Here is a 54,812-nt window from a genome sequence, read left to right on the forward strand (position 1 = left end):
ATGTGGCCAATGCGCTCAAGATCAAGGCGGCGGACACGCTGGCCAGTTTCACGGGTGCGGCGCCCGCCGCACCCGCGGCCCAGTTCGCCGGCCTCGAGATTCCGCCGCGCACCTACGGCAACACGCCAGCGGCCGAACCCGACGAGGAGGCCGAGGAAGAAGATGAAGCACCGGAACCGGCACCGCGCAGGAAGGTCCGCAAAACGGCTGCCGCCGCACCACCGGTCACCGGTGGCGTGGTGGACCCGATGCAGTGGAGGGGCGCGATCTCGCAGCAGTTCCAGCAGATCGCCGGCAACGCCATGAAAGACGTGGCCAAACAAACCGCGCTGGACACCACGCGCCAGGTGGCCTCGGGCCTGACCGACCAGGCCGTGAAGGCCGCCACCGGCATGGCCGGCAAGGCCGCGCGCAGCATCGGCGGCACGGTCGCCCGCAACGTGGGCACGGCCGCCGGCATGGGCCGCGCGGCCGCGCGGGCCGTCACCGCGCCCGCGAAAAAAGCAGCGCCCCGACCCGCAGCGAAGAAAGCTCCCACCCGCAAGCCTGCGGCCAAAGCCCCGGCGCGCGCGCCATCGGCACAGCCCATGGCTGCGGGCGACTGGACCATGCCGTCCGCATTTTTCCCCGGCTTTGCCGCCCTGCAGCCCGCGGCACCGGCGGCAAAACCCCAGCCCAAAGCCGCCGCCAGAAAAGGCGGGGCCCGCAAGGCGTCCCCCTCAAAATCCGCCGCCCCGAAACCCGCTGCGCGCAAGACCGCAGCGGCCAAATCCCCCCGCCGGCGCTGAACCTCTGCGCCGTTGGCGGGTCGACTCCCCATGAAACTCTTTCCTTACGCCCACGCCACCCACCCGCAATGGCGCATGGCCGCCGCCCTGGTGCTGGCGCAGTTGCGCGGCCAGATGGCCCTGCCCGAGTACGCCAAGGCGCCTGCGCTGGCGCTGCTCTACATCACCGACCACTACGCCGCCGAGGCCCAGGCGATCCTGGAGCACCTGAGCGCCGAGCTGCCCGAGGTGACCGACTGGGCGGGCACGGTCGGGGTGGGCGTGTCGGCGAACAACGTGGAGTATTTCGACGAGCCCGCGCTGTGCGTGATGCTGTGCGACCTGAGTCCTGACCGGTACCGCGTGTTCAGCGGGGTGGCGCCGCTGCTGGCCAGTGGCCGCGCGGTGGGTGCCGGCGGCTTTGTGGCCCACACCGCGCTGGTGCACGCCGATGGCGGCACGCCCGAGCTCAACGAGTTGATCGCCGAAGTGGCCGACCGCACCACCAGCGGTTATGTGTTCGGCGGCTTGGCCGGCAGCCGGGGGCCGACTGTGCAGTTCTCGCTGGGCAGTTCGGGCAATCTGAGCGGCCAGGGAGCCGCCAGCGGCGTGTTTCACGGGGGCTTGAGCGGCGTGGCTTTCGGGGCCGATGTGGGCGTTGTCTCACGCGTGACGCAGGGCGCGCAACCGGTGGACAAGGAGCGCACCGTCACCGAGTCCGACGGCAATCTGGTGCTCAAGCTCGACGGTGAACCCGCGCTGGACGTGCTGCTGCGCGAACTCGGCATTTCGCTGGAACAGCCCGAGCTGGCCATGCCCCGCCTGCGCGCCACGCTGGTGGGCCTCACGCAGCCGCACCCCGATGTGGACGTTGAACTGCCGGCCAGTGGCCCGCAGCTGCGCGGGCAGTTCGGCGCCGAGGTCATGGTGCGCCACCTGATCGGGCTGGACCCGGGCCGCCACGGCGTGGCCATTGGTGACGTGGCGCCCGAGGGCACACGGCTGGCTTTTTGCGAGCGCAACGTGCAAGCCGCGCGGGCCGACCTGATCCGCGTGTGCTCCGAGGTGCGTGAGGAGCTGGAGCCCGAAGAGCTCAGCCTGTCCATGGCGAGTGCCCTGACCGCCGCCGAGGCGGAGGCTGCACCGCACCCGGCGCGGCGCATCGCAGGCGCCATCTACGTGAGCTGTGCTGGCCGGGGTGGCCCGCATTTCGGCAGCCCGAGCGCCGAGCTGCAGGTGGTGCGCCGCGCCCTGGGCGACGTGCCGCTGGTGGGCTTTTTTGCCGGCGGCGAGATCGCGCACCACCGGCTGTACGGCTACACCGGGGTGCTGACCGTCTTCACCATGCCGGCGGCCTGAGCCCCTCGTTGACGATCAAGCGGGTTTGGCAGCGCGGGCGCGCGCCCGCTCCAGCGTGCGGTTCGCGTCCGCCCCGCCCATGCCGTACATGTCGGCGAACTCGTCCACCGTTTTGCCGCTGGCTTCAAACGCGCGCAGCAGCGCCGCGTCTTTGGCTGCGCGGGCGACCACCGCTTCCAGCGCTTCCTGGGTCAGCGCATTCACGGCTTCGTCGCGCGTTTGCACCAGCGCGGCATAGGCTTCTGCCCCCAGGCCGGAGGCTTCAAACGCCTGCTCGATGCGCTGGCGCAACTTGGGCCGCAGGTCTTGCGGCGCCCGGCCCTGGCGGCGGCGGAACACCTCCACCAGCGCGTGGTGCACATGCTCGGGCGCGAGGTCTTCCACGGGCTGGCCGCTCAGGTCGCAACGCGGCTGGCCGCTGGCCACCGCGGTGAGGTAACGGGAGGAGCGCGTGTGCAGCGCCAGCGCGGCTTTCAGGCCGTCCTTGTCCAGCGTGTCGGGGTGCGCTTCCAGCAAGTCCTGGAAGATGCCGCGTTTCATGGGCAGAAACTCGGCACCGAACAGCGCCGGGTACAGCGCGGCCAGTTGGTCGAGCATGGGGTGGGGGGCGCCGGCGGGCGGGTTGCCACCGCCTCGCTGCGCGCGCTGGGGCGCCGGGCCGCGGCGGTTGCGCCCGCCGCGTGCCGGGGGGCGGTTCCCGGTATCGGATGCGGCAGGAGCCGGCGCTGCGGCGTCGGTGGGTTCGGAGGCGTTCGGATTCATGGTGTCCTGCATTCAGGCGGTCGAGCAAAGCCCGACATCATGCCAGCCGGGCAACATGGCCGGTTTGAGTCAGCGCCGCAGTTGTCCAAAGGCTTCGAATTCCCAGCTGCGCATGGCCAGCACCAGGGTGTAGCCTTCGCGGTCTTTCTCGGCCAGCTTCTGGTCGGTCTGGTGCTGCTGCGCAAAGTCCTGTGCCACGCGCTGCAGGCGCTCCATGAACATGGGTGCCAGCGTGCGGCTCACCGAACCGTGCACCAGCATCAGGCCCTCGCCCGTGCCGTCGAAGCCGCCGCGAAAGTAGTCGAGCAGGGCGTGGTCGCGAAAGTAGTTCATCACCGGACCGTGCGGGCGCCAGCGGAAGGTCTTGGCCAGCTTGAGGCGGTAGCGGTTGAGCGGGCGCAGTTCGATGATGCCGATGCGATCGAGCTGCGCCATGCACTTCACGCAGTCGGCTTCGTTCAGGCGGTAGCTTGCGGTGATCTGCTCCAGCGTCCACTGGCTCAGCACGCAAATGGCCACCAGCAGCAGCTTCTTGTCGGCCACCACCGCGCGCTCCTGCTCCTGCGTCATCTCGCGCAGGAGCGGCTGGGCGTCGGCCACGCGGCGCGCGAGGTCGGCGAAGTCCAGCCGCATGGCGCGGCAGATCGCGTCTACCTTGGACAGCGACATGTCGCCCTTGGCCAGCATGCGTTTCACACTCGACTCGGCCATGCCCATGGCCTGTGCCAGATCGGCGTAGGTCATGTGCGCGGCCTTGAGTTCTTGCTTGAGGGCGGTGACGAGGTCGGTGGTGGTGCTCATGCTGCTCGTCTCGTCGGGTATTGCTGATCGATACCTGATGTGAATGTTTCGGACACTGTATCGGAATTCGAGACTTTTTGACCGATGCCGCCAGACACTCCCGCCAGCCTGTTTGCGGCTGTTCATCTGGAGTTCGACACATGATCCCGACTTCGCCCATTTTTCCGATCCGCCATCCCGCTTCCCCGGCGGCGTTCACCGTGGTCGCCTGGAGCCTGCTCACGCTGTGGGTATTCGCGTGGCTGCTGGGGCCCAACGTGGTCTCGCTGCTCGATCTCTCGCTCAACCCACAGGGCCATGCGCCACTGCACGCACACGGACACCCGTTCGTGGATGCCCGCAGCTGGTGGGGTGTGCCCAACACGCGGGACGTGCTGAGCAATCTGCCGCTGGTGTTGGCTGGCGCTGCCGGTTTCTGGTGCCTGCGAGGGAGCGCATTGGCGCAGCCCACAAGTCACGCATTGCGCACCTTCTTTGCCGGACTGGTGCTCTCGGGCATGGGCTCGGCCATCTACCACTGGGGGCCCGACGCCGGCACGCTGGTGATCGATCGCCTGGGCATGGCGGTGGCGTTTGCCGGCGTGCTGGCGCTGTCGGTGGCCGAGCGTGTCGGGCAGCGAGAGGCTCGCTTGTTTCTGCCCGTGGTGCTGGTGCTGGCGGTGGTGTCGGCGGTCTTGCCGCACTTGCAGGGCAATGTGTTGCCCTGGGCGGTGGTGCAGTTCGGCGGCATGGGGCTGGTGGTGTGGGCTGCGACGCGTTCGTCTGTCCCAGGCGCGCTCGGTGTGTCACTGGCCGGCCTGATCGCGTTGTATGCCTTGGCCAAACTGCTGGAGCTTGGTGACGAAGCGGTGTTCCGCGCCACGGGCGACTGGGTGTCTGGCCACAGCCTCAAGCATGTGGCGGCGGCCTGCGCCGCGCTGCCGATACTGGAGGGGTTGAGGCGGCGTGGGCTCGGTGACAATGCGCCCGTCCATCCCTCGGCGATGGGCTGAGACCCGCCCCACTCAACCTGGAGAAGCCCGCCATGTCCGTGTCCCCATCGCACCCTGCCGAGGGTGGTCAGTTCGCCCTGTTGCGCCAGCGCCGCTTTGCGCCGTTCTTCTGGACGCAGTTTCTTGGCGCGGCCAACGACAACCTGTTCAAGTTCGCCTTCACCGTGCTGGTCACCTACCAACTGCAGGTGAGCTGGTTGCCGCCGGCGCTGGCCGGGCTGGTGATCGGTGCCTTGTTCATCCTGCCGTTCCTGTTGTTCTCGGCCACCAGCGGCCAGCTGGCCGACAAGCTGGACAAGAAGACGCTGATCGTCTTCGTCAAACGGCTGGAGATCGGCATCATGGCGCTGGCCGCATGGGCGTTTTTCACCACCCACATTCCGCTCTTGTTGCTGTGCACCTTTCTGATGGGGCTGCACTCCACGCTGTTCGGCCCGGTGAAGTTTGCCTACCTGCCCAACCACCTGAGCGAGCGTGAGCTCACGGGTGGCAACGGCATGGTGGAGATGGGCACCTTTGTGGCCATTCTGCTGGGCAATCTGGCGGGTGGTCTGATCATTGCGGTGCCCGAGATCGGCGCGCACCATGTGGGTTTCAGTTGTGTGGCGCTGGCCGTCATTGGCCGCATCACCGCGCAGGCGGTGCCCGCCACGCCGGCCACCGACCCCGGCCTCACCATCAACTGGGACCCGTTCACCGAAACCTGGCGCAACCTCAAGCTGGCGCACGGCAACACGGTGGTGTTCCGCTCGGTGCTGGGCATCAGCTGGATGTGGTTCTTCGGCGCGGTGTTCCTGAGCCAGTTCCCGAGCTTCGCCAAGGAGGTGTTGCACGGCAATGAGCAGGTGGCCTCGCTTCTGCTGATCGTGTTCTCCATCGGCATCGGCACTGGCTCGCTGTTGTGCGAGGTGCTGTCGCGCCGGCATGTGGAGATCGGCCTGGTGCCGGTGGGCGCGATCGGCATGAGCGTGTTCTCGATCGACCTGTACTTCGCTTCCCGGGGCCTGCCGCCGGCCAGTTCGCTGGGTCTGGGTGAATTCATCGCTGAGCCAGCCCACTGGCGCGTGCTGGCCGATCTCACCTTGCTCAGCCTGTTTGCGGGTCTGTACAGCGTGCCCATGTACGCGCTGATCCAGATGCGCAGCCAGCCCACGCACCGGGCCCGCATCATCGCGGCCAACAACATCCTCAACGCGCTGTTCATGATCGCCAGCGCCGTGATCGCCGGGGCCTTGCTCTCGGCGGGATTCACGATCCCGCAGATGTTCCTGCTGGTGGGTCTGGCCAACGCGGTGGTGGCGTTCTACATCTTCATGCTGGTGCCCGAGTACCTGATCCGTTTTGTGGCCTGGGTGGCGTCGCGCCTGGTGTACCGATTCAAGGTGCGCGGCGACGAGCACATTCCCACGCAAGGCGCGGCGGTGCTGGTGTGCAACCACGTGAGCTTTGTCGACGCGGTGCTGCTCATGGCCGCCAGCCCGCGGCCGATCCGCTTTTTGATGGACCACCGCATCTTCAAGGTGCCGCTGCTGGGCTGGCTGTTCCAGCTGTCCAAGGCGATTCCGATTGCGCCGCAGAAGGAGGATGCCCAGGCTTACGAGTCGGCGTTCGAGTCGGCTTTGGCCGTGCTGCGCGACGGCGAGTTGCTGGCGATCTTTCCCGAAGGTGGCATCACGCGCGACGGGCAGTTGCAGCCGTTCAAGGGCGGCGTGGTGAAGATTCTGGAAATGGCCGCCAGCGAAGGTTTGCACCTGGCTGTGATCCCGATGGGCTTGAGCAACCTCTGGGGTTCGTACTTCAGCCGGGTGGAGGTGCGCAACGGTGAAGCGGTGGCGATGGTGCGGCCGTTTCGCCGTGGTTTCTTCAGCCGGGTAGGGCTTTGCGTGGGCGAGCCGATGGCGCTGTCGGACGTGACGCTGGAGCGTCTTCGGGAACGCGTGCGTGCCTTGATCGGCTGAGCGACAGTCGGGTTCTACTCCCCGAGGATGGAACGCAGTGCGAGGGCGTCGATGGGTTTGTGCAGGAGGGGGAAGCCGAGTTGAGAGGCCTCGAGGATGCGTTGAGGGGAGGTGTCGCCGGTGAGGATGTAGGTGGGGACGGTGCGAGGCAGGCATGCGTGCACGGCGCGGATGGCGTCCACGGCGGTGACGTTGCCGCCCAGGCGGTGATCGGAGATGAGCAGGTCGATGTCGTGTGCGTGGGTGATGGCCATGACCACCGCCTCGTCGGGGGAGATGGCGCAGAAGACGCGGTGGCCCCAGACGCCGAGCACGCTGCGCATGGCCGCGAGCACCTGCTCGTCGTCGTCGATGACGAGCACGCCCAGGCGAGCGCTGGACTGCGGGAATGAGGCCTGAGGCGCTGGCGCCGGGGCGTGCGCGGGAGGCTCGCAGCGCGGCACGCGGATGCTGAACATGGAGCCGCGCCCGGGCGTGGAGCGCAGGCCCAGCGGGGCGTGCAGCAAGAGGGCCGAGCGCTTGACGATGGACAGGCCCAGACCCAGGCCGTGGGACTCGTGGCGCGCGGCCGGGGTCTGGCCGATCTGGAAGAACTCCTCGAAGATGGCCTCGCGCTGCTCGCTCGGGATGCCGATGCCGCTGTCCCAGACCTGGAGCTCGACCTCGGGGCCGCGCAGGCGGCAGCCGATGAACACGCGCCCGCGCGAGGTGTAGCGCACGGCGTTGGAGAGCAGGTTGACGAGGATGCGGCGCAGCACGGTGGGGTCGGTGTGGACCCACAGGCGCGAGCTGCAGACGTGCAGGCGCAGGCCTTTTTCGGCGGCGAGCTGGTGGAAGTCCTGATCGAGGTCTTCGAGCAGGCGCTGGGCGCTGGTGGGTGAGCGCTCGACCTGCACGGCGTTGGCGTCCAGGCGGGAGACGTCCAGCAGCATGTTGAGCAACTGGCCCAGGCCGTCGAGCGATGCCTGCATGCGCCGGCAGATCTCGGCGAGGTCGGCGGTGCGCACGCTCCTGGACTGGGACATGGAGCGCAGGGCGGTGAGGAAGAGGCCCAGGGCGTGGATGGGCTGGCGCAGGTCGTGGCTGGCGGCGGCCAGGAAGACGGACTTGGCGCGGTCGGCGGCCTCGGCCTTGTCTTTCTCGGAGCGCAGGCCTTCGATGAGTTCGTGGATGCGTGCCTGGGCTTCGCGGCGGTCGCGGATGTCGCGCACGACGGCCATGCGCAGGCGCTCGCCGTTGCGCATCATGGAGCGCCCGATGATCTCCACCGGGATGCGTTCGCCGTGGGCGTTGAAGATCTCGCTCTCGTACGCCGCATCCGCGCCGGAGGCAATGACAGCGGTCGCCCGCGCCCGGAACTCCGGCGGCACCAGCTCCAGCACCGACCGGCCCAGCAGCATGTGCAATGGCGTTTCAAACAGCCGGCTGGCAGCCGGGTTCGCATCGGTGACCAGGCCATCGTTGTGGAAGACCACACCCTCTTCGCTGGCGTTCATGAAACGGGAGAGTCGATCTTCCGATTCGCGCAACGCTTGTTCGGCCTTGTAGCGCTGGGTGATATCGGTCAGCAGAAAGAACAGCCCTTTTTCGGCGCTCGCCCCCCAGGAGCGGGTGGCCAGGTTGAGGCTCACTTCAACCCACTTTGGTGCCCCCTTGCCTGCGTCGACCTCGAGGGTGAAGGTCACAGGTGTTCGTTCCTGGAGCAGCCGCCTTGTGTGGCGGTTGACTTCTTCCAAAAGATGCTCACCCACCACCTCCAGCGCGGTCATTCCGACAATGGACTTCTCGTCCAGCCCGAACACCTCGGCAAATTGCTGGTTGGCAAACAGGCAGACACTTCGCGGTTGATCACCAAAGTAGGCCACCATCATGGGCAGGTGCTCGAACACCAGCTGGATGCTTTCGTCGATGGAACGCGCCTGCAGACGCGAAAGCTCGACAGCCGTGGTGTCTGCGAAGTAACACACGTGGTGCCCGAGCTCCGCCTGCCAATGGCCATTGCAGGCGAGCCACATGGCCGGCAGCGGCTCACCCGTTGCGGTCGCCTCGTTCAACTGCAGTAAAGCCTGGAAATCTTCCTGGCGAGCAAGGGCAGCGATCAGGGTCTGGCGCGACGGTGCTGCCAACAACGCCGTCCAGTCTGCGGGTCGTCCCCTGGCGTCGTGCAAGGCCCTGAACGCGACCGACGCATCCAGCAGCACAGCCTCTTGTCCCAGGGCCGCCCCGAGACCAGGGAGAAGATTCCACGGAATCACAAAGGGATTTCGCATCGGCTTCAGGCGTGTCCTCGAATGGCTGGGCGGGGGTGAGAGATGCTAGCCGTGGGATCGGAATAAATCCACCCGGGGGTTGCGGGATGAGGCCTGCTGGGCGTGTCCGTGATGTCTGGTGCGAGGGGCGCCGGAAAATACTGCACGCGCGTTATTGAGGCCTGAATGACCTGCTTGGAGACTCGAAGCCCACGCCATCCAACCTGGGAGAGACGAGCATGACAGAGCGCTTTGCAGACACCTTGCAGCGAGATGCCGAGGCCGGGCAACTCCACCACCTGCTTCCCCCGAGCGTGCCTGTTGCCCAGCCACGCACCGCCCCTGCGGGTGCCGGCGCCGGCCAGGTCCACCAGCTCCTGACGCTGGCAGCGGTGTTGCACCACGTCCTGCTGATGGACAGTTCCTGCGGACCTGCCGACGAACCCGCTCTGCGCCGCGTGAACCGCGTTCTCGACACGGCACTTGAAACCTGCCTGCAACTGGATGCAGCGCGCCAGCAACTCCAGGGCGCGATCACCACCCAGCGCGCGCTGGAGATCGTGCTTGAAATGCTGGCGGCGCGTGTGGAGCTGGGGCAGGCCAGTCAGGTGGACCACCGCAAGGTCGCCGCCCGGCTGTGTTCTGCCCGCGATACGGTGACGCGCACCGTGGGCGAGTGGAACCGCATCGGGCGCCGTTTCACGCAACTGACCCGGTTGCTTCCTGCGCAGCTGAAGACCGGTTTTGAAGCCCTGGAGCCCGTTTTGCCGGACGAAATGGACCGTCTCGCACAGGCCTGCCTGTCTACCAGCGCCGACGTGCAGTTCAGCCTCAGCCAGCGCGCGCAGGCCTGGGCGGCCCGCCGATCGGATCCCGCCCGCCCAAGCGGCTTCGGCCCGGAAGACTTTGGCGCATGGTTGTCGAGTCTCGAGGACGCCAGAGCGCAGGCGGCCGCCGATTTTGCGGGTGCCCGAGAGGCCTATCTTCAGGCGGTGCTGAATTTCGACCGGGAACATGCGTGCCTGGTCAGGGCGCGCTCCCTGCGGCGCGCAGCCGAGACGGGTTTTCGCTTGAACGCCCGCAGCGCACCCGACTATTCGGATGCGATCATGGACGAGAACCGGCGCAACCACGCCATGCTGGCCAGCCAGGCGCAGCGCATGGCGAGCCAGTACCACCTGTATGCGCTCGCGGGTCTGCTGCCCCGGCAGTTTGGAATCATCGAGCCAGCGGCTGGTTATTGACGGTGTGTTGATCATCCCGTTGTGCTCCCAGGACACAGCACCAAAACAAAGGGCCTTGCTGACATCCAGCAAGGCCCCATGGGCATTCGGCAGCGCCAGAGGCTCAGTGCACCGTGACGAGTGGCGCATTCACGTCGGCGGGTGATCTGAACCAGAGGCCGGCAAATGCGCTGTAGCGCAGCATGGAGCTCTGGCGCACGCGCCGGTCGATCTTCTTTTCAATCACGGGCATCTTGCCGAGCATGTCCACCACGCTGGCGTCCCAACGGACCACCTTGACAAAGGCCACGTAGATTTCAAGGCCGGCGGGGTTCAGGCCGACCGAGCGCACCATGATGCGGATCTGGTCGGGTCCGAGTCCCAGCACCTGAAAGCAGTCTTTGATCATGTCGTGATAGTCGTCCGAGATCGAGGTCGGGGTGATCTCGGAGTCGATGTCATCGGCGGCTTGTGGTTTCACGTCGTTCCTCAGGCCCAGGTGTTTGATGACTTCTTGCGTCAATGCATGAATGCCCATGATGTGCCTCGCTTGTCTGCGTTTGTTCAGGTGTCCGAAGATGCGTTCACCATGGGATGAAGTATCTGGTCCGGATACCCCTACCCCCAATAATGCATGAGCACTATTTTGCGAAAAATGGGTCACTTTCCCTCTGCAGATGAAGAACTTCCGTGTTCCTCACAAGGTGTTCCCTGTACCGGGGGGTGTACTTGGCGGGCTCAGAGGTTGCTGTCGAGGTCGGGCGCTTCGGCCAGTCCGGACTGGATGGCATACGCCGCGATTTCGGCCCCGTTGTGCAGGCCGAGTTTGAGCATCACGTTTTGGCGGTGTTTGCGCGCGGTGAGCACGCTGATGTGCAGTGCATCTGCAATTTCCTGGTTGCTGCCGCCCTTGGCGATCAGGCGAACGATCTGCTGTTCGCGCTGCGTCAGGGTTTGCGCAAGACCCAGACCGCCCGCACGACCATTGGCCGTGCTGTCCAGGCCCTTGGAGACCTGCTGGCTGATGTACTGACGGCCCGAGAGCACCGCCTGGATGGCGTCCAGCAACTCCGACCCTTGTTCGTGCTTGAGCACGAACCCATCGGCTCCTGCTGCAAACGCGTTGGCCACCGAGCCCGGGTACACGTTGCCTGTGACGATCAGCACCTTGGTCTTGGGGATGACCTTCTTGACCTTGCGAGCCACCTCGATGCCCGAGCTGTCGCTTAGCGCGAGGTCCAGCAAAAGCAGGTCGGGCTTGTGAAAAGCCACCAGCAGCTCCACCTCGCTGCCCAAGGCTGTTTCGGCCACGACCTGGAATCCACCGGTGGCCGACAGCAGCATGCTGATGCCTTGGCGCACCAGCGCATGATCTTCTGCGACAACAACTTTGACCATGGTGAGCGTCGATTGAAAGGATGAACACCGGTGCCGTGCGATCACGGCACGGCTTGCTTGCGTCAGAACGGAATGTCGTCGTCCATGTCGTCGAAGCCGCTGGACTGACGTGCCGGCGCTGCGGCAGGCGCCTGGCGCGCAGCGGGTGCGGGAGCCCGGGGTGCCGCAGCGGGCGGACGGGAATAGCCACTGCCGCCGCCGCTTTCTTCGTTGCCGCCCATGCCTTCGCGGCCACCCAGCAATTGCAGTTCCGTGGCGACGATGTCCACCGTGTTTTTCTCGACACCCGACTGGTCGGTGTACTTGCCGTATTTCAGGCGACCTTCCACGTAGATCGGGCGGCCCTTCTTGACGTATTCACCGGCGATTTCGGCCAGGCGGTCGTAAAAGGTGACGCGGTGCCACTGGGTGTCTTCGATCATCTCGCCGCTGTTCTTGTCCTTGCGGCGGCTGGAGGTGGCCACGCTCACGTTGGCCACGGCCTGACCCGAGGGGAGGTAACGGATCTCGGGGTCGCGGCCGCAGTTGCCGACGAGGATGACTTTGTTGACGGATGCCATGGTGATGTCCTGTAGAGAGTGGGGCGGCCCGTGCGGGCGGGCCCGAAAAACGGTCAGTCATTGTGCCGCAACTGACCGTGCGCGGGCCGCTGAAGCAGGCCGGGCGGAACCCGCATACCCCAGGGCCTACACTGCCCACCCATGAAAGGCGAACCGGATTTCCTGCAGAACCTGCGCGATGAAATGGGCGGGGGCCGGCAATGGCTGGACCGCGCGGTGGTGATCGCCTACGCCGTGCTCGCTGGTCTGGCCGTGGTGGGCTTCACCCTGCTGGCCGACGCCGCCATCGACCTCTACAGCCGCCTGCGCAGCGGCTGGTGGTGGGCGCCCTTGATCTGGACACCGGCCTTGACCGCGCTCATCGTCTGGACCATCCGGCGCTGGGCGCCCGGCGCTGTCGGCTCGGGCGTGCCCCAGGTGCTCACCGCGCTGGCGCCTGAAACCCCGCTGAGTGAGCGCTCGCGTTTTGTGTCCTTGAAGCTCAGTGTGGCCAAGGTGCTGGGGGTGTCGGGCGGGTTGTTGGCCGGGTTGTCGGTGGGCCGGCAGGGGCCGTCGGTGCAGGTGGCTGCGGGGGTGATGCTGCACGCGCGGCGCTGGCTGTCGCCGGCCTCGGGCATCAGCGACCGCGAACTGCTGGTGGCCGGCGGCGCCGCCGGCATTGCCGCGGCTTTCAACACACCGCTGGGCGGCATCGTGTTTGCCATCGAAGAGCTCTCGCGCCGCCTGCAGGACCGCAGCAGCGGCCTGATGCTGGCGGCCATCGTGGTGGCTGGTCTGGTGGCCGTGTCGGCGTTCGGTAATCTGTCGTACTTTGGCCGGGTGCGGACCGAGGCCCTGTCGTGGTGGAGCCTGCTGGCGCCGGGCGCGCTGGTGGCGCTGGCCTGTGGCTTGCTGGGCGGACTGCTCTCGCGCCTGATGCTCGCCTCGTTCACCGGTTTGCCCGACCGCTTTTGTGCCTACCGGCGCAAACGCCCGGTCACATTCGCCGCCATCTGCGGCCTGGTGGTGGCGGTGATCGCGGTGGTGAGCGACGGCGCAGCGGTGGGCGTGGGGCACGAACACACCAAGGACCTTCTCGATCAGGTGGCCGACCCCGGCGCCGCGCACCAGCCTTTGGTGTTCACCGGCCTGAAGTTCGTGGCGTCGTGGTTGTCGGCCTGGGCGGGTGTGCCGGGTGGTGTTTTTGGGCCCAGCCTGTCGCTGGGCGCCGGCGTGGGGGCTGACGTGGCCTGGCTGTTGAACTCGCCCCACGGCGCGGCCCTGATTGCGCTGGGCATGTGCGGCTTTCTGGCCGCCGTGACCCAGACGCCCATCACCGCCATGATCATCGTGATGGAGATGACCGATGGCCACAGCATGGTGCTCAGCCTCATGGCCTGCGCACTGCTGGCCAGCCTGGTGTCGCGCATGATCAGCCGCCCGCTCTACAGCACCATGTCGCTGCTGATGATGCGGTCCTTGCGCGACCGCACGGATGCCGCGCCGCTGCCTGATCCTGTCGGACGCTAGTTTTTGACAGCCGATTTCATCGGCCAGGCCAGCGCCATCCACAGCAGCATCAGGCCCGCACTCACGAAGAAGATGCCGGTACTGCCCCAGGCCTTGATCACCAGACCGCCCAGGCTGCCACCGGCGAAGATGCCCAGCGACATCAGCGTGTTGTAGACCCCGAGCGCTGCCCCGCGCTGGCGCGTCTCGGCCAGACGCGACACCAGGCTGGGCTGGCTGGCCTCTTGCGTGTTGAAGCCCACGAAGTACACGCACAACAGCGCGCCCACCGCCCACAGCGAAGGTGCTTGCAGGTTGAGCCAGAAGCCCAGCTGGGCCAGCACGATGAGCGCAATCGACCCCAGGTACACCTGCTTGAAGTAGCCCATGCGCTCCAGCCGGAACAGCAGCCCGCCCATGATGAGCAGCGACGCGAGCACGGCCGGCAGGTACACCTTCCACTGTTCTGCGCTGGACAGGCCGGCGTCTTGCAGCAAGGCCGGCACCGACATCCACATGGCGATCTGCACCGCGTGCAGCACGAACACGCCCAGGTCCACGCGCAGCAACTCCACATCGGCCAGCACCTCGCGCAAACCGCCCCGGTTCTGCGCGTGTTGCACCGGTGGCTCGGGCGGCACCACCCAGGCCACCACCGCCATGCCGATGGCGGCCAGCACCGCCGTGAGCGCAAACAGACCCGCGAGGCCAATGAGCGGCACCAGCAGCGGCGCCAGCACCAGCGACAGCGCAAACATGAGCGCGATGCTGATGCCCACCAGCGCCATGGACTTGGTGCGCACCTCGTCGCGCGTGAGGTCGGCCAGCAGCGCGGTGACGGCGGCGGAAATGGCGCCGGAGCCCTGCAGCGCGCGGCCGATGACCAGCCAGACCATGCTGGGCGCCCAGGCGGCGATCAGGCTGCCGACCACAAACAGCGCCAGACCGGCCTGGATCACGGGCTTGCGGCCCAGCCGGTCGGACGCAATGCCGAACGGCACCTGCAGCAGGGCCTGGGTGAGGCCATAGACGCCCATGGCCAGACCCACGAGGAAGGGATCGTCGCCGCCGGGGTAGGTGTGGGCCTGCAACACGAACACCGGCAACACCAGGAACAGGCCCAGCATGCGCAGCGCGTAAATGGACGCCAGGGCGCCGCTGGTGCGCCGCTCGGTCGGCGTCATGCGTGCCGCCGCCTGGGGAGCGGGGGTGTCGGAAGGAGCGGTGCTGAGGGAGGACAAGGCGGCGCCGGGCAAAGCCGGTATTGTGCTTGATGGGCCTGCGCGCGCCGGGCGGCCCGGCGCGAAAACCCGGGGCGGCTTATCATGCCGGGTTGCCCTGAACACACCCACCGCGCCTTGAACCAGAACCTGCCCCCGGACCTGAATTTGCCGCGTTTGACCGGCGCCCATATTCCGGAGACTGTGCCGGTGGAGCCCGACGAACAAGCGCTGATGAACCGCGTCAGTGCAGCCCACCTGCGCCACGCCAGCCCCTTTTTGTCGGTGCGCGGCGCGCGCACGCACAACCTCAAGAACATCGACCTCGACATCCCCAAGCATTCGCTGGTGGTGATCACCGGTTTGTCGGGTTCGGGCAAGTCGAGCCTGGCGTTCGACACGCTGTACGCCGAGGGCCAGCGCCGTTATGTGGAAAGCCTCTCGGCCTACGCGCGGCAGTTCCTGCAACTCATGGACAAACCCGACGTCGATTTGATCGAAGGCCTGTCGCCCGCGATCGCCATCGAGCAGAAAGCCACCAGCCACAACCCACGCTCCACCGTGGGCACGGTGACCGAGATCCACGATTACCTGCGCCTGCTGTTCGCCCGCGCCGGCACCCCGCACTGCCCGGATCATGATTTACCGCTGGCCGCACAAAGCGTGGCGCAGATGGTGGACGCCGTGCTGTCCCTGCCCGAAGGCACGCGCCTGATGATCCTGGCGCCGGTGGCGCGCGAGAAGAAGGGTGAGTTCACCGAGCTGTTCGCCGACATGCAGGCGCAAGGCTATGTGCGTTTCCGCATCAACCAGACTGTGCTGGACTTCGACGCCCTGCCGGCCTTGAAGAAAACCGAGAAGCACAACATCGATGTGGTGATCGATCGCATCAAGGTGCGCGCCGATGGTGAAGAGGAGGGTGTGAACCCGCTTCGGCAGCGACTGGCAGAGAGTTTTGAGGCCGCCTTGCGCCTGGCCGATGGCCGAGCGCTCGCCGTGGACATGGATACCGGCGCAGAGACCACCTTCTCGGCCAAGTTCGCCTGCCCGCTCTGCAGCTACACCGTGGGCGAACTCGAGCCGCGCCTGTTCTCGTTCAACTCGCCCATGGGTGCCTGCCCCACCTGCGACGGCTTGGGCCACACCGAGTTTTTTGATCCGGCGCGTGTGGTCGCCTTTCCCACGCTGAGCCTGGCCAGCGGCGCCATCAAGGGTTGGGACCGTCGCAACGGCTACTACTTCGCCATGATCGAAAGCCTGGCGGCGCACTACAAGTTCGACGCGGAAGGGCCCTGGGAGTCGATCCCGGCACCTGTGCAGCAGGCGCTGCTGTTTGGTTCGGGCGAGGAAGAGATCAAGTTCAGCTACGCGCTCGAATCGGGCGAACGCGCGGGCAAAAAGATCAGCAAGAAGCACCCCTTCGAAGGCATCATCCGCAACTTCGAGCGCCGCTACCGCGAAACCGACAGCGCGGCCGTGCGCGAAGAGCTGGCCCGCTACCGCGCGGTGCAGCCCTGCCCCGACTGCGGCGGTGCGCGCCTGCGCCGCGAAGCACGCCACGTGTTCGTGGGCGAGGGTGAGCACAAACAGCCCATCTACAAGATCAGCCATGTCACGCTCGGCGATGCCTTGGCGTACTTTCAGAAGCTGGAATTGCGCGGCACGAAGGGCGACATCGCCGCGCGCGTGATCAACGAGATCCGCCAGCGCCTGAAGTTCTTGAACGACGTGGGCCTGAACTACCTGAGCCTGGACCGCAGCGCCGACACGCTCAGCGGCGGCGAGGCCCAGCGCATCCGCCTGGCCAGCCAGATCGGCAGCGGCCTGACCGGTGTGATGTACGTGTTGGATGAGCCCAGCATCGGCCTGCACCAGCGTGACAACGACCGCCTGATTGCCACGCTGCAGCACCTGCGCGACCTGGGCAACACGGTGCTGGTGGTCGAGCACGACGAAGACATGATCCGCACCGCCGACCACGTGATCGACATGGGCCCGGGCGCCGGCGTGCACGGCGGAAGCGTGATGGCGCAGGGCACCTGCGCTGCCGTCATGGCCACGCCCGGCTCGCTCACCGGGCAGTACCTCAGCGGCGCGCGCAGCATCGCGGTGCCGGAACGGCGCACGCCGTGGCTGCCGGTGGTCAAGAGCACGGCCGCACCGTTCAAACCCCGTTTCGCGCCCAGCCCGGCGGCCGAACGCCGCGCCGCGCGCGAAGCCGCGCACCAGGCCTCGCTGGGCGAGCTGCAGGAGATCCGCGTGGTCAACGCCACTGGCCACAACCTCAAGGGCGTGAGCGTGGCCTTCCCGGTGGGCTTGCTCACCTGCGTCACCGGTGTCTCCGGCTCGGGCAAATCCACCCTGGTCAACGACACGCTCTACGCCGCCGTGGCGCGCACGCTCTACCGTTCGCACGACGAACCCGCCGAGCACGAAGCCATCGAAGGCATCGAACATTTCGACAAGGTCATCAACGTCGACCAAAGCCCCATCGGCCGCACGCCGCGCAGCAACCCGGCCACCTACACCGGCCTCTTCACCGGCATCCGCGAACTCATGGCCGAGGTGCCCACCGCGCGCGAACGTGGCTACGGCCCGGGCCGCTTCAGCTTCAACGTGGCCGGTGGCCGCTGCGAGGCCTGCCAGGGCGATGGTGTGGTCAAGGTCGAGATGCACTTTCTGCCCGACGTGTACGTGCCGTGCGAGGTCTGCAGCGGTCAGCGCTACAACCGCGAAACGCTGGACGTGCAGTACAAGGGCAAGAACATCGCGCAGATCCTGGACATGACGGTGGAGCAGGCCCACACCTTCTTCGCCGCCGTGCCCACGCTGCACCGCAAGCTGCAGACCCTGATGGACGTGGGCCTGACCTACATCCAGCTCGGCCAGAGCGCGACCACGCTCTCGGGCGGCGAGGCGCAGCGCGTCAAGCTCGCGCTGGAACTCAGCAAACGCGACACCGGTCGCACGCTCTACATCCTGGACGAACCCACCACCGGCCTGCACTTCGCCGACATCGAACTGCTGCTGCAGGTGCTGCACCAGCTGCGCGACGCGGGCAACACCATCGTGGTGATCGAGCACAACCTCGATGTGATCAAGACCGCCGACTGGGTGATCGACATGGGGCCCGAAGGCGGCTCGGGCGGCGGTGTGGTGGTTGCGCAAGGCACGCCGGAGGCGGTGGCTGCGCATGTGGGCAGCCACACCGGGCACTACCTCCAGCGGCTGCTGACGCTGCCGCAGGCGGCCTGACGCCTTACTTGTTCCGGTAAGCCAGCCCCAGCGTGGCACCGAAGGTGGTGGTGCGCGTGGCCAGCGGGCTGCGGGCCACCGCGCCTTGCAGCTGGTACACGCTCAAGCCGCCGTAGGCCACCCAGTTGCGGTTGAGTGCAGACGTCATGCGCCAGCCCAGCGAGGCGCCGTCGAAGCCCGAACCCAACGCGTAGGCTTGCAGGCCGGTGGTGGCTGCGGCGCTCGGGGCGATGCCGTAGTGCGTTTGCCGGTAGGTGCCGTTGGCCCAGCCGATGCCCAGCGACAGATCCCAGTGTGTCTGCGGGGACAGGGGGTAGCGGTAGTTCAGGCCCGAGTCGAGCCGCAGGCCGCCGTCGCGGCCCAGCAGGTCTTGCGAGGCGCGCAACGAGCCGCTCCAGCGTGGGCCGAGCGTGATGCCGGCGGTGACGCGCCCGCGCACCGTGTCGCGCACCCGCGGCAGGCCGCTGTAGACCGGATCGTCTTTCCACGAGCGGCCTTCGTCGACGGACAACGAGGTGCTCAGCGACACCCGCTCGCTGCGCGAGAGCACCGTGCTCACGCCGCTGTCCACCGACTCGCGGCCCTGCGCCAGCAACGCGCTGGCGCCCGAGGTGGCGAAGCGAAAACGCCCGAGCTGGAACGCCCAGATGGGGCGCAGGCCGATGCGCTGCTCGCTGGTGCCGAAGGGATCGCGGCCACTGGTGAGCGAAGCGCCGAGCAGGTAGTCGCGGCTGGCTTCAAGCGCCACCGGCTCGGCATTTTGTGCAAGGCCTGCCGTGGTCCACGGTGCGAGCACCAGCGCGCAAGCACAAAGTTTCACGCGGACCATGGCGGCACGCTCAGAGGCGGCTCAGGTCTTCGATGGCGTCGACCACCATGCTGGTGCCCACGGCGATCAGCAGGATGTCGGCGGCCACGCGCACGTACTTGTGACCTGCTGGCGGCGCGCCCAGGCGGATCGAGATGTCGTTGGGCACGGAGTAATAGACCACGTCGGACGGCAGGCGGTAGCCCTTGCGCCATTTTTTGGCCTGCCCCGGGGGCATGCAGCCGTTGTTCTTTTTGGCCAGGCCGGGCGGGCAGTTGCCGGCGCGGAATTGCGGCTCGTAGTAATCGCGCACCGCCAAGCGCTGGCTGTCCTGGAAGTAACCACCGATGTTGATCTGCACCGCGACATTGCTGCTGGAGCGTTCGACGGTGCGTTGCTGGGTGTAGCGCGGCTGGTCGTCGCGGTCGCCCCGGCCGTGTTTGTCTCCCTTGTCGTGTTTGCCGCCGCGTTCGTGCTTTTCGCCTTTGTGGTGCTTGCCACCGCCGGCGTGATCGGGTTTTTCGGCCATCGCAGGGGCTGCGGCGAAGGCCATCACCAAGCTCAGGCCGGCGAGGGTCCATGCAGATCGTGAAGAAGTTTTCATGGTGCAAGTCTCGGATGTTGTGGGGGTCGACGACAGTCTACTTTGTTGTTTTGCGGCACGACCGGTTACATCTGCGCGGTCATCGCAGCGCGAGCACCGGTCATCGATCCGGGCGCAGGGTGGCAGACTCGAACCTCCATTCACAAGCTTCTTCACCGGGTGTCTCCTTGTCCCAAGAAACCGAACTCAAGCTCGAGGTCCATCCGGACGACCTGAGCCACCTGCTGGCGCACCCCTTGCTCAAAGCCATGGTGCCCCGGCGCGAGCGCCTGTTCAACACCTACTTCGACACGTCCACGTTGGCCCTGCGCGCGCAGCGCATGGCGGTGCGCGAACGCCGCGTGGGCCGCCAGACGCTGCTCACCGTGAAGACCGCCGGGCAATCGGTGGGCGGCTTGTCGCAGCGCGGCGAGTGGGAAGCCCCCACCCGGCCAGGCGTCTTTGATTTCGCCGCCCTGGTGAGTGAACCGACCTTGGCCATGCAGCTGACCAGTGTGGCCTGGCAACTCGTGCCGGTGTTCCGCACCGATTTCACACGCCGCAGCTGGGTGCTGCAGCACGGTGCAGCCCGGGTGGAAGTGGCGCTGGACCAGGGTTTCATCGGCACCGGCAACGCACAGGGCAACCACCGCCAGCCGATCCTTGAGCTGGAGCTCGAACTGCTCGAAGGCCCGGTGGACGCCCTGCTGGACCTGGCCCACACCCTGGCGCTGGGTCCCCGGGGGCAGGCGGCCACTGCGCTGCGCCTGCTGCCGGCCAACCGCAGCAAGGCCGAGCGTGGCTATGCGCTGTTCATGGGGGAGCGCTTGCAGCCGGTCAAGGCGTCGGCGCTGCAACTGCACGCGGGCATGCACCCGGTGCAGGCGTTTCGCGCAGCGGCCCTGAGCTGCCTCGCCCACCTGCAGGCCAACGAGGCTGGTGTGCTGCATCCCGGGCCCGAGGGCGCGCTGCCCGACCCCGAGTTCGTTCACCAGGCAAGGGTGGCGCTGCGACGCCTGCGCACCGGCCTGCGCATTTTTCGCACGCACTTGCCCGCCCGGTTTGCCGCGCACTGGGCCGCTGAGTGGAAAGCGCTTGCCAACCAGTTGGGCGATGCGCGCAACTGGGACGTCTTTGTCACCGAGTGGTTGCCCGAACTGATGGCAGGCGATCAGAACGTGCCGGGCGCCGGCGGCGAGTCGCCCCCGGCCCTGCTGGACTGGGTGCAAGCCCAGCGGCGCACCGCCTGGCAGCGCGCCGCCACTGCGCTGGGCAGCCGCGAGCATGCGCTGCGCCTGCTGGCGTTCACGCGCGCGGTGCTGTGTCTGCAGCCCGCAGACCGGTCAGCGGCCGAGACCGCCGACGGGCGTGGTCTGGCGGATTGGGCGCAGGCCAGCTTGCGCGAGCGCCACGCCGCCTTGCGGCTGCAGGCCCGCGCGGCGCGGCGCATGGGCCCCGAGGGGCGGCACGCCCTGCGCATTTCGCTGAAAAAACTGCGTTATGCGCAGGAGTTTCTGGCCAGTGTGCTGCAGCCGAAGCGCGTGGCCCGCAGCACGGCGGTGCTGGCGGACGCCCAGGCCTTGCTCGGTCAGCTCAACGACCTCACCACCGCACACGCGTTGCTGGCCTCGGTGCCCCCGGGCCCCACGTCTGCGCAGGTGGTGGGCTGGCAGCAGGCGCTGCAGGCCCGGCTGGCGGCCGGTCTGGCCGGCTTGTCCGCCATGGAGCGTTCGCTGGAAAAAGCGCCCACCCCTTGGGGTTGAAGGTGCGCGTGTTCAGGCGGCGGCGCTGGGCCGCGCGGCCACCTGGTCGCGCCAGGCTTGCAGCGCGTGCAGGCCGGCATCGGCGGGCTTGAAGCGCATCAGCTTGCCGAACTCCACGGTGCAGAAGGCGGTGATGTCGGCGATGGTGAAGCGGTCCCCGGCCACCCACGGATGGCGCTGCAGTTCGCCATCCAGCCAGATCGCTGTTTCTTTGACCTTGACCAGTTGGGACTGACCGAAATCGGGGAACTGCGGCTGCTCCAGCGGCGCCAGGCCCGGGTGGGTGTGGCGCACCGCGTTGGCCAGCGGCAGCATCAGGTACCACTCCATGCGCCGGTCGGCCATTTCGATGAAGGCGCGTTCCTGTGCGTCGCGGCCCATCAGGTTGGGCTCGGGGTGCAGGCCTTCGAGCCAGGTGCAGATGGCGCGGGTTTCGGTGAGCACACGGCCGTCGTCGAGCTCCAGCGCGGGCACGCGGGCCAGCGGACTTTTGCTGAGGTAGGCGGCCTGCTTGTGCTCCTGGGCGTTCAGATCGAGCACGACCTGCTCGATGCCTTCGATGCCTTTCTCGGCCATGAACATCTGCACGCGCCGCGGGTTGGGTGCGCGTTGCGACACGTAGAGTTTCATGGCGTTTTTCCTTGGAGGCTCTGCCCCATTTCCACCATGCGGCGGGCTTCTTCGGCGAAGCGCTGGGCGCCAGCGTCACCGTCGCGCGTGAGGTCCACCTTGGACGCTGGCTGCTCGATGCCGCGTTGCACGGCCGGGCGGGCGCGGATCGCATCGCGCCAGCGCACGAGGTGCGGCAGGTCGTCCACGTCCACGCCCGACCACCGGTGCGTGCGCACCCAGGCCCAGTTGGCGATGTCGGCGATGGAGTAATCGCCGGCAAGGAATTCGTGGTCTTTGAGCCGCGCGTCGAGCACGCGGAACAGGCGCTTGCTCTCGCCCTGGTAGCGGTCGATCACCGCCGGGATCTTCTCGGGGAAGTAGCGGAAGAACACGTTGGCCTGGCCCATCATCGGACCGATGCCGCCCATCTGGAACATCAGCCACTGCACCACCAGCGAACGGCCTTTGGCGTCGGTGGGCATGAGCTGGCCGGTTTTTTCGGCCAGGTACATGAGGCAGGCACCCGACTCGAACACCGCAAAGCCATCGGCCCCGTGGTCGACGATGGCCGGGATGCGGCCGTTGGGATTGATGGCCAGAAACGCGGGCGTCTTCTGTTCGTTGTTGGCGAGGTCGAGCACCTTGAGCGTGTAGGGCAGGCCGAGCTCTTCGAGCGCGATGGAGACCTTGTGTCCGTTGGGCGTGGCGGCGGTGTAGAGGTCGATCATGTGCGGCCCGATGAGGTGGCTGCGGCCCGCAGGTCGTCGCGGGTGGCGAGCGCCACGCGGCGGGCGGCGGCGGCAAAGTCGTCACCGTCGGAGGCGTACAGGATGGCGCGCGAGGAGTTCACGATGATCGGTCCGGTGGTGGCGTCGCCCTGCGTGCGCAGGCCGGCGCGCACCGTGGCCATGGCGTCCCCGCCTTGCGCGCCCACGCCGGGAATCAGCAGCGGCAAGGTGGGCGCGATCTCGCGCACACGCTCGATCTCGGCCGGGTAGGTGGCGCCCACCACCAGGCCGAGCTGGCCGTTGAGGTTCCAAGGCCCTTGCGCGAGCCGCGCGATGTGCTCGTACAGCAGAGGCTGACCGTCCACCGAGGTCAGGCGCTGGCTCTGCAGATCATCGCCACCGGGGTTGGAGGTGCGGCACAGCAGAAACGCGCCCTTGCCGTGGTACGTCAGGTACGGCTGCAAGGAGTCAAAACCCATGAAGGGCGAGAGCGTCACCGCGTCGGCACCGTAGCGCTCGAAGGCTTCGATGGCGTACTGCTGCGCGGTGCTGCCGATGTCGCCGCGCTTGGCGTCCAGGATGGTGGGCACGTGGGGCGCCGTGCGGCGCATGTGCTCCATCAGGCGCTCCAGTTGGTCTTCGGCGCGGTGTGCCGCGAAGTAGGCGATCTGCGGTTTGAAGGCGATGGCCGTGTCGGCCGTGGCGTCGACGATGGCCGCGCAGAAATCAAAGATGCGGCTGGCATCGCCCTTGAGCTGGGCGGGAAATCGCGCCGGGTCAGGATCGAGGCCCACGCAGAGCAAGGAGCGGTTCTGGCGCTCGGCGCCGCGCAGCATGTCGATAAAGGTCATGCGGGGATTTTAGGTGGGCGTGCCGTTGGGCATACCGGGGGAGGGTTCCCTCTAAGATCGCCCCTCATGCAAACCCTCTCCCGCCGACAGCTCGTCCTGCTGATCCTGCTCACGCTGGTGTGGGGCATCAACTGGCCCATCATGAAACTCGGCGTCACGGGTTTCCCGGCGCTCACGTTTCGAACCATCAGCATGTGGATCGGCTTGCCGGTGCTCGCGCTGGTGCTGGTGTGGCGCCGCGTGCCGTTTCGCATCGGCCGCGAACACTGGCGCGAGCTGGCCGTGCTCACGGTGTTCAACATGCTGGTCTGGCACACGCTGGCGGTGCTGGCGATCCAGACCCTCTCCAGTGGCCGCGCGGCGATCCTGGGCTACACCATGCCGGTGTTCTCGGCCATCGTGGGTGCCTGGTGGTTCGGACAAAAGCTGGGCGCGCGCGCCTGGGGAGGCGTGGGCGCGGCGGCGCTGGGCGTGGTGCTGCTGCTGTGGCACGAGCTCACGCAGCTCACCGGCAAGCCGGTGGGCGTGGTGATGATGCTCACCGCCGCGGCCGCCTGGGCACTGGGCACGCAGATGCTGCGCCGCACCACCTTGCCCCAGCCCACGCTGGCCATCTCGTTCTGGATGACGCTGTTCACCACGCTGTGGATGACCGTGGCTGCGGTGCTGTTCGAGCGAGAAGCGTGGGTGGCGCCCACGCCCGCCATCTGGGGCGCGATCGTCTACAACGCGCTGGGCGTGTTTGCATTTGCGCAGGTCGCCTGGCTGATGATGGCGCGCGACTTGCCACCGGTGGCCTCCACCTTGTCGGTGATGTTCATCCCGGTGCTGGGGGTGTTCAGCGGCGCGTGGTGGTTGAACGAGGTGTTGCACTGGCAGGACTGGGCGGCCGTTGCACTCGTCATGGTCGCCATTGCATCAGTGTTGTGGCCCCCACGCTCCGCCGCTGCGCGGGTCGCTGCCCCCCGAGGGGGCTGATCCGGCTTGGGGCGGCCCGGCGCCGGATCGCTGTGGCCCTTGTCAGCCCGGCAACTGCGCCATGGCCAGGCACAGATCGGCCCAGGCCTTGCCCTTGTCGGTCGGCGTGCGCAGCAGGTAGGCCGGGTGGTAGGTCACGATCACCGGCACACCTTCGTAGTGGTGCACCTGGCCGCGCAGGCGACCAATGGGCTCGCTGGTCTTGAGCAAGGCCTGCACCGCAAAGCGGCCCATGGCCACGATCACCTTGGGTTTCACCAGCGCCACCTGGCGCGCCAGGTAGGGCTCGCACTGCGCCACCTCGTCCGGTTGCGGATTGCGGTTGGCGGGCGGGCGGCACTTGAGCACGTTGGCAATGTAGGCGCCCTGTGCGCCCTGGCCGGTGCGGCTGCGGCCCACGGCCTTGAGCATGTTGTCGAGCAGCTGGCCGGCGGCGCCCACGAAGGGTTCGCCCTGCAGGTCCTCGTTTTCGCCGGGGGCTTCGCCCACCACCATCCAGTCGGTGTGTTCGTCGCCCACGCCGAACACGGTGTTGGTGCGACCCTGGCACAACCCGCAGGCTTGGCAGCCGGCCACGGCTTCGCGCAGAGCCGGCCAGTCGAGTGTGGCGACCGGGCTGGCGGGTCTGGGTTGTGCGGGCGGGGTGGACACAGATGCCGGTGTCGCCACGGGCGAAGGTCTGGGGGCGGGTGTTGCGGGGCTGGCCGCCGTGGGCGCAGGCTCTTGCGCAACGAGGACGGTGCCTTTGGCCGGCGCAGGTTTCGGCGCCCACACCCGCACGCCCATTTCGGCCAGCATGGCGCGCTGGCGTGCATCAAGCTCGGGCACGAAGGAAGTGTCGGGTGTGTCGTTCATGGCGAGGCCTGCACGGCGGCTGCCGCCACCAGGTTCAGGCTCATCACCACCGCGTCTTCGCGCTGGAAGTGGCCCGCCGGGTAATAGCCCTTGCGAAGGCCCACCTGCGCGAAGCCGTACTGTTCGTACAAGGCGCGCGCGGGCGCATTGCTCTGGCGCACCTCCAGCCAGACCCACTGCGCGCCCTGGCCGCGCGACCACAGGGCCAGCGCGTCGAGCATGAAGTGCGCCCAGCCTTGGCGCTGGTGGGCGGTGGCCACGGTGATGTTGAGCAGGTGCACCTCGTCCACGCCCGGCATGGCCACCAGGTACCCCAGCAGCACGCGGCCGTCGGCGCGCGACGGGTGGACCGCCTCGCCCGGGAGAGCCTCGGACAGCAGCAGCATCGCCGGGTAACCGGCCTTGAGCGAGTCGTGAAAATGCCGGCGCGACCACGGGTGGGCGTAGGCCTGCGACTCCACGGCCTGCACCGCGTCCAGGTCGGACTCGCGCATGGGTTCGAACACGATCAGGCGCTCCGGCCGGGACGGCGTGCGCGGCCGCATCTGCGGCTCGGTGGGTGCGGGCCACAGGCCGCTGGCCCAGGCGGGGAGGGCGGCCTTCGCCGCCGCGGGAGTGGGTGTGTTCATGCGCCCGCCTCGGCGGCCAGGCGGATGCTTTCGCGCTCCGCTGTGGTCTGCGCCACCTTGTCGCGCACGTACAGAGGCAAGGCGTCCTGCGCCGCCACGGCATGGCCCGCCGCCAGCAGACCCGGGGCCAGGCGCAGCAGGGCGGCGGCCGTGGGCAGGGCGGTGTGGCGCTGGCCAGGCAGCGTTGCCAGCGTTTCCATGTCGAACACGTTGCCAGTGAGCAAGCGCTCGCCCTGTGTCAGGTCTTGCAAGTAAGTCTGCAGATCGGCGGGCGTGCACAGGCGGGGTGGCGCCAGCGGGGTCAGTCCCGCGGGGCCCGCAGCGCTGCAAGCGTAGGGCGCCACGTAGATCTCGCCCATGCGGGCGTCGAGCAGCGCCACGATGGCACCCGGCACCGGCTGTCCGGCATCCACCTGCGCCTGCCGGGCTTCTTCGGCCAGGGCCAGCAGCGTGTCCACCGGCAGCACCGGCAAGCCGCCCGCGCGGCCCAGGCCTTGGGCGCCGTAGGCCAGGCCCTGGGCCACCGAGCAGGCGGTGCGCAGGCCGGTGAACGATCCCGGTCCGCGCCCGAACACCACGGCGGCCAGCGTGTCCAGCGACCAGCCGGCCTCGGTGAGCAGGCTGCGCACCATGGGCAGCAGCGTGGCGGACGCCTGCGCGCCGCCGGGGCCGCTGCGTTGCCACACCGGCGCGCCGGGCTCACCCGTGCCCAGCGCCACCGACAGAGCGTCGGTGCTGGTTTCAATGGCCAGCAGGCGCTGCTGCGGGAGGTGTGTGGAGGGCATCGCAGGATTATCGGGCAGGGTGCCGGTCATCCGTCCTGCGGCCCATTGAACGGGGTCAATGCTGCTCTGGGCGCGGTGCCGTTTCATAATGAAACACATGTCCCTCACACGCTCCCTGTTCGCCCTGCTGGCCACCGCTGTGGTCGCGCTGCCTGCTTGCGCCCAGCTGCCTGGCGAATACGGTGCGCTCCCCCCCACCGTGGTGGCCGCGCTCAAGCGCGCGCAGGTGCCGCCGAGCGCCTTGTCGGCGCTGGTGGTGTCGGTCGACAGCCGGGCTGAGGAGCGGCTGCGTTTTCGCGCCAGCGTGCCGGTGAACCCGGCCTCGGTGATGAAGCTGGTGACCACCTACGCCGCCATCGACCTGCTGGGCGCCGACTACACCTGGAACACCCGCTTCTACACCGACGGCACGATCGACCATGGCGTGCTGCGCGGCAACCTGTATGTGCGCGGTGATGGTGATCCGAAGTTCGTGCTCGAACGCATCCAGAGCGCGTTTTTTGCGCTGCAAGACAAGGGTGTTCGCGTGGTGCTGGGCGACATCGTGCTCGACCACAGCGCCTTCGAAATCGCCGCCACCGACCCCGGTGCGTTTGACGGCGAATCCCTGCGTCCCTACAACGCCACCCCCGACGCGCTGCTGGTCAATTTCAAGTCGGTCGTGCTGACCTTCCAGCCCGACGGCGCCAATGGTGTTGCGCGCGTGATCAGCGAGCCGCCCATGGCCGGTCTGGCGATCGATGCCACCGTGCCGCTGGCGCGCGTGGGCACGGGCTGCGGCGATTGGCGCAGCGGCCTGCAGGCGCGTTTTGACGACGCCAACAGCATCCGCTTTGAAGGCCGCTACCCGCAGAGCTGCGGCGAACTCAAGTGGCCGGTGGCGTATCAAGACCCGGGCCGCTACGCGGCGCGCGCCATGGAAGGCCTGTGGCGCACCAGCGGCGGCGCCATCACCGGCCACGCCCGCCCGGGCCTCACGCCGCCGGGCGCCACGCTGCTGCACGAAGCGGCGTCGCTGCCGCTCTCCGACATCATCACCGACGTGAACCAGTGGAGCAACAACGTGATGGCGCAGCAGGTGTACCTCACGCTGGGCCGGCTGGTGCCCACGCCGGCGCCTCAACCGGGGATGACGCAAGGCGCTGCCGGTGGCCTGATTCCCATGCGCCCGGCGCGCTTCGAGCGCTCGCGCGAGGTGATCGAGAACTGGTGGAAACGCACCTTCGGCATCCGCAGCGCGATGCCGGTGATGGACAACGGCTCGGGGCTCTCGCGCGACGAGCGCATCTCGCCCGAAGCCCTGGCCAATTTGCTGCGCCACGCCAGCCGCCACCCCCAAGGCGAGCGCTTCGCCAGTTCCTTGTCGGTGGCCGGTGTCAACGGCACCGCCGCCCGCATGGCCCGTGCGCCCGGCAGTGCTGCGCGCGGCAACGCGCAGCTCAAGACCGGCACGCTCAGGGACGTGACGGGCATCGCCGGTTATGTGAACGCGGCCAATGGCGCGCGTTACGTGGTGGTGGGCTTTGTGAACCACCCCAACGCGCCCGCGGCGCGCCCGGCGCTGGAGGCGCTGGTGGAGTGGACCGCCGCGCAGCAAGACTGATGAAGGCCAATTGATGCAACTGGGCGACGCCATCGGCTTCAGTGCCGCTTTCCTCACCACGGCCAGCTTCATCCCGCAAGCCTGGCTCACCTTCAAGACGCGCGACGTGAGCGGTATTTCGCTCGGCATGTACAGCGCGTTCACGCTGGGCGTGGCGCTGTGGCTGGTCTATGGGCTGAGCCTGGGCGCCTGGCCGGTGGTGGTGGCCAACACCATCACGTTGGCGTTGGCGCTGTCGATCCTGGTGATGAAGCTGCGCTACGGGCGCCCATCTTCAAGCTGATCAGGCCGCTGCGCGCACCAGCCGGTCGCGCACACCGTCCCACGCCGCGTCGGCCGGCGGTGTTTCCACCCAGATCAGGCGCACGCCGGTGGCGTCGAGCTCGCGCAGCACGGCAAACAGCTCCTGAGCACTTCGTGATGCATCGGTCGGCATCCGTCGCACGCTCACACCGCGCGCGGCCGTGATGGGCGTGCGGGCGTACACCGCGATGTGGCGCGCATCCGACCCCAGCAAGTCCAGCGCGGCCTGCAGGGGTTTGGCGTCCATCAGCCGCACCTTGGCGCGCGGCGCGTAGTGCGATTCGAGCGTGCCCGAGGCGCGGGGTGCGGCTTCGTCGCGCTCGCGCAGCGGCTGCTGGCACACCGCCTCGATCTGCGCGGCCGTGACCATGCCGGGGCGCAGCAGCACCGGCCAGGCCCGCGTGGCGTCGACGATGGTGGACTCGATGCCGACCGGGCAGGCTCCGCCGTCGAGGATGAGCAGGTCGGCCCCCGGCAGCGCGGCGAATTCCTCCAACACATGGGCGGCGGTGGTCGGGCTCACGCGGCCGAAGCGGTTGGCGCTGGGCGCCGCCACACCGCTCACCCCATGTGCCGCCGCCGCGGTGAGCAGCGCTTGCGCCACCGGGTGGGCCGGGCAGCGCAGGCCCACCGAGTCCTGCCCGCCCGCGGCCACCGCCGCCACACCGTCGCGGCGCGGCAGGATGAGCGTGAGCGGGCCGGGCCAGAAGGCGTTCATGAGCGCGGTGGCAAAGGCCGGCACGTCGCGCGCGTAGTGGTCAACGCCCGCGCGCCAACCTTGTGCGCCGGTGCCGGGCGCGAGGTGCACGATCAGCGGGTGGTCGGCCGGGCGGCCCTTGGCTTCAAAGATGCGGTGCACCGCGGTGGCGTTGTCGGCATCGGCCGCGAGGCCATACACGGTTTCGGTCGGCATGCCCACCAGCGAGCCCGCCGCCAGACGCTGCGCCGCTTGCTCCACGGCAGACGCATCGGTGGCGTTCAACAACAGCGGCATGCGGTGCTCAGGCGCTCAGCGGGGGCAGGCCGAGCAGCGTCAACACCTTCGCGGTGGTCTCTCGCACCTGCGCCACCGTGGGCGCGGTGATGTTGAGGTGGCCCATCTTGCGGCCGGGGCGGGCGCTCAGCTTGCCGTAGAGGTGCAGGTGGGTGCCGGGCAGGGCCAGCACCTGCGCCCAGGGCGGCGACACGCCACGCTCGCTCACTTTTTCGCGCACGGCGTTGGGCGCAAACCAGAGGTCGCCCAGCAGGTTGACCATGATGGCCGGGCTGTGCTGGCGCGGTGTGGGCAGCGGCAGGCCGGCGAGTGTGCGCACCTGCGCTTCGAACTGCGAGATGTCGCAGGCGTTCTGCGTGTAGTGGCCGCTGTTGTGGGGGCGCGGCGCCATCTCGTTGACGATCAGGTCCACGCCGTTCGCGGTGTCGACCAGGAAGTACTCCACGCACAACACGCCCACGTAGTTGAGGTGGTTGGCCAGGGCCACCGTGCTGGCCTGCGCGCGCGCGGCCAGGGTCGGGTCCAGCGCGCCCTCGTACACCTCGGTGATGGCCAGAATGCCGTCGTGGTGTGTGTTCTTCTGCACCGGGAAACTCACGGAATGTCCATCGGCGCTGCGTGCCACGATCACCGAGCACTCGCCTCGCAACGGCATCAGCTTTTCCAGCACGCACGGCACTTTGTTCAGGCCTTCCCAGGCGGCGGCGATCTCTTCGCGCGTGCTCACACGCACCTGGCCCTTGCCGTCGTAACCCAGGCGCGCGGTTTTCAAAATGCCGGGCAGCAGATCGGCCGGCACGGCGGCGAGCAGCGCGTCGGTGGTGATGGCCGCATACGGAGCGGGGAACACGCCGCTGACCGGCGCGCACTGCACGAAGTGCGCTTTTTCCTTGATGCGGTCCTGCGCCACCGCCACGCAGCTCGCCGAGGGCGCGACCGGGCGGTGCGCGCCGAGCGTGACCAGCGCGGGCGAGGGCACGTTCTCGAACTCGGTGGTGATGGCTTCGCAGCGCTGCATCAGCTGCGCCAGGCCCTGCTCGTCGTCATACGGCGTCTGGATGTGGAAGTGGCTGATGAGCCCGGCCGGGCTGGCCGGATCGGGATCGAGCACGGCGGTGAAGTAACCCATGGCCTGGGCGGCCTGCACGAACATGCGCCCGAGCTGGCCGCCGCCCATGACGCCGAGCGTGATCTGCTGGCCGGTGGGCGAGGTGCTGCCGGGGAGGATGGTCTTGAGGCTCATGGGGGTGGTGTCAGAGTGGAAGGGTCATGCCGCGTGCGGCGGCGGTCTGCTGTGCGCGGAAGGCTTCTAGCTTCTCGCGCAGTGCAGGGTCTTCATTGGCCAGCATGGCCACGGCGAACAGCGCCGCGTTGGCCGCACCCGCCGCGCCGATGGCGAAGGTGGCCACCGGCACACCCTTGGGCATCTGCACGATGCTGTGCAGCGAGTCCACGCCACTCAGGTGTTTGCTGGCCACCGGCACGCCGAGCACCGGCACCACCGTCTTGGCCGCCAGCATGCCCGGCAGGTGGGCCGCGCCACCCGCGCCCGCGATGATGCACGTCAGGCCCCGCCCGGCCGCGCTCTCGGCGTAGGTGAACATGTCGTCGGGCATGCGGTGCGCCGAGACCACGCGGGCGTCAAACGAAATGCCGAAGTCCTGCAGGATCTGCACGGCGTGCTGCATGGTGTCCCAGTCGCTGCTGGAGCCCATGACCACGCCCACCTGGATGGGGTTCATGTTGTGCCTTTGGCCGATGCGCTCCCGGCGGGAGCGTTGCCCGGTGGCGCGCATGAACAGGCATGGCGCACTCCGGTAAAGTGTCGATTTTACGGGCCGCTGCTCAGCGCCCCGCTTCCCCTTCAGGCCTCCTCCCCATGATCAACGTCACCATCGCCAATTTTGAAGCCGAGGTCATCGAGGCTTCGCACCACATGCCCGTGCTGGTCGATTTCTGGGCCCCGTGGTGCGGCCCGTGCAAGGTGATCGGCCCGCTGCTGGAAAAGGTGGAGACCGCTTACGCCGGGCGCTTCAAGCTGGTCAAGATCGACTCCGACCAGGAGCAGCAACTCGCCGCCGCCTTCGGCATCCGCAGCATCCCCACCTGCGTGCTGCTCATGAACGGCCAGCCGGTCGACGGTTTCATGGGCGCGCTGCCCGAAGGCCAGATCAAGGAGTTCCTCGACAAACACCTGCCCGCGGCCAACGAGCTCGAAGCGGTGGCGGTGGAAGAAGAAGCGCTGGACGCCATTGAAGAAGGCGACCTTGAAGGTGCGCTGGAGAAGCTGCAGGAGGCCGTGAAAACCGACCCGAACAACGACGATGCGCGCTTCGACCTCGTGAAGCTGCAGCTGGAGTTGGGCCTGGACGACGATGCCAAGGTCGCGTTTGCGCCCGTGATCGCCAAGGCCGCCGCGGTGCGCCGGCTCGATTCGTTGCAGCGCTGGATGGCCGCGCGCGATGCGCAAGCCGCCGTGGCCGATCCAGAAGCCCGCGCGGCCGAGTTGCAGGCGGCGATTGCCACCAACAAACGCGACTTTGCCTCGCGCTTCGCACTGGCCCAGTTGCTGATGGCGCACAGCCAGTGGGTGCCTGCGATGGACGAGTTGCTGGAAATCCTGATGCGCGACAAGGCCTGGAGCGAAGACCTCGCGCGCAAGACCTTCATTGCGATCCTCGACATCATCGAGCCACCCAAGCCCAAGGTGGCCGAAGGCCAGGTGCCGCCGGAAGATCCGACGGTGGCGACTTACCGCCGCCGCCTTTCTTCGGTTGTCTTGAGCTGAGACTACCCCGTTCGCCCTGAGCCTGTCGAAGGGCTCACCCGCACGGTGGTGTGGCAGGGCTTCGACAAGCTCAGCCCGAACGGAGAGTGGCTCAGCCCATCAACCGGGTCAGTGCTTCCTGGTACTTCGCGGCCGTTTTTTCAATCACTTCGCGCGGCAAACGCGGCGCGGGCGGCGTCTTGTCCCAGGGCTTGCCGCCCACCTGCGCGGTTTCCAGCCAGTCGCGCAGGAACTGCTTGTCGTAGCTCGGTGGGTTCTGGCCCACCACGTAGCTCTCTGCAGGCCAGTAGCGTGAGCTGTCGGGCGTGAGCACCTCGTCCATGAGCACCAGTTTCCCGGCCTTGTCCAGGCCGAACTCGAACTTGGTGTCCGCAATGATGATGCCCTTCTTGAGCGCCATCTCGGCCGCGGCCTTGTAGAGCGCGATCGACACGTCGCGGATCTGCGCGGCGAGTTCGGGGCCGATCATGGCCACGGTTTGTTCAAACGTGATGTTCTCGTCGTGCTCGCCCATCTCGGCCTTGGCCGCTGGCGTGTAGATCGGCTCGGGCAGTTTGGACGCGTTCTGCAAACCGGCGGGCAGCTTCACGCCGCACACGGCCTGGTTGTCCTGGTATTCCTTCCAGCCGCTGCCGGCCAGATACCCGCGCACCACGGCTTCCACCGGGATCGGCTTCAAGCGCTGCACCAGCATCGAGCGGCCGGTGACCTGGGGCACCTCGGCCGCGGACACCACGCTCTCGGGCGCATCGCCCGTGAGGTGGATCGGGCAGATGTTGAGACCCTGGGGGCCGAGCTGGTCGAACCAGAACAGCGAGAGCTTGGTGAGCAGCTCACCCTTGCCGGGGATGGGCTCGCCCATGATCACGTCGAAGGCGCTGATGCGGTCGCTGGCCACCATCAGGATGCGGTCGTCGCCCACGGCGTAGTTGTCGCGCACCTTGCCGCGCGCCAGCAAGGGCAGGGAGGTGAGGGCCGAGGTGTGCAGGGCAGTGGTCATGATCGGGTCGAAGAAATGCGGGACAAGAAAAAAGCCCGTTGAACAGCCAACGGGCTTTGAACCATTCCGGGGGATTATCGCAAGTTGACGAGCCCCCGGGCCACCCCTTATTTCGCGGCCAGTCCCAGGCGCTCGATCAGGGTCTTGTCCTTGGCGTAGGTCTCGGCCGCCCACTGGCGGTACTCGTCACCGTTGCGGTACCACATGGCCTGGTTGAGCTGGCCCAGCACTTCCAGGTGGCGCGGCTCCTCCATGGCCTTCTTGAACGCGTCGTGCAGCGTCTTCATGATGGCCGGGTCCATGCCCTTGGGGCCCACCAGGCCGTAGGGCGAACTCGACACCACGTTGTAGCCCAGGTCCTGCGCGGTGGGCACGTCGGGCCAGCGTTTGGTGCGCTGTTCGCCAAAGGTCACGAGCAGGCGCATCTCGCCACTGTCGACAAACTTGTCCCAGCCGGTGGCGTCGCTTTGCGCCATCACGTGGCCGCCGAGCAGGGCCGACTGCAGGTCGGCGTTGCCCTTGAACGGCACGTGCACGAACTGCACCTTGGCGTTGCCGGCCAGCTCTTCCATGAGCAGGTGCGGGCTGCTGCCGGTGCCGGTGGAGCCGTAGTTGATCGTGCCGGGCGCCTTGCGCGCGGCCTCCACATAGTCCTTGAAGGTCTTGTAGGGCGAGTCGGCCTTCACGGTGAGGCCGAAGGTGTAGCCCGACACACCGATGATGTAGCTGAAGTCGGTCAGCGGGTTCCAGTTGGTCTTCTGCATGTGCGGCATGCGCAGCATGCCCAGCGGGAACTGGGCGATGGTGTAGCCGTCGGGCTTGGCGGTTTGCGCCATGGTGCTCGGGCCGAGGGTGCCGCCGGCACCGGGCTTGTTTTCCACCACGATGGGCTGGCCCAGGTGTTTGGAGGCGAGTTCGGCCAGCGTGCGCAGGTGGCGGTCGGTGGAGCCACCGGCGGGCCACGGAATGATGAGCGTGACCGGGCGGCTGGGGTAGGCCTGGGCTTGCGCGTGGGCCACGCTCCAGGGCGCCACGCCGGCGGCGGCCGTGGCGGTGATGGCGGCCAGCAACAGCGCGCGGCGGCCGCTGGACGGGGGAGTGGATGGTGTGTTCTTCATGCGTTTGTCTCCTTCTGGGGGATGCCGGTTTGGCGGTGGTTGCGGCGCTTCGCGCCGCGCGGGTGATGAATGGGGGGGTGTCAGGGAGGAGGGGGTGCTGTGTCGCGCGCGGCCTGCTGTTCCTGCAGTTCGCGCCACATCACCTTGCCGCTGCCCGAGCGGGGCAGCGCCTCCACAAATTCCACGGTGCGCGGGCTTTTGTAGGCGGCCATGTGGCCGTGCGCCCAGTCGATCACGTCTTGTTCGGTCACCTGGCCGCGGTGTTCGGGCCGCAGCACCACGAGGGCCTTGACGCTCTCGCCGCGCCGCGCATCGCGCACGCCGATCACACAGGCTTCCTGGATGGCGGGGTGGTGGTACATGAGCGCTTCCACCTCGGCCGGCCAGACCTTGTAGCCGCTCGCGTTGATCATGCGTTTCAAGCGGTCGGTCATGAAAAAGTAGCCGTCCTCGTCCACGTGGCCGAGGTCGCCGGTGCGCAGGAAGCGTTGACCGTCGATGTTGATGAAAGCGTCTTGCGTGGCCTTGGGATTGCGCCAGTAGCCCTGCATGATTTGCGGGCCGTGCACCACGATCTCGCCGGTCTCGCCCGGCGGCAGCGTGGCCAGCGTGTCGGGGTCGACCACGCGCGCGTCCACGTCAAACACCGGCATGCCCAGGCACTGGCGCTTGGGTCGGTGCGTGGGGTTGATGTGGGTGGCGGCCATGGTTTCGGACATGCCGTAACCCTCGATGTAGTCCTGCCCGGTGAGGGCCTTCAGGCGCGCAGCCAGCGCCTCGGGCATGGCCGCGCCGCCGCCGCGCACGCAGCGCAGGCTGGTGAGGTCGAAGCGGTCGAGCTGCGGGTGCGCGAGGAAGTCGATCACCATGGTGCTGATGGCTTGCCACATGGTCACGCGGTAGCGCTGCATGCAGATGGCCGCCGTTTCGCGGTCCCAGCGCGCGAGCACCACGATGGTGGCGCCCACGTACAGCGGCCCGTTCAGGCTGCCGGTGAGGCCGGTGACGTGAAAGAACGGCAGCACCGAGAGGCAGACCGCGTCTGACGCAGTGCCGAACCAGCGCACCCCGCCCACCAGCGTGCTCATCACGCTGCGGTGGGTGTGCATACAGCCCTTGGGCAGGCCGGTGGTGCCCGAGGTGTAGGGCATGGCGCAGAGGTCGTCGGGGCCGGTGGTGAGCGGCCCGGGGTTCCGTTCAGCAGCGATCGCGTCGGCCCAGGCGACCAGCCCGGGTTCGGTGAAGGGCTGGCGCGGCGCAGCTACGAAGTCGGGCACCGCAAGGTCGGTGGGCACGCGCAGGTGATCGCTGTAGGTGGCCACGACGGCATGGCGCAGACCGTTGTCGTTGGCCGTCAGCAATGGCCGCACTTGCGGCAGCAGGTCTTGCGCCACCAGCGCCACGTGTGCACCGCTGTCGGTGACGCAGTGGCGGAGTTCTTCGGTGCGGTTCATCGGGTTCACCGGCACGACCACCGCGCCCGCGCGCAGGATGGCGTAAAACGCCAGCGCCCACTGCGGGCTGTTCTGCATGCAAAGCAACACCCGGTCGCCCGGTTGCACGCCGCACACCTGCTGCAGGTGGCCGGCGAGGTGTTCGGTCTCGCGCAGAAAGGCAGCGTAGGTGAGCACCGTGTCGTAGAACACGATGAAGGGCTTGTCGGGGTAGCGCCGTGCCGACACCTCCAGGTTGTAGAAGACGTGCGTCTGCGGCAGCGCGAGGTGCTGCGGCAGGCCGGGTGGCCAGTGGGCCGGGGTAAGGGACTTCATGCAGAGGTGATGCGGAAGAAGCGCTTAAATTCCGCTGGGCGGAAAACAACGGGAGCGCGGTCAATATACGGCCCTGCCAGGGTCTGTGTAAACGCTGATCAGGGAAAGCGAGCATGCCAGGCGGCCTGGAATCACCCAAGAATTCCGTTCTGCGGAATACAAGCCCAACCCGGGCGCCACATATTCCGATCTGCAGAAAACAGGACCACGACCATGGGACGCCAGCGCCAGACAGCCCCCACCCCGCTCACCGAGGCCGATCCGGCCGACGACCGCCGCTTCGTGACCGCACTCGCGCGCGGCCTCGCGGTGTTGCGCTGCTTCTCCCCGGCCGACCGCTGGCTGGCACACGCGGAACTGGCACGGCGCACCGGCCTGCCGCAGGCCACCGTCTCGCGCCTCACCTTCACGCTCACCAGCCTTGGCTATTTGCGCCACCGCGCGGCCACCGGCGAGTACGCGCTGAGCCCGGCAGTGCTGTCGCTGGGCTTCAGCGTGTTGTCCAACTTCCAGGTCGGGCGCATCGCGCGGCCGTTCATGGAAACACTGGCCGAACACACCCAGGCCGCCATTTCACTGGGCGTGCGGCACGACACCTCGGTGGTCTACGTTGCGCACTGCCGCAGCACGGCGCGGCTCATCCTCGGGCTCGATGTGGGCACGCGCCTGCCGTTTGCCGAGACCGCCATGGGCCGTGCCATCTGGTGCTCCGCCTCGCCGGGCATGCAGGCCGTGGTGGCGCGGCGCCTGCAAGCGCAAGACCCCGAGCGCTGGCCCGCGCGCGAGGCCGGGCTGCAGCGCGCCGAGGCCGACTGGGCCAAGCGCGGTTACGCGGTGTCCGAGTCGGAATGGGAGAGCGAGATCGCCGCCATCGGCGTGGGCCTGGACCTGGGCGACGGCCGCGAGCCGTTGGCGCTCACCGTGGGCGGGCCGGCGTCGCGGTTGCAGGGCGCCTTGCTGCACCAAGACTTTGGCCCGGCGCTGGTGAAAACCGGGCGCGAGATCGTGGCGGCCATTCAGGCGGCGGGTTGGGAGGACTGAGCTCGATTCAGGCGGGCGGTTTACCTGGGTCGCCCGGCGTCAATCCACCGCTGCGTCATGCCCCGCACGAGGTTGTAGCGGGCGCAGTTGTAGGGCTCCAGGTGGTCCAGTTCGGTGTTCGCAATGGCGCGCAACGCCACCAGGTCGGCGGCGTCGACGGGTACCTCTGACCATGCGCCGTCCAGCGTCCGGCCGTGCAGCACGACGAGCTGCATCAGCTCATTCAGGGCCTGTCGGTACCGGGCTCGAAGCGGGTCGGGCACCGCCAGGGAGGCGCGCAGCACGCTGTATTTCTGGATCGAGCGGCGGTAGATGAATTCAAACAGCTCCACTGCCGCGGCAACGTTGCGCTGCTCGTAGACGCCGAGCATGGCTGTCGCATAGTCCGTGCGCTCCACGTCCAGAAAAGACAGCGGCGCGCAGTTGTGCAGCAGGAGCGGCATGTTGGCGCTCAGACGGCTCGTGCGCTTGTTGCCGTCTGCAAAAGGTTGCAGGTAGGCCACGTTGACCCACAGGAAAAATGCGGCTTCCACCGGGTTTCGGATGTGGCGCGCCTTGTCGATGATGGACTTCAGCGTTTCTTCCAGCAGCGAGGGAATGTTGCTCGGGGAATAGACAGAGCCGTCGATGTTCACCAAACGTCGGCGGATGCTGCCAATGTCCCGCGAGTCCTTCAAGAGGTCCTTCATCAACTTGGCCTGCAGGTCAACGATGACGGGCACGGTCATGCCCTCTGTCGGCACAGCGTCGACCATGAACTCGATGGCGCTCTTGTGGTTGAGCAGCATCAGGGTGTCTTCGTCCAGCGGGCCTGCTTGCTCCCCGAGCTCGAAGAGGGCCTTGGTGTCGAGCAGGCTCTTGTTGTTGCCCTCCAGGCGCGATGACGACCAGGACAGGTCGATGAGCAACTGCTCCAGAACCTCGCGGGCATAGGTGCCCGCGGGTTGCTGGTCCCGGCCACGGCCGGCGTTGAACAGGTCCGCGGCCAGCGGCGGCGGCAGCAGGCTGGACTGGTTCGGGATGTAGTTGCCCACGAAACCGCTGTCATAGCCCACCGGGGTGCGCGTTCCCAGCGGCGCGCGAAGCGTGTCGACCAAGGGCAGGGCAGCCGGCGACCATTGCAGCAGGCCGGGCCCGGCTCGCGCGGGGGAGGCCGAAGCCAGCGCCCCCAGGGCGGCCCTGCCCGCGTCTGTGGCCACGTAGCGGGTGGACCGGCCGGCCCCCAGCTTCTCCAGGAATCCAGAGGCCAGGAGGTCGCGCAAGGCCCGGTTGATGGTGGGGCGGGAGACTTGGAGGGACTGCTCCAGCGCGCCGGGCTGCACGGGCTCCCCGGCGGCAAGGACCTGGTGCAGCAACGACGCGTGACGGGGCAACAGCTGGGGGGCGGTCATGGCGCAGGGAACCGTGTCAGCGGAATAGGTAGGGGCTGTAATCTTGTCACGGTGACAAGGATAAGCCGGAATCTTGTCGTTTTGAATGTTTATGACAAGATTTAAAGGCTTTTGACAAGAAAAAAGCGCCCAAGCCGAAGACTGGGGCGCTTTTTTGAAGTCGTCAGCGTTGCGCGGAGCGCAAGCGCCACATACCGGTCAGTGCACGACCTGGGCCAGTTCGCCCTTGGCGTACTTGGCGGCCACCACCTGGAGCGATTCGCCCTTGATCTTGCTGGCCTGACCTTCGCAGCCGAACTCGATGTAGCGCTGCTTGCAGATCGCCTTGGCGGCTTCGCGCGCGGGCTTGAGCCATTCGCGGGCGTCGAACTTCTCGGGGTTCTCGGCCAGGAACTTGCGCACCGCGGCCGTCATGGCCAGGCGGATGTCGGTGTCGATGTTGATCTTGCGCACGCCGAACTGGATCGCTTTCTGGATCTCCTCGACCGGCACGCCGTAGGTTTCCTTGATCTTGCCGCCGTACTGGTTGATCACGGCCAGCAGGTCTTGCGGCACCGAGCTGGAGCCGTGCATCACCAGGTGGGTGTTGGGCAGGCGGCGGTTGATTTCCTGGATGCGGTCGATCGCCAGGATGTCGCCGGTGGGCTTGCGGGTGAACTTGTAGGCGCCGTGGCTGGTGCCGATGGCAATGGCCAGGGCGTCGAGCTGGGTGCGCTTCACAAAGTCGGCGGCCTGCTCGGGGTCGGTCAGCAGCTGTTCGCGCGTCATCACCGCGTCGGTGCCGTGGCCGTCTTCCTTGTCACCCTGCATGGTCTCCAGGCTGCCCAGGCAACCCAGTTCGCCCTCAACCGTCACGCCCAGCTTGTGGGCCATGTCGACCACCTTGCGGGTCACGTCCACGTTGTATTCGTAGCTGGCAATCGTCTTGCCGTCGCCTTCCAGGCTGCCGTCCATCATCACCGAGCTGAAGCCCAGGTCGATCGCGCCGCGGCACACGTCCGGGTTCTGGCCGTGGTCCTGGTGCATCACCAGCGGGATGTGCGGGTAGGACTCCACAGCCGCCTGGATCAGGTGCTTGATGAAGGGCTCGCCGGCGTATTTGCGTGCCCCGGCGCTGGCCTGCAGGATCACCGGCGCGCCGGCTTCGTGGGCTGCAGCCATCACGGCCTGCACCTGTTCGAGGTTGTTGACGTTGAACGCTGGAATGCCGTAGCCGTGGATGGCGGCGTGGTCGAGCAGTTCGCGCATGGAAACGAGCGCCATGAGAATCCCCTAAGTCAGTTGGTAACCGGTATGTAACCCGCGATTTTACGGCGCGTGCTGCACCCGGCCGAAAGACTTCAGGCCGGGTGCAGCTGCAGGAAGCCGCTGAGGCGGTCGAGCACGGGCGCCAGGCCGCGCAGCGGTGGTGCCATGGCGCCGATCAGCGTGACGTGGTTGACGCGGTCGAAGACTTCCAGCTCCACCGGTGTTCCGCGCTGCCGCAGGGCCTGTGCCAGGGCCAGCGTGTTGCGCTGGGGGTTCACCGCCGAGTCGCTCTTGGCCGCCAGCAACAGCACGCGGTGTTTCAAACCTGTGCCGGCAGGCGCGTGAAAGAGCGGCTGCGAACTGGCGGGCGTATTGGGCCAGTTGAAGGCCAGCTGCACTTCGGGAATGCCGATGGGCAAAAAGTCGTAGGGGCCCGCCAGGCCGGCCCAGCCGGCGAGTTCGTCCGCCTGCATGTCGACTTCGGTCAGCCAGCGCGCGTCCAGCGCGAGCATGGCCGCGTTGTAGGCGCCCGCGCTGTGGCCGCTCACGAACAGGCGCGAGCGCGAGGCACCCAGGCGCTGCGCGTTGTCGCGTGCCCATCGCACCGCGAGCGCGCAGTCCTGCAAAAACACCGGGTAGCGCACCTCGGGGCTCAGGCGGTAGTCGGCGATCACGGTGACGATGCCGCGCGAGGCCAGCGCTTCGCCCACGAACTTGTAGTCGGCTCGCTCGCCGCTGCTCCAGCTGCCGCCGTAGAAGAACACCGCGATCGGCGCGTCGGGCGCTTTGTCCACCGGCAGGTACACGTCCATGCGCTGGCGCTCGGCGCTGCCGTAGGCCTCGCCGCGCAGCACCGTGTGGGTGTTTGACGGCACGGTGGCGTTGATCAGGCGGATCGGCGAGCAGGCCTGCAGCAAAGGCGCCAGGCCGAGCAGGGTGAGCCAGCGGCGGCGGGCTGGTGGCGATGGAGGAACGGGTTGCGGAAAAGTCATCCCAAGGGTACGCAGCCGTTGCGCTCGCAGATTCAACTGGCGCGGCAGATTTTCAGGGTGTTCGTGCCGCCCGGCTGGCCCATGGGCTCGCCCACGGTGATGGCGTACACGTCGCCGCTGTGCACGATGCCGCGCTTCTTGAGGTGGGCCTCGGCGTCGGCCAGCGCAGTGTCGCGGTCGGCGCTGGTGTCCATCAGCAGCGGGCGCACGTTGCGGTAGAGCGTCATGCGGCGCTGGGTCGAGAGGTTGGAGGTCACCGCGTAGATCGGCATGCGCACGTTGTGGCGGCTCATCCACAGGGCAGTCGAGCCCGAGTCGGTCAGCGCGACGATGGCCTTGGCGCCGAGGTGGTGAGCGGTGAACAGCGCGCCCATGGCGATCGACTGGTCGATGCGCTTGAAGGTCTTGCCGGTGAAATCGGCGCCGAGTTCGCTGTACTCGGCCTTTTCGGCTTCCTGGCAGATGTTGGCCATCTCCATCACCGTCTCCAGCGGGTATTTGCCGGCGGCGGTTTCGGCGCTGAGCATCACCGCGTCGGTGCCGTCGAGCACCGCGTTGGCCACGTCGCTCACCTCGGCGCGCGTGGGCACCGGGTTGACGATCATGGACTCCATCATCTGCGTGGCGGTGATCACCACCTTGTCCATTTCGCGCGCCATTTTGATCATGTGCTTCTGCAGGCCGGGCACCGCCGCGTTGCCCACCTCCACCGCCAGATCGCCGCGCGCGACCATGATGCCGTCGGACACTTTCAGGATGTTGGCGAGTTCGGGAATCGCCTCGGCGCGTTCGATCTTCGCAATCAGCGCGGGCTTGTGGCCCTCGGCCGCACCGGCCACGTTGCACAGCTGGCGCGCCAGCTCCATGTCGGTCGCGTTCTTCGGGAAACTCACCGCCACGTAGTCGGCCTTCAGGCCCATGGCGGTCTTGATGTCGTCCATGTCCTTGGCGGTCAGCGCCGGTGCGGTGAGACCGCCGCCCTGTTTGTTGATGCCTTTGTTGTTCGAGAGCTCGCCGCCGAGCTTCACCGTGGTGTGCACCGCCAGGCCCACCACCTTGTCGATGGTCAGCACGATCAGGCCGTCGTTGAGCAGCAGGGTGTCGCCGGCTTTCACGTCGCGCGGCAGTTCCTTGTAGTCCAGGCCCACGCCTTCGAGGTTGCCGGGTTCGGTGCGCGAGGCGTCGAGCACGAATTTCTCGCCCGGCACCAGCATCACCTTGCCCTCGGCGAATTTGCCCACGCGGATCTTGGGGCCCTGCAGATCGGCCATGATGCCGACCTCGCGGCCGGCCCGCTGGGCCGCAGCGCGCACCAGCGTGGCGCGGTCGATGTGGTCCTGCGCGGTGCCGTGGGAGAAGTTGAGACGGACCACGTTCACGCCCGCGCGGATCATGGCTTCGAGCAAAGCCGGGTCGCTGGAAGCGGGGCCGAGGGTGGCAACGATCTTGGTGGCGCGCATGGGCATGAACTGTGTCTCCTGTCGGTGGATGGTTGGGCTTGTGTGCGCCCGGGTGTAATTTGGTTTCAATTATCTGTGAAACGAGTTACATGGCTGCGACAGCCGCAGACCCTCACCTTTGCTGGTCAAAGCCGGTTGTTGCGCACCGGCGCCTGGCCGCTGTAGTCCAGCCGCACGAAAGTGCCGTCCTCGACGACCAGATGCACCACGGTGCGCCGGAAATTCCACTGCCGGTCGATCGTCACCGATGAGGTGGCGCCTCGGCTTTTGGTGCTCATTTCCAGCCCGTAGCGCGAGCGCAGCGAGGTGGTGAGGCGCTGGGCCAGTGCGCGGGCTTGGTCGGCCGAGCCGGCATTGGCCAGCAGCGTGATGCGCTGCAATTGCTCGGCCTGGAACACGAACGACACCTTGAACGTTGCCCCGGCGAGCTCGAAGGCCGGGATCTCCAGCTGCACGCCGTCGCTGTTCGATGCGGGCGCCTGCACCTCGGGCAGCAGCGCGCGCACCTCGGCCGGCGTGGCGCCCACGGGCACGCCTTGCCAGAGCGCTTGCGCCGATGCGCCCGCGGTGAAGAGAAGACAGATCCAGCAGAGCACAAGTTTTTTCATATGTGACGTGAGACCCGGTGCGGGCAGCAAAGTTGTCTGGGCAGTAGACCAAAGATCACAACGGACTCGCAGACCCAAGAAGTATCGTATTTCGATGCTGGATGGCAATCGGAGATCTACCGGAACAGGATGTTGCGCCTCATGGCGGGGCGGCGCCCCACCATCGCGCCACCTTCAACAACCGCAAAGGTTTTTTCATGGCTTCGAACCGATCTCCCCTCATCGTGATGCGCGACACCCGCGCCTGGCAATTCCAGGTCTGGGCTTCGTTCGGCGTGGCGGTCTTTCTCTGCGCCACCGGCCTCGCGTATCTGCCGGGTCAGGCGCTGGACCGGGCCTTCATGGTGATGGGTTATGTGTTCTGTCTGTCCACCGTGTTCGTGCTGTCCAAGGCGGTGCGCGACAGCCACCAGGCAGCGCTTTCGGGTGTACCGGAGACACCGATGTGGCGCCTGGTGGTGTGGGGCGGTTTTGCCGTGGCCATGGGTCTGACCGGCTGGGGCCTGTTGCGCATGGAGATCAACGACACCTACCGCGCCTACCTCGGCGTGAGCTGGCTGTACCTCGTGACCTCGGCTTTCACGCTGGCCAAGACGCTGCGCGACCGCCATGAAGCCGATCTGAGCGAGGCCCGCGCGCGCGGCGAGATGGCGGGTCGCCAGCAGGCGTTGCACGAACGCGCTGCCGCTGCCGAATGACCACCCATTCACGTTTCTCCAGGAGCTTGAACATGAACTCGATCCGTTTTTCCTGGCGTGGCCTGACCACCGCAGTGGCCATGACCTTGGCGCTGACGACCAGCCCGGCCCGCGCGCAGAGCGAGGTGTCGGTGGCACTGTCGGCGTTGCCTGTGGCCTCGGTGGTCGGGGCCGCGTCGGTCGGCGCGGCGGCGGTGAGTGTGGTGCCGGTGGCGTTTTCGGTGGCCGGGGCCGTGCTGGTGGTGAAGGCGGTGGAGGTCACGGCCAGCGGCACGGTCTATGTGCTGGAGCGGGTGTCGGATGGCGCGCGCGCCAGCGTGCAGGTTTCGGGCCGTGCGGCGTCGGCTGTGTCCGTGGGTGTGGGCACGGCGGTGATGGTGAGCGTGATCGGCACCGGGGTGCTGCTCTCGGCGGCGGGCGAGGTGCTGGCCTTCATTCCGAACGAGCTGGGCCGTGCGCTGTTGCACAACGAGCGCATCACGCACTGAGGAGTGGCTATGACGCATTCGTCTTTGTGGCGTTGGTGGGCGGGGCTCGCCGCCTGGGCACTGCTGGCCGCACCCGCCGCACACGCAGGCCGCTCGTGTGACGCCCGACCGCTCACCGCCCGCAGCATCGAACAAGGCATGAACCTCGCGCTGCGCACTGCGCAAGCGCTCGACGCCGAGCACGCCCGCAGCGGCGCGCGGGTGGTGGTGCTGGCCCGCGCCGGGCAAGACCTGAGCAAGTACCGACTGCGCTATTCGCACCTGGGCTGGGCCTACAAAACCGCCGAAGGCCCGTGGCGCGTGCTGCACAAGCTCAACAGTTGCGGCTCGGCCGAGGGCGCGCTGTACCGCCAGGGTCTGGGCGAGTTTTTCCTCGACGACCTCTGGCGCTTTGAAGCCGCGTGGATGGTGCCCGCGCCCGCGCTGCAGGCGCCGCTGCACGCCGTGCTCACCGACCCGGCGCGCGGCACCACTCTGCACACCCGGGCCTACAACATGCTGAGCTACCCTTGGGCCACGCGTTACCAGCAGTCCAACCAGTGGGCGCTGGAGACCCTGGCCTCGGCCGTCGAGCCGGGCGTGGCCAACCGCGAGCTGGCGCAGGCCTGGCTGCGCTTCAAGGGCTACCAGCCCACCACCTTGCAGTTGGGTGCACTCACCCGGCTGGGTGCGCGCGTGAGCTCGGCCCACATCGCGTTCGACGACCATCCGAACGAAAAGCGGTTTGCCGACCGCATCGAGACGGTCACGGTGGATTCGGCGTTTGGGTGGCTGGAGCGCGCGGGTCTGGCTGGGCCGGTTCAGCGGCTGGTGCCTTGACCGCGTTCTTCACCCAGCAGTGGCCACAAGGCCCACAGCCCCAACGCCGGACCCAGCGCCAGCCACGGCAACAGCGCGCCCAGCGCCACCGTCTCGGCCAGCGACACAAACAGCAGGATGCTCACGATGGAGATCGCAAAGCCGATGCTGTTGGTGAGCGTGAGCACGCTGCCCACAGCCTGCGGCGGCGCGTTGCGCGCGGTGAGCGTGGAGAACTGAGGCGAGTCGCCCGAGACCGTGATGCCCCAGAGCACCAGCCAGGCGTAGAACAGGGCGTCGCCAGCGTCGATCATGACGAACGCAGCCAGGCAGCACAGACCGCTGATGGCCAGCTGCGTGCCCGCCACGCGCGCGCTGCCCCAGCGCTGCGCCACCCAGCCGCCGCCCGCGCAGCCGATCACGCCCGCGCCGAGCACGCAGAACGCCGCCCACGACAGCGCCGCGCCCTGCAGGCGTGTGGCCAGCACCAGCGGCACCATCACCCACATGGTGTAGAGCTCCCACATGTGGCCGAAGTAACCCAGCACCGAACTGCGCACGCGCGCATCGGTCCACAGCGTGGCCAATGCGCGCCACTGCAGCACCGTCACCCGGGCCTGCGCATGCGGCGGGTCGCTGGTGCCGAAAAACAGCAGCAGGCCGCCGACGGCTGCCAGTGCGGCCACACCGAGCATCAGCGTGGGCCAGGGCAGGGCGCCACCGAGCGCGCGCAGCGCGTGTGCGCTGGCCGAGCCCAGCACCAGCGCCCCGATCAGCAAGCCGAGCGCGCCACCCAGGCCACGCGTGTACCACTGCGCCGCGATCTTCATGCCCACCGGGTAGATGCCCGCTAGGAAGAAGCCGGTGGCAAAACGCCAGACCAGCAGCGCCGAGTAGTCGCGCACCATCCACCACGCCCCCACGGTACAGGCCGCACCCGCCAGCGCACACACCAGGAACACGCGGCGCGGCGCAAACCGGTCGGCAATGGCCAGCAGTGCAAACACCAGCGTGCCCAGGATGAAGCCGAACTGCAGCGCCGAGGTGAGCGTGCCCACCGCACTGGTGGGCCAGCCCAGTTCACGCTGCAGGTCGGGCATCACCGCGTTGACCGCGAACCACAGCGAGGTGCCTAGGAACTGGGCGAGGACCAGGATGGGCAGGATGTGGCGGGGGACGGTGTGGGTCATCTCGGTGCTGGTTGGGTTTCAGCAGCGCCGTTGAAATCGGCGGGCTGTTGCGACTGTATCGGCAGGGTCTGCGCCCGCACCGCCCATCGGCGACTCTGTGCTTGCATTGCATGTGCAATACACTGCGTGCATGAAAACCGCCACCCTTCCCCCCGTCCGCGTCGCGCCCGATTTCCGGCAGGAACTCGAAGGCGTTCTGGAGCAAGGCGAAACGCTGTCGCAATTCGTCGAGAGTGCTGTTCGCAGCGTGGTTGAAAAACGCAAGCACCAGGCCGAGTTCGTGCGCCGTGGCATCAAAGCCATCCAGGACACCCAAAGCGCCTGCACCGGCATCCCCGCCGAGCAGGTGGTTGCCCGGCTTGAAGCCCGGTTGAAGGCCGCCCGCCAGGCCAAGTCACAGCGAAGCTGATGGCCTTCAAGGTCACATTCAGCGAAGCGGCCGCACAAGACCTGGAAGAGCTGTTCGACTTCGCGCTGCAGCGCGAGCTGGACAGCGACACCGGCGACCTCGACGTGCCGGCCCGGGCGTTGCAGGCCATCAAGGACGGCATGGCCTTTCTGGAAACCTCACCCTTTGCCTGCCGCAAAGCGGGCAACAGTCCTTTTGTGCGCGAGCTCGTCATCCCGTTTGGCCGCTCGGGCTATGTCGCGCTGTTCGAGATCGTGGACGGCACCAGCGTGATCGTGGGCGCGGTGCGCCATCAGCGGGAAGACGACTACCACTGACCCCGCGACTGCGAGCCGGCTGGGCTCACACCCCCCGTGCCCGATCCGCCTTGAACTGCGCCTGGAATGCACCGAACGTGCCCGCGTCCAGCGCCTCGCGCACCTCGCGCATGAGGTTCAGGTAGTAATGCAGGTTGTGGATGGTGGCCAGCATGGGGCCGAGCATTTCGCCGCAGCGGTCGAGGTGGTGCAGGTAGGCGCGGCTGAAGCCGTCGCGTCCGCCCTGGTCCCAGCTCACACCGCTCTTGCCGGCGCAGGCGTGGCAGGTGCAGGTGGTGTCCAGCGGCTGGTGGTCGGTCTTGTGGCGCGCGTTGCGGATCTTCAAATCGCCAAAACGCGTGAACAGCGTGCCGTTGCGCGCATTGCGCGTGGGCATGACGCAGTCGAACATGTCCACGCCGTCGGCCACGCCCTGCACCAGGTCTTCGGGCGTGCCCACGCCCATGAGGTAACGCGGTTTGTGGGCCGGCAGGCGGTGCGGCGTGTGCGCCATGATCTGCAGCATCTGCTCTTTGGGTTCACCCACGCTCACACCGCCGATGGCGTAGCCGGGGAAGTTCATGTCCACCAATGCGTCCAGCGACTCCTGGCGCAGGTGCTCGAACATGCCGCCCTGCACGATGCCGAAGAGCGCGTTGGGGTTCTCCAGCCGAGCGAATTCGTCTTGCGAGCGCTTGGCCCAACGCAGGCTCATCTCCATGCTCTTGCGGGCTTCCGCTTCGGTGGTGAGGTGGCCGTTGGTCTCGTAGGGCGTGCACTCGTCGAGCTGCATCACGATGTCGCTGTTCAGCCCGGTCTGGATGTCCATGCTGACCTCGGGCGACATGAAGAGCTTGTCGCCGTTCACGGGGCTGGCGAAGGTCACGCCTTCTTCGGTGATCTTGCGCATGGCACCAAGCGACCAGACCTGGAAGCCACCCGAGTCGGTGAGGATGGGCTTGTGCCACTGCTCGAAGCCGTGCAGGCCGCCAAAGCTGTTCATCACCTCGCGGCCCGGGCGCATCCAGAGGTGGAAGGTGTTGCCCAGGATGATCTGCGCGCCCATGTCGTGCAGGCTCTGCGGCATCACGCCCTTGACGGTGCCGTAGGTGCCCACCGGCATGAAGATGGGGGTCTGCACCACGCCGTGGTTGAGCGTGAGCTGGGCGCGGCGCGCGTGGCTGGTGGGGTCGGTCTTGAGGACTTCAAACTGCAGCATCGGGGTTCCTTGAAAGCAGCATGGCATCGCCATAGCTGAAGAAGCGGTAGCGTTGTGCGATGGCGTGGGCGTAGAGCGCGCGGATGGGGTCGAAACCGGCGAAGGCGCTGACCAGCATCATCAGCGTGGACTGGGGCAGGTGGAAGTTGGTGACCATCAGGTCGACCACCTGGAACGCAAACCCCGGCGTGATGAAGATGTTGGTGTCGCCTTCGGTCTCGCCCGAGCGCGCCCAGCTTTCCAGCGTGCGCACGGTGGTGGTGCCCACGGCCACCACGCGGCCGCCGCGAGCGCGGCAGTCGGCTATTGAGCGCAGCGTTTCGGGCGGAATCGCGTAACGCTCGTGGTGCATCACATGGTCTTCGATGCGGCCGGCCTTCATGGGCGCAAACGTGCCCGCACCCACGTGCAGCGTGACGCTGGCGCGCCGCACGCCGCGCGCGTCCAGCGCAGCCAGCACGGCCTCGTCGAAATGCAGCGCGGCGGTGGGCGCGGCCACTGCGCCGGGCACGCGCGCGAACACCGTCTGGTAGCGGCGCTCGTTGTCGGCTTCGTCGCTGTGGGTGATGTAGGGCGGCAGCGGCACATGGCCGTGGCGCGCCATCAGCTCGTAGGGCGTTTCACCGGCCGGGCCGTGCAGGCGAAAGCGGAACAGCTGGCCGTGTTCGTCGGGCCAGCGGCCGATGAAGACGGCGTCAAACCCACCGCCGCGCAGGCCACCGGCCATGTGCAGATAGCCGCCGACCTGCGGCTTTTTGCTCACGCGCAGGTGGGCCACCACCTCGTGGACGGTGCCGTCGCTGGACTCGGTCGGCAGCAGCACGCGCTCGATCAGCATCTCCAGCTGGCCGCCGCTGGCCTTCTGGCCGAACAGCCGTGCCTTGACGACCTGCGTGTCGTTGAACACCAGCAGGTCGCCGTCTTTCAACAGGTCGGGCAGTTCGCGAAAGATGCGGTCCACCGGCGTGGCGCCGGTGCCGTCAAGCAGGCGCGAGGCGCTGCGCTCGGGCGCGGGGTGCTGGGCGATCAGCTCGGGGGGAAGGTGGAAATCGAAGTCGGCCACCGTGAAGGCGCGCGCGACGGGTTCAGGAGAAGAGGTCATGCTGCTTGAGGGCTGGACGAAGCCCGTGCCAAGTGAAAAAGAAAGGTGAGGGGAAGCGGGCAGAATTGTCCCATGCCCGACGCCACCCCCGCCCGCAAGCCGCTCTCTGCCCCGCAGAAGGCCTTGCACCGGCTGGGGCTGGTGCGCGACATCGATCTGGCGCTGCACCTGCCACTGCGTTACGAGGACGAAACCCGCATCGTCACGCTGCGTGGCGCACGCGACGGACAACTGGCGCAGATCGAGGGCACGGTGACCCACAGCGAGATCACGCAGCGCCCGCGCCGCCAACTGCTGGTGACGCTGGACGACGGCACCGACACCTGCACGCTGCGTTTCTTCACCTTCTACCCGGCGCACCAGAAAACCCTCGCGGTGGGCGAACGGGTGCGCGTGCGCGGCGAGCTGCGCGGCGGCTTTCTGGGCTGGACCATGGTGCACCCGGCGTTTCATGCGGCGGGTGGTGAATTGCCCGACGCGCTCACGCCGGTTTACCCCACCAGTGCGCAGCTGCCGCAAGCGTATTTGCGCAAGGTGGTGGCCAGCGGCCTGCGCCGTGCCGATCTCGGCGAGAACCTGCCACCCGCGTTGCTGGGTGGCCTGAACGCCTTGGTGCGCGGCACCTGGACGCTGCGCGATGCGCTGCAGTTTCTGCACCACCCCGGCGCCGACGTGTCGCTGGACGCACTCGAAGACCGCAGCCACCCGGCCTGGCAGCGTCTCAAGGCCGAGGAGTTGCTGGCGCAGCAGCTCTCGCAGTTCACCGCGCGGCAGGAGCGCGCCGCGTTGAGTGCGCCGGCCCTGCGCGCCCAGCCGGGCGGCCTGCACGAACAACTGCTCGGCGTGTTGCCGTTCGCGCTCACCAACGCGCAGCGCCGCGTGGGTGAAGAGATCGCGCGCGACCTCATGCGCCAGATTCCCATGCACCGCCTGCTGCAGGGCGACGTGGGTTCGGGCAAGACGGTGGTGGCCGCGCTGGCCGCGGCGATTGCCATCGACGCGGGCTGGCAGTGCGCACTGATGGCGCCCACCGAAATATTGGCGGAGCAGCATTTCGCCAAGCTCATCGGCTGGCTGGAGCCGCTGCTCGCGCCACTGGGCAAACGCGTGGCCTGGCTCACCGGCAGCCAGAAGAAAAAGCAGCGCAGCGAGATGCTCGCGCTGATTGCGAGCGGCGAGGCCGCGCTGGTGGTGGGCACGCACGCCGTCATTCAGGACCAGGTGGTGTTCAAGAACCTGGCGCTGGCGATCATTGACGAGCAGCACCGGTTTGGCGTGGCGCAGCGGCTGGCGCTGCGGGGGAAGATGGGCGCTGGATTGGCGGGGGGTGAACCCCACCTGCTCATGATGACCGCGACGCCGATTCCAAGAACGCTCGCCATGAGCTACTACGCCGACCTCGACGTCTCCACCATCGACGAACTGCCGCCCGGGCGCACGCCCATCGTCACCAAGGTGGTGGCCGACAACCGCCGCGCCGAGGTGATCGAGCGCATCCGCTCGCAAGTGGCGCAGGGCCGACAGGTGTACTGGGTGTGTCCACTGATCGAGGAGAGCGAGGCGCTGGACTTGTCGAATGCGACGGCCACACACGCTGAGTTGAGTGAATCGCTGCCCGGCGTGCTCGTGGGCCTGCTGCACTCGCGCATGCCGGTGGCGGAGAAGAAGGCGGTCATGTCGCTGTTCACTGGCGGCCAAATGGGTGTGCTGGTGTCCACCACCGTGATCGAGGTGGGTGTGGACGTGCCCAATGCTTCGCTGATGGTGATCGAACACGCCGAGCGTTTTGGCCTGAGCCAGTTGCACCAGCTGCGCGGGCGCGTGGGGCGCGGCGCGGCAGCGTCGGCCTGCGTGCTGCTCTACACACCGCCCGACAGCGGCCGCCTGGGCGAGACCGCGCGCGAACGATTGAAAGCCATGGCCGAGACCAACGACGGTTTCGAGATCGCCCGGCGCGACCTGGAGATTCGCGGCCCGGGCGAGTTTCTGGGCGCGCGCCAGTCGGGTGCGCCGCTGCTGCGTTTTGCCGATCTCGCCACCGACACGCACCTGCTCGAATGGGCCCGGCAGGCTGCACCGGTGATGCTGGCCGAGTACCCGCAGCAGGCCGAAAAACACATCGCCCGCTGGCTGGGCGGCAAAGCCGAGTTTCTCAAGGCGTGAAGTCGACCGGAGCGCGTGCCTTCATCAAGCACACGCCGTGGAACCGGCTTTGCTGGGCCACTGGCGTGGTCCCCAGGGGGGAAGACGCGAAGCGGCGCAGGGGGGCACAATAGGTTTATGACCCTGACCGAACTCAAATACATCGTGGCCGTGGCGCGCGAGAAGCACTTTGGCAAGGCCGCCGAGGCCTGCTTCGTTTCGCAGCCCACGCTGTCGGTGGCCATCAAGAAACTCGAAGAGGAGCTGGAGCTCAAGATCTTCGAGCGCAACGCCAACGAGATCAGCGTGACGCCCCTGGGCGAAGAGATCGTGCGCCAGGCCCAGACCGTGCTGGAGCAGGCCGCCGCCATCAAGGAGATCGCCAAGCGCGGCAAAGACCCGCTGGCCGGCCCGCTCAGGCTGGGCGTGATCTACACCATCGGTCCGTATTTGCTGCCCGATCTGGTGCGCAACGTCATCGACCGCACGCCCCAGATGCCGCTCATGCTGCAAGAGAACTTCACGGTGAAGCTGCTGGAGCAGTTGCGTCTGGGCGAGATCGATTGCGCCATCCTGGCCGAGCCCTTCCCCGATGCCAACCTGGCCATCGCGCCGCTGTACGACGAGCCCTTTCTGGCCGCCGTGCCGCACACGCATGCGCTGGCCAGACAAGGCCACATCACCAACGAAGAGCTCAAGCGCGAGACCATGCTGCTGCTGGGCACCGGCCATTGTTTCCGCGACCACGTGCTGGAGGTCTGCCCCGAGTTCGCGCGTTTTTCCAACGACGCCGAGGGCATCCGCAAAAGCTTCGAGGGCTCGTCGCTGGAGACCATCAAACACATGGTGGCCGCCGGCATGGGCGTGACGCTGGTGCCGCGCCTCTCGGTCCCTTCGTCAGCGCTGGAAGGCCACGCCACACCGGGGCAGGACTTTGGCGACTCGTCGTATGTGCGCTACCTGCCGTTCAAGGGCGAGGCGCCCACGCGGCGCGTGGTGCTGGCCTGGCGGCGCAGCTTCACGCGGTACGAGGCCATTGCCGAGCTGCGCAACGCCATCTACGCCTGCGAACTTCCGGGCGTCAAACGCCTCTCTTGATTCTTTGATTTTTCAACCATTCCACAGGAGTTCTTCATGGCCAAGACCGCCAGCAAAACCACCGCGCCCAGCATCAACATCGGCATCAACGACAAAGACCGTGCAGCCATTGCCAAAGGCCTGTCCAAGCTGCTGGCCGACACCTACACGCTGTACCTGACCACGCACAACTTCCACTGGAACGTGACCGGTCCCATGTTCAATTCGCTGCACGACATGTTCATGGCGCAGTACACCGAACTCTGGACCGCCGTGGACCCGGTGGCCGAGCGCATCCGTTCGCTGGGCCACGCCGCGCCCGGCAGCTACGCGCAGTTCAGCAAGCTCAGCTCGGTGCCCGACGCGCCGGCCACGCCCCCCAAGGCCATGGAGATGGTGCGCATCCTCGTGCAGGGCCACGAAGCCGTGGCGCGCACGGCGCGTGAGCTGTTCCCCGTGGTTGACAAGGCGGGCGACGAGCCCACGGCCGATCTGCTGACGCAGCGCCTCACCGTGCACGAGCAGACCGCCTGGATGCTGCGCTCCATTCTTGAGGAGTGATCTTTCGATCATGGTCGCTGCGACGTCTCCCGGGCCTTCGCGCCTCGCGCTGTACCTGGACCTGATCCGCTGGAACCGCCCGGCGGGCTGGCTGCTGTTGCTCTGGCCCTCGTTGTCCGCGTTGTGGGTGGCAGCGGGCGGCTTCCCCGGATGGCACCTGCTCACCGTGTTCGTGCTCGGCACCATCCTCATGCGCAGCGCCGGCTGCTGCGTGAACGACGTGGCCGACCGCGAGTTCGACAAACACGTGAAGCGCACCGCGCAGCGCCCGGTGACCTCGGGCAAGGTGTCCACCCGCGAAGCGCTGGCCGTGGGCGCGGTGTTGGCCTTGGTGGCGTTTGCGCTGGTGCTCACCACCAACACGCTGACCGTGCTGATGTCGTTCGCGGCACTCGCCATCACGCTGGCCTACCCGTACGCCAAGCGTTATGTGTCCATGCCGCAGGCCGTGCTGGGCGTGGCTTTCAGCTTCGGCGTGCCCATGGCGTTTGCCGCCGTGCAGGCGCAGGTGCCGCCGCTGGCCTGGGTGCTGCTGCTGGGCAACCTGTTCTGGGTGCTGGCCTACGACACCGAGTACGCCATGGTGGACCGCGACGACGATCTGCGCATCGGCATGAAAACCTCGGCCATCACCCTGGGCGCGTACGACGTACCGGCGGTCACCGCGTTCTACCTGGTGTTCCTCGCGGTCTGGACGGCAGCGCTGTGGACCGTGGTGAACCCCTGGGTGTGGGGCGCCATGCTGGTGGTGGCGCTGGCGCAGGTGGTGTGGCACTTCCAGCTCATCAAGGACCGCAGCCGCGACGGCTGCTTCAAGGCCTTTCGGCTGAATCACTGGTTGGGGTTCACCGTGTTCTTGGGCGTGGTGCTCGGCTTGGTTTGATTGAGCTGCGTTTCGGTCGTGGTGTTACTTCGGCCCACGGACGCGGCGTGCCCTGCTCCGCGGGTGTCCCCCGACGGCTGGTGCCGTCTCCTCCTTTACCCCGCTGCGCAGGGCACACCGCCTCCGTGGGCGGGGTAGCGGTTGGGCGCGCCGCCAGCGGGCTTTTGCGCAGTAGGACGGCGGCTGGCGGCCGCACGAGCAAGGCCTCCCGGGACGAAGTACTCAAGCGCGTGGAACTCCCCTACGGTGGGGTACTTTCGCGGGTTCACTTCTGTTCGGGCTCACGCTCCGAAGTACGACCAGTCGGAACTTCAAGGTTGCTTCCGATGCTAGTTTGTTGACGTGTGCGTTGACTCAAGGGTCTGACACCCTTCAGCGCTCCGTCTCCGAAAGTAGTTCTCCCTACAGCGGGCGGATGGGTTCGATGCGTCCAAGCGAATGCGATGTCTGAGCTCCCACATTTTTCGCAGACGTTTTTCCGTCCGGTGTTGCGCATGAAGGTGTAGATGGGACCCGGGAGCATCAACAGAAGAAAGGGCAGCTTAAGAACCCCCAGCCCGTTGAAGATCGGCCAGTTCATCACAACCGGGACGGACAGTGTCAAACCCCAAAGTAGCAATTCGACAACCAAGGAACCCGGGGTGTGCAGGACTGGCTTACCGGCATGCCCACAGGCCTTGCAAGACCGAGGAGCGCGGAACACCACAAAGTAGGCCACCGCAAGCAACCCTGCGAATACCACCCCAGAAAGCAGTTCGCGTAGTTCCTCGCTCATGGCGAGATACGCCGTTCACTGGCCGCCAACGTGCACGCTTTTCTCATTTTTCCTCCCGTTGTGTCGAGCGCAATGTAGCAGGCTCCAAGCCAGCTTGGGTGGTAAAGGGCGTACGAAATCGGCCGGTTTCGGACCCCATCCCCAACGTCGCCTCAGGGCCCCTTCCGGTCTTCGCTCACCACACCCGCTCGCGGATGCCGGGTGCACTGGGCAGCGGCCTAAAGGAGGTGGCGGC

Annotated in this window: 50 protein-coding genes and 1 pseudogene; 22 read left to right on the top strand and 29 right to left on the bottom strand. The window is 67.4% G+C overall.

What is annotated here, in order from left to right:
• Positions 1–788 (top strand): annotated as a pseudogene (locus tag ACN4F8_RS01155) (hypothetical protein); the annotation flags it as partial.
• A gap of 30 nt (positions 789–818) precedes the next feature.
• On the top strand, positions 819–2,126 hold the full coding sequence (locus ACN4F8_RS01160) for an FIST signal transduction protein (RefSeq protein ID WP_419471893.1): 1,308 nt from the start codon (positions 819–821) through the stop codon (positions 2,124–2,126).
• 15 nt (positions 2,127–2,141) lie between these two features.
• Here the strand turns inward: ACN4F8_RS01160 and ACN4F8_RS01165 are convergent, their stop codons facing one another.
• Both ACN4F8_RS01165 and ACN4F8_RS01170 read right to left on the bottom strand, forming a co-directional pair.
• Positions 2,142–2,888: a ProQ/FinO family protein gene (locus ACN4F8_RS01165; protein ID WP_419471894.1), complete on the bottom strand. Its 747-nt coding sequence runs from the start codon at positions 2,886–2,888 to the stop codon at positions 2,142–2,144.
• A 69-nt stretch (positions 2,889–2,957) separates the two neighbouring features.
• Positions 2,958–3,689 carry a helix-turn-helix domain-containing protein gene (locus tag ACN4F8_RS01170; RefSeq protein WP_419471895.1) on the bottom strand — a complete coding sequence of 244 codons (732 nt, stop codon included), beginning with the start codon at positions 3,687–3,689 and terminating at the stop codon, positions 2,958–2,960.
• Between the two features lie 140 nt (positions 3,690–3,829).
• On the opposite strand from ACN4F8_RS01170, the gene ACN4F8_RS01175 reads away from it, so the two are divergent.
• Positions 3,830–4,681 carry a hypothetical protein gene (locus ACN4F8_RS01175; protein ID WP_419471896.1) on the top strand — a complete coding sequence of 284 codons (852 nt, stop codon included), beginning with the start codon at positions 3,830–3,832 and terminating at the stop codon, positions 4,679–4,681.
• Between the two features lie 32 nt (positions 4,682–4,713).
• Positions 4,714–6,639, top strand: a complete 1,926-nt coding sequence (locus tag ACN4F8_RS01180) for an MFS transporter (RefSeq protein WP_419471897.1) — start codon at positions 4,714–4,716, stop codon at positions 6,637–6,639.
• 14 nt (positions 6,640–6,653) lie between these two features.
• Here ACN4F8_RS01180 and ACN4F8_RS01185 read toward each other — a convergent pair whose 3' ends face one another.
• Positions 6,654–8,909 (bottom strand): PAS domain S-box protein, encoded by a 2,256-nt coding sequence (locus tag ACN4F8_RS01185; protein ID WP_419471898.1) that lies wholly within the window; start codon positions 8,907–8,909, stop codon positions 6,654–6,656.
• Positions 8,910–9,127: 218 nt separating this feature from the next.
• Here ACN4F8_RS01185 and ACN4F8_RS01190 point away from each other — a divergent pair, with 218 nt between their 5' ends.
• Positions 9,128–10,132: a hypothetical protein gene (locus tag ACN4F8_RS01190; protein WP_419471899.1), complete on the top strand. Its 1,005-nt coding sequence runs from the start codon at positions 9,128–9,130 to the stop codon at positions 10,130–10,132.
• Positions 10,133–10,235: 103 nt separating this feature from the next.
• Here ACN4F8_RS01190 and ACN4F8_RS01195 read toward each other — a convergent pair whose 3' ends face one another.
• The 3 genes from ACN4F8_RS01195 to ssb form a co-directional block, all read right to left on the bottom strand.
• On the bottom strand, positions 10,236–10,649 hold the full coding sequence (locus tag ACN4F8_RS01195; protein ID WP_419471900.1) for a hypothetical protein: 414 nt from the start codon (positions 10,647–10,649) through the stop codon (positions 10,236–10,238).
• Between the two features lie 200 nt (positions 10,650–10,849).
• Positions 10,850–11,509 carry a response regulator gene (locus ACN4F8_RS01200; protein ID WP_419471901.1) on the bottom strand — a complete coding sequence of 220 codons (660 nt, stop codon included), beginning with the start codon at positions 11,507–11,509 and terminating at the stop codon, positions 10,850–10,852.
• A gap of 62 nt (positions 11,510–11,571) precedes the next feature.
• The gene (gene ssb / locus ACN4F8_RS01205; protein WP_419471902.1) at positions 11,572–12,069 is read right to left on the bottom strand and encodes a single-stranded DNA-binding protein; all 498 of its coding nucleotides are present in this window, start codon (positions 12,067–12,069) and stop codon (positions 11,572–11,574) included.
• A gap of 141 nt (positions 12,070–12,210) precedes the next feature.
• Here ssb and ACN4F8_RS01210 point away from each other — a divergent pair, with 141 nt between their 5' ends.
• Positions 12,211–13,578 (top strand): chloride channel protein, encoded by a 1,368-nt coding sequence (locus ACN4F8_RS01210; protein WP_419471903.1) that lies wholly within the window; start codon positions 12,211–12,213, stop codon positions 13,576–13,578.
• Here ACN4F8_RS01210 and ACN4F8_RS01215 read toward each other — a convergent pair.
• Complete coding sequence (locus ACN4F8_RS01215) at positions 13,575–14,741, bottom strand: MFS transporter (protein ID WP_419471938.1); 1,167 nt, start codon at positions 14,739–14,741, stop codon at positions 13,575–13,577. The two genes, ACN4F8_RS01210 and ACN4F8_RS01215, sit on opposite strands and share 4 nt — an antisense overlap.
• 270 nt (positions 14,742–15,011) lie before the next feature.
• Between ACN4F8_RS01215 and uvrA the strand changes: the two genes are divergently transcribed.
• Positions 15,012–18,032: an excinuclease ABC subunit UvrA gene (uvrA, locus tag ACN4F8_RS01220; RefSeq protein WP_419471939.1), complete on the top strand. Its 3,021-nt coding sequence runs from the start codon at positions 15,012–15,014 to the stop codon at positions 18,030–18,032.
• Positions 18,033–18,036: 4 nt separating this feature from the next.
• On the opposite strand, the gene ACN4F8_RS01225 is transcribed toward uvrA, so the two are convergent.
• Positions 18,037–18,861, bottom strand: a complete 825-nt coding sequence (locus ACN4F8_RS01225) for a MipA/OmpV family protein (RefSeq protein ID WP_419471904.1) — start codon at positions 18,859–18,861, stop codon at positions 18,037–18,039.
• A 10-nt stretch (positions 18,862–18,871) separates the two neighbouring features.
• Positions 18,872–19,444, bottom strand: a complete 573-nt coding sequence (locus ACN4F8_RS01230) for a hypothetical protein (protein ID WP_419471905.1) — start codon at positions 19,442–19,444, stop codon at positions 18,872–18,874.
• Between the two features lie 167 nt (positions 19,445–19,611).
• Between ACN4F8_RS01230 and ACN4F8_RS01235 the strand changes: the two genes are divergently transcribed.
• A complete protein-coding gene (locus ACN4F8_RS01235; protein ID WP_419471906.1) occupies positions 19,612–21,186 on the top strand; it encodes a CHAD domain-containing protein in 1,575 nt (524 codons plus the stop codon).
• Positions 21,187–21,198: 12 nt separating this feature from the next.
• Here the strand turns inward: ACN4F8_RS01235 and ACN4F8_RS01240 are convergent, their stop codons facing one another.
• From ACN4F8_RS01240 to pyrF, 3 genes are read right to left on the bottom strand one after another with little or no spacing between them, the layout of a single operon-like run.
• Positions 21,199–21,816, bottom strand: a complete 618-nt coding sequence (locus tag ACN4F8_RS01240) for a glutathione S-transferase family protein (RefSeq protein WP_419471907.1) — start codon at positions 21,814–21,816, stop codon at positions 21,199–21,201.
• Positions 21,813–22,526, bottom strand: coding sequence for a glutathione S-transferase family protein (locus ACN4F8_RS01245; RefSeq protein WP_419471908.1), 714 nt, complete (start codon positions 22,524–22,526; stop codon positions 21,813–21,815). The genes ACN4F8_RS01240 and ACN4F8_RS01245 overlap by 4 nt, the downstream gene beginning before the upstream one ends.
• Positions 22,523–23,377: an orotidine-5'-phosphate decarboxylase gene (gene pyrF / locus ACN4F8_RS01250; protein WP_419471909.1), complete on the bottom strand. Its 855-nt coding sequence runs from the start codon at positions 23,375–23,377 to the stop codon at positions 22,523–22,525. Before pyrF ends, ACN4F8_RS01245 begins: the two co-directional genes overlap by 4 nt.
• 66 nt (positions 23,378–23,443) lie before the next feature.
• Here pyrF and ACN4F8_RS01255 point away from each other — a divergent pair, with 66 nt between their 5' ends.
• Positions 23,444–24,355: a DMT family transporter gene (locus ACN4F8_RS01255; protein ID WP_419471910.1), complete on the top strand. Its 912-nt coding sequence runs from the start codon at positions 23,444–23,446 to the stop codon at positions 24,353–24,355.
• Between the two features lie 42 nt (positions 24,356–24,397).
• Here the strand turns inward: ACN4F8_RS01255 and ACN4F8_RS01260 are convergent, their stop codons facing one another.
• The 3 genes from ACN4F8_RS01260 to tsaB all read right to left on the bottom strand — a co-directional run bounded on the left by ACN4F8_RS01260 (position 24,398) and on the right by tsaB (position 26,624).
• Positions 24,398–25,210, bottom strand: coding sequence for a uracil-DNA glycosylase family protein (locus tag ACN4F8_RS01260; RefSeq protein WP_419471911.1), 813 nt, complete (start codon positions 25,208–25,210; stop codon positions 24,398–24,400).
• Complete coding sequence (gene rimI, locus ACN4F8_RS01265; RefSeq protein WP_419471940.1) at positions 25,207–25,755, bottom strand: ribosomal protein S18-alanine N-acetyltransferase; 549 nt, start codon at positions 25,753–25,755, stop codon at positions 25,207–25,209. Before rimI ends, ACN4F8_RS01260 begins: the two co-directional genes overlap by 4 nt.
• Positions 25,756–25,835: 80 nt before the next feature.
• On the bottom strand, positions 25,836–26,624 hold the full coding sequence (gene tsaB / locus ACN4F8_RS01270) for a tRNA (adenosine(37)-N6)-threonylcarbamoyltransferase complex dimerization subunit type 1 TsaB (protein WP_419471912.1): 789 nt from the start codon (positions 26,622–26,624) through the stop codon (positions 25,836–25,838).
• A gap of 97 nt (positions 26,625–26,721) precedes the next feature.
• Here tsaB and dacB point away from each other — a divergent pair, with 97 nt between their 5' ends.
• Together dacB and ACN4F8_RS01280 are read left to right on the top strand one after the other, a co-directional pair.
• Complete coding sequence (gene dacB / locus ACN4F8_RS01275; protein ID WP_419471913.1) at positions 26,722–28,227, top strand: D-alanyl-D-alanine carboxypeptidase/D-alanyl-D-alanine-endopeptidase; 1,506 nt, start codon at positions 26,722–26,724, stop codon at positions 28,225–28,227.
• 13 nt (positions 28,228–28,240) lie between these two features.
• The gene (locus tag ACN4F8_RS01280) at positions 28,241–28,510 is read left to right on the top strand and encodes a SemiSWEET transporter (protein WP_419471914.1); all 270 of its coding nucleotides are present in this window, start codon (positions 28,241–28,243) and stop codon (positions 28,508–28,510) included.
• Here the strand turns inward: ACN4F8_RS01280 and ACN4F8_RS01285 are convergent, their stop codons facing one another.
• Genes ACN4F8_RS01285 through purE form a run of 3 tightly spaced genes read right to left on the bottom strand, consistent with a single transcriptional unit; the run spans position 28,511 to position 31,266 of the window.
• Positions 28,511–29,518: an L-threonylcarbamoyladenylate synthase gene (locus ACN4F8_RS01285; protein ID WP_419471941.1), complete on the bottom strand. Its 1,008-nt coding sequence runs from the start codon at positions 29,516–29,518 to the stop codon at positions 28,511–28,513.
• Between the two features lie 13 nt (positions 29,519–29,531).
• Entirely contained in the window at positions 29,532–30,767 is a 1,236-nt protein-coding gene (locus tag ACN4F8_RS01290) for a 5-(carboxyamino)imidazole ribonucleotide synthase (RefSeq protein WP_419471915.1), read from the bottom strand.
• A 10-nt stretch (positions 30,768–30,777) separates the two neighbouring features.
• Positions 30,778–31,266: a 5-(carboxyamino)imidazole ribonucleotide mutase gene (gene purE, locus ACN4F8_RS01295; protein ID WP_419471916.1), complete on the bottom strand. Its 489-nt coding sequence runs from the start codon at positions 31,264–31,266 to the stop codon at positions 30,778–30,780.
• Between the two features lie 137 nt (positions 31,267–31,403).
• Between purE and trxA the strand changes: the two genes are divergently transcribed.
• A complete protein-coding gene (gene trxA / locus ACN4F8_RS01300) occupies positions 31,404–32,312 on the top strand; it encodes a thioredoxin (protein WP_419471917.1) in 909 nt (302 codons plus the stop codon).
• Positions 32,313–32,403: 91 nt separating this feature from the next.
• Here the strand turns inward: trxA and ACN4F8_RS01305 are convergent, their stop codons facing one another.
• From ACN4F8_RS01305 to ACN4F8_RS01315, 3 genes are all read right to left on the bottom strand, one after another.
• Positions 32,404–33,312 carry a phosphoribosylaminoimidazolesuccinocarboxamide synthase gene (locus tag ACN4F8_RS01305; RefSeq protein WP_419471918.1) on the bottom strand — a complete coding sequence of 303 codons (909 nt, stop codon included), beginning with the start codon at positions 33,310–33,312 and terminating at the stop codon, positions 32,404–32,406.
• Positions 33,313–33,419: 107 nt separating this feature from the next.
• Positions 33,420–34,430: a tripartite tricarboxylate transporter substrate binding protein gene (locus ACN4F8_RS01310; protein WP_419471919.1), complete on the bottom strand. Its 1,011-nt coding sequence runs from the start codon at positions 34,428–34,430 to the stop codon at positions 33,420–33,422.
• Positions 34,431–34,510: 80 nt separating this feature from the next.
• Positions 34,511–36,199, bottom strand: a complete 1,689-nt coding sequence (locus tag ACN4F8_RS01315; RefSeq protein ID WP_419471920.1) for a long-chain fatty acid--CoA ligase — start codon at positions 36,197–36,199, stop codon at positions 34,511–34,513.
• A 213-nt stretch (positions 36,200–36,412) separates the two neighbouring features.
• On the opposite strand from ACN4F8_RS01315, the gene ACN4F8_RS01320 reads away from it, so the two are divergent.
• Positions 36,413–37,240: an IclR family transcriptional regulator gene (locus ACN4F8_RS01320; RefSeq protein ID WP_419471921.1), complete on the top strand. Its 828-nt coding sequence runs from the start codon at positions 36,413–36,415 to the stop codon at positions 37,238–37,240.
• A 20-nt stretch (positions 37,241–37,260) separates the two neighbouring features.
• Here the strand turns inward: ACN4F8_RS01320 and ACN4F8_RS01325 are convergent, their stop codons facing one another.
• The 5 genes from ACN4F8_RS01325 to ACN4F8_RS01345 form a co-directional block, all read right to left on the bottom strand.
• Positions 37,261–38,631: a Fic family protein gene (locus tag ACN4F8_RS01325; protein WP_419471922.1), complete on the bottom strand. Its 1,371-nt coding sequence runs from the start codon at positions 38,629–38,631 to the stop codon at positions 37,261–37,263.
• Positions 38,632–38,829: 198 nt separating this feature from the next.
• Positions 38,830–39,894: a class II fructose-bisphosphate aldolase gene (gene fba / locus ACN4F8_RS01330; protein WP_322272145.1), complete on the bottom strand. Its 1,065-nt coding sequence runs from the start codon at positions 39,892–39,894 to the stop codon at positions 38,830–38,832.
• A 77-nt stretch (positions 39,895–39,971) separates the two neighbouring features.
• A complete protein-coding gene (locus ACN4F8_RS01335) occupies positions 39,972–40,871 on the bottom strand; it encodes an alpha/beta hydrolase (protein WP_419471923.1) in 900 nt (299 codons plus the stop codon).
• Positions 40,872–40,903: 32 nt separating this feature from the next.
• Complete coding sequence (pyk, locus tag ACN4F8_RS01340) at positions 40,904–42,337, bottom strand: pyruvate kinase (RefSeq protein ID WP_419471924.1); 1,434 nt, start codon at positions 42,335–42,337, stop codon at positions 40,904–40,906.
• 119 nt (positions 42,338–42,456) lie between these two features.
• Entirely contained in the window at positions 42,457–42,939 is a 483-nt protein-coding gene (locus ACN4F8_RS01345) for a hypothetical protein (protein WP_419471925.1), read from the bottom strand.
• Between the two features lie 197 nt (positions 42,940–43,136).
• On the opposite strand from ACN4F8_RS01345, the gene ACN4F8_RS01350 reads away from it, so the two are divergent.
• From ACN4F8_RS01350 to ACN4F8_RS01360, 3 genes are read left to right on the top strand one after another with little or no spacing between them, the layout of a single operon-like run.
• Positions 43,137–43,637 carry a YiaA/YiaB family inner membrane protein gene (locus ACN4F8_RS01350; protein ID WP_419471926.1) on the top strand — a complete coding sequence of 167 codons (501 nt, stop codon included), beginning with the start codon at positions 43,137–43,139 and terminating at the stop codon, positions 43,635–43,637.
• Positions 43,638–43,669: 32 nt separating this feature from the next.
• Complete coding sequence (locus tag ACN4F8_RS01355; RefSeq protein ID WP_419471927.1) at positions 43,670–44,125, top strand: hypothetical protein; 456 nt, start codon at positions 43,670–43,672, stop codon at positions 44,123–44,125.
• Positions 44,126–44,134: 9 nt separating this feature from the next.
• Positions 44,135–44,944: a DUF2145 domain-containing protein gene (locus tag ACN4F8_RS01360; RefSeq protein ID WP_419471928.1), complete on the top strand. Its 810-nt coding sequence runs from the start codon at positions 44,135–44,137 to the stop codon at positions 44,942–44,944.
• On the opposite strand, the gene ACN4F8_RS01365 is transcribed toward ACN4F8_RS01360, so the two are convergent.
• Positions 44,926–46,113, bottom strand: coding sequence for an MFS transporter (locus tag ACN4F8_RS01365; protein ID WP_419471929.1), 1,188 nt, complete (start codon positions 46,111–46,113; stop codon positions 44,926–44,928). The genes ACN4F8_RS01360 and ACN4F8_RS01365 overlap by 19 nt on opposite strands.
• Before the next feature lie 130 nt (positions 46,114–46,243).
• On the opposite strand from ACN4F8_RS01365, the gene ACN4F8_RS01370 reads away from it, so the two are divergent.
• Positions 46,244–46,522, top strand: coding sequence for a YlcI/YnfO family protein (locus ACN4F8_RS01370; protein ID WP_419471930.1), 279 nt, complete (start codon positions 46,244–46,246; stop codon positions 46,520–46,522).
• Positions 46,522–46,839, top strand: a complete 318-nt coding sequence (locus tag ACN4F8_RS01375) for a type II toxin-antitoxin system RelE/ParE family toxin (protein ID WP_419471931.1) — start codon at positions 46,522–46,524, stop codon at positions 46,837–46,839. Before ACN4F8_RS01370 ends, ACN4F8_RS01375 begins: the two co-directional genes overlap by 1 nt.
• Positions 46,840–46,864: 25 nt before the next feature.
• On the opposite strand, the gene tgt is transcribed toward ACN4F8_RS01375, so the two are convergent.
• The gene (tgt, locus tag ACN4F8_RS01380) at positions 46,865–48,037 is read right to left on the bottom strand and encodes a tRNA guanosine(34) transglycosylase Tgt (protein ID WP_419471932.1); all 1,173 of its coding nucleotides are present in this window, start codon (positions 48,035–48,037) and stop codon (positions 46,865–46,867) included.
• Positions 48,024–49,139, bottom strand: coding sequence for a tRNA preQ1(34) S-adenosylmethionine ribosyltransferase-isomerase QueA (gene queA / locus ACN4F8_RS01385; protein ID WP_419471933.1), 1,116 nt, complete (start codon positions 49,137–49,139; stop codon positions 48,024–48,026). Before queA ends, tgt begins: the two co-directional genes overlap by 14 nt.
• Before the next feature lie 72 nt (positions 49,140–49,211).
• Here queA and recG point away from each other — a divergent pair, with 72 nt between their 5' ends.
• The 4 genes from recG to ubiA all read left to right on the top strand — a co-directional run bounded on the left by recG (position 49,212) and on the right by ubiA (position 53,802).
• Positions 49,212–51,302 carry an ATP-dependent DNA helicase RecG gene (gene recG, locus ACN4F8_RS01390; RefSeq protein WP_419471934.1) on the top strand — a complete coding sequence of 697 codons (2,091 nt, stop codon included), beginning with the start codon at positions 49,212–49,214 and terminating at the stop codon, positions 51,300–51,302.
• A 117-nt stretch (positions 51,303–51,419) separates the two neighbouring features.
• On the top strand, positions 51,420–52,379 hold the full coding sequence (locus ACN4F8_RS01395) for a hydrogen peroxide-inducible genes activator (protein ID WP_419471935.1): 960 nt from the start codon (positions 51,420–51,422) through the stop codon (positions 52,377–52,379).
• A gap of 36 nt (positions 52,380–52,415) precedes the next feature.
• On the top strand, positions 52,416–52,919 hold the full coding sequence (locus ACN4F8_RS01400; protein ID WP_419471936.1) for a Dps family protein: 504 nt from the start codon (positions 52,416–52,418) through the stop codon (positions 52,917–52,919).
• A 10-nt stretch (positions 52,920–52,929) separates the two neighbouring features.
• Entirely contained in the window at positions 52,930–53,802 is an 873-nt protein-coding gene (gene ubiA / locus ACN4F8_RS01405; protein ID WP_419471937.1) for a 4-hydroxybenzoate octaprenyltransferase, read from the top strand.
• The last annotated feature ends 1,010 nt before the right edge of the window (positions 53,803–54,812 follow it).

Source organism: Hydrogenophaga sp. (genome assembly GCF_048549895.1).
Taxonomy (GTDB): domain Bacteria; phylum Pseudomonadota; class Gammaproteobacteria; order Burkholderiales; family Burkholderiaceae_C; genus Hydrogenophaga.

Bases quoted from the DNA above. Each gene is read 5' to 3' on its own strand.
- ssb (WP_419471902.1), bottom strand. From the start codon at position 12,069: ATGGCATCCGTCAACAAAGTCATCCTCGTCGGCAACTGCGGCCGCGAC.
- ACN4F8_RS01210 (WP_419471903.1), top strand. From the start codon at position 12,211: ATGAAAGGCGAACCGGATTTCCTGCAGAACCTGCGCGATGAAATGGGC.
- ACN4F8_RS01240 (WP_419471907.1), bottom strand. From the start codon at position 21,816: ATGAAACTCTACGTGTCGCAACGCGCACCCAACCCGCGGCGCGTGCAG.
- ACN4F8_RS01290 (WP_419471915.1), bottom strand. From the start codon at position 30,767: ATGAGCCTCAAGACCATCCTCCCCGGCAGCACCTCGCCCACCGGCCAG.
- tgt (WP_419471932.1), bottom strand. From the start codon at position 48,037: ATGCTGCAGTTTGAAGTCCTCAAGACCGACCCCACCAGCCACGCGCGC.
- ACN4F8_RS01245 (WP_419471908.1), bottom strand. From the start codon at position 22,526: ATGATCGACCTCTACACCGCCGCCACGCCCAACGGACACAAGGTCTCC.
- ACN4F8_RS01175 (WP_419471896.1), top strand. From the start codon at position 3,830: ATGATCCCGACTTCGCCCATTTTTCCGATCCGCCATCCCGCTTCCCCG.
- fba (WP_322272145.1), bottom strand. From the start codon at position 39,894: ATGGCGCTCGTTTCCATGCGCGAACTGCTCGACCACGCCGCCATCCAC.
- dacB (WP_419471913.1), top strand. From the start codon at position 26,722: ATGTCCCTCACACGCTCCCTGTTCGCCCTGCTGGCCACCGCTGTGGTC.
- ACN4F8_RS01370 (WP_419471930.1), top strand. From the start codon at position 46,244: ATGAAAACCGCCACCCTTCCCCCCGTCCGCGTCGCGCCCGATTTCCGG.
- ACN4F8_RS01185 (WP_419471898.1), bottom strand. From the start codon at position 8,909: ATGCGAAATCCCTTTGTGATTCCGTGGAATCTTCTCCCTGGTCTCGGG.
- ACN4F8_RS01375 (WP_419471931.1), top strand. From the start codon at position 46,522: ATGGCCTTCAAGGTCACATTCAGCGAAGCGGCCGCACAAGACCTGGAA.
- ACN4F8_RS01350 (WP_419471926.1), top strand. From the start codon at position 43,137: ATGGCTTCGAACCGATCTCCCCTCATCGTGATGCGCGACACCCGCGCC.
- ACN4F8_RS01360 (WP_419471928.1), top strand. From the start codon at position 44,135: ATGACGCATTCGTCTTTGTGGCGTTGGTGGGCGGGGCTCGCCGCCTGG.
- ACN4F8_RS01260 (WP_419471911.1), bottom strand. From the start codon at position 25,210: ATGAACGACACACCCGACACTTCCTTCGTGCCCGAGCTTGATGCACGC.
- ubiA (WP_419471937.1), top strand. From the start codon at position 52,930: ATGGTCGCTGCGACGTCTCCCGGGCCTTCGCGCCTCGCGCTGTACCTG.
- purE (WP_419471916.1), bottom strand. From the start codon at position 31,266: ATGAACCCCATCCAGGTGGGCGTGGTCATGGGCTCCAGCAGCGACTGG.
- ACN4F8_RS01400 (WP_419471936.1), top strand. From the start codon at position 52,416: ATGGCCAAGACCGCCAGCAAAACCACCGCGCCCAGCATCAACATCGGC.
- ACN4F8_RS01280 (WP_419471914.1), top strand. From the start codon at position 28,241: ATGCAACTGGGCGACGCCATCGGCTTCAGTGCCGCTTTCCTCACCACG.
- ACN4F8_RS01355 (WP_419471927.1), top strand. From the start codon at position 43,670: ATGAACTCGATCCGTTTTTCCTGGCGTGGCCTGACCACCGCAGTGGCC.
- pyk (WP_419471924.1), bottom strand. From the start codon at position 42,337: ATGCCCATGCGCGCCACCAAGATCGTTGCCACCCTCGGCCCCGCTTCC.
- ACN4F8_RS01255 (WP_419471910.1), top strand. From the start codon at position 23,444: ATGCAAACCCTCTCCCGCCGACAGCTCGTCCTGCTGATCCTGCTCACG.
- uvrA (WP_419471939.1), top strand. From the start codon at position 15,012: ATGAACCGCGTCAGTGCAGCCCACCTGCGCCACGCCAGCCCCTTTTTG.
- trxA (WP_419471917.1), top strand. From the start codon at position 31,404: ATGATCAACGTCACCATCGCCAATTTTGAAGCCGAGGTCATCGAGGCT.
- ACN4F8_RS01190 (WP_419471899.1), top strand. From the start codon at position 9,128: ATGACAGAGCGCTTTGCAGACACCTTGCAGCGAGATGCCGAGGCCGGG.
- ACN4F8_RS01225 (WP_419471904.1), bottom strand. From the start codon at position 18,861: ATGGTCCGCGTGAAACTTTGTGCTTGCGCGCTGGTGCTCGCACCGTGG.
- pyrF (WP_419471909.1), bottom strand. From the start codon at position 23,377: ATGACCTTTATCGACATGCTGCGCGGCGCCGAGCGCCAGAACCGCTCC.
- ACN4F8_RS01165 (WP_419471894.1), bottom strand. From the start codon at position 2,888: ATGAATCCGAACGCCTCCGAACCCACCGACGCCGCAGCGCCGGCTCCT.
- recG (WP_419471934.1), top strand. From the start codon at position 49,212: ATGCCCGACGCCACCCCCGCCCGCAAGCCGCTCTCTGCCCCGCAGAAG.
- ACN4F8_RS01365 (WP_419471929.1), bottom strand. From the start codon at position 46,113: ATGACCCACACCGTCCCCCGCCACATCCTGCCCATCCTGGTCCTCGCC.
- ACN4F8_RS01320 (WP_419471921.1), top strand. From the start codon at position 36,413: ATGGGACGCCAGCGCCAGACAGCCCCCACCCCGCTCACCGAGGCCGAT.
- ACN4F8_RS01310 (WP_419471919.1), bottom strand. From the start codon at position 34,430: ATGAAGAACACACCATCCACTCCCCCGTCCAGCGGCCGCCGCGCGCTG.
- rimI (WP_419471940.1), bottom strand. From the start codon at position 25,755: ATGCGGCCGCGCACGCCGTCCCGGCCGGAGCGCCTGATCGTGTTCGAA.
- ACN4F8_RS01345 (WP_419471925.1), bottom strand. From the start codon at position 42,939: ATGAAAAAACTTGTGCTCTGCTGGATCTGTCTTCTCTTCACCGCGGGC.
- tsaB (WP_419471912.1), bottom strand. From the start codon at position 26,624: ATGCCCTCCACACACCTCCCGCAGCAGCGCCTGCTGGCCATTGAAACC.
- ACN4F8_RS01395 (WP_419471935.1), top strand. From the start codon at position 51,420: ATGACCCTGACCGAACTCAAATACATCGTGGCCGTGGCGCGCGAGAAG.
- ACN4F8_RS01335 (WP_419471923.1), bottom strand. From the start codon at position 40,871: ATGACTTTTCCGCAACCCGTTCCTCCATCGCCACCAGCCCGCCGCCGC.
- ACN4F8_RS01325 (WP_419471922.1), bottom strand. From the start codon at position 38,631: ATGACCGCCCCCCAGCTGTTGCCCCGTCACGCGTCGTTGCTGCACCAG.
- ACN4F8_RS01230 (WP_419471905.1), bottom strand. From the start codon at position 19,444: ATGAAAACTTCTTCACGATCTGCATGGACCCTCGCCGGCCTGAGCTTG.
- ACN4F8_RS01305 (WP_419471918.1), bottom strand. From the start codon at position 33,312: ATGACCACTGCCCTGCACACCTCGGCCCTCACCTCCCTGCCCTTGCTG.
- ACN4F8_RS01170 (WP_419471895.1), bottom strand. From the start codon at position 3,689: ATGAGCACCACCACCGACCTCGTCACCGCCCTCAAGCAAGAACTCAAG.
- ACN4F8_RS01180 (WP_419471897.1), top strand. From the start codon at position 4,714: ATGTCCGTGTCCCCATCGCACCCTGCCGAGGGTGGTCAGTTCGCCCTG.
- ACN4F8_RS01200 (WP_419471901.1), bottom strand. From the start codon at position 11,509: ATGGTCAAAGTTGTTGTCGCAGAAGATCATGCGCTGGTGCGCCAAGGC.
- ACN4F8_RS01315 (WP_419471920.1), bottom strand. From the start codon at position 36,199: ATGAAGTCCCTTACCCCGGCCCACTGGCCACCCGGCCTGCCGCAGCAC.
- ACN4F8_RS01215 (WP_419471938.1), bottom strand. From the start codon at position 14,741: ATGACGCCGACCGAGCGGCGCACCAGCGGCGCCCTGGCGTCCATTTAC.
- ACN4F8_RS01160 (WP_419471893.1), top strand. From the start codon at position 819: ATGAAACTCTTTCCTTACGCCCACGCCACCCACCCGCAATGGCGCATG.
- ACN4F8_RS01195 (WP_419471900.1), bottom strand. From the start codon at position 10,649: ATGGGCATTCATGCATTGACGCAAGAAGTCATCAAACACCTGGGCCTG.
- queA (WP_419471933.1), bottom strand. From the start codon at position 49,139: ATGACCTCTTCTCCTGAACCCGTCGCGCGCGCCTTCACGGTGGCCGAC.